Here is a 56857-nt window from a genome sequence, read left to right on the forward strand (position 1 = left end):
ACCAATGCGAGTTAAATCGCTTTTTCTACTTTTAGCTGTCGCGTTAATTGATACCGGTGCAGTTTAATGATCACCACGGCAATGATTGAAACCGCTATGCCACTTACCGCCAAGAAGTTTACTACGCCAGCCACATTCTGATTATCGATGAGATACCCGACACAGTACGTCCCAACCGAAAATCCTAATGAGACCGCCGCCGCCATGTAGCCTTGTGAAGTGGCGGGTGAATAGGGGCTTATTTGATCCGCAAGTGCAGCGATGGAAATATCATTCCATGCACCATTGATGATTGATATGAGAATGAGTGATAACGGCAATAGCGCTACGACTTCTTGTCCATACATGACCCACATTACAGCGGCGACGATGAGATTGATCCCTATTGTCACTAGCCAGAGCGATTGAGGGCCGTGCTTCTCCATCCATTTCCCAGCAGGGGCTAGCGATACAAGTGTAGCTAAAGCCGCTATCGCCATACCAAATGCTGAGCTTGCGACCGAGACGCCAAACGCTTGTTCGATAATAACGGGCCCGAACTCAACCATGTTTGAGCCGATAAACATCGATAAATCCACACAGATGACGAATCCAAACCAAATTGACGGTGAAGAGCGTCGACGATCTCCCGAGAGAGCATCTTTGAGACTATCATCTTTTTGTATTTCAGCTGGTGGAGCAATAAGAGTAAGAACAAGCAGGCTCATATCTAGGATGATAAGCGCAATTATCTGAAATGTGTCTGTAAAGCCAAAGTGGCTAAGTGTGCCGACAGCAATGCCAGCGACTGCAACACCAAGCATCTGCAGCTGGAACAGACGTTTTAGCGATCTTGTTTGCTCTGCTGGATTGTGATTGAGCTTTAACGCAAATGTTGGGTTGAGGATGAGGATTAAATTACTTCCAAGACCCACCAGGATCGCAATCCCCCAGTAGTGCCAAGCGGTATGTTCGACCAGCAGTAACATTATTAGTGCAAAGCAATGGCAACCCAGAGCAAAGCAATGCAGCTGACGATGCAATGAGTAGCGGTCAGCGAGAGCACCAAGCAGAGGAGCAATGAGTCCAATCAGCCCCAAGATTAACATCACCTGACCAACTAATATGGCACTACCCGTACGAGATATGATCACTGGAGCAATGATGATGGCGACGCCTATCCATTGCACAATACCCATGGAGGCTTGAGAGAACTGCCAAAGATTGTTGTTTTTCATAGTGATCACGACTGGACAAACAAGCCGTGATTATAAAGAAAAAGCGAGCACAGTTAGTGCTCGCTCAGTGTCAATAAAGCTTAACGCATTACATTCGCTAGATTGCGCTATCTCTTGCTACGCTACAGCCAAACGAGGATTGCTCACCATAGCGTTCCAACGTTTTTTTTGTTCCTTCAAACTAATATCTAATTGCTCTAACTTGACGCGCAGCAGTGCAAGTTCGTACTTCTCTTTTACGCTGGATTTCGCGGAGTCAATAAGCTGGCTCCTAACCTCGTCGTACTCGGTGAGTTTCGCTAACAGTTGCTGAAGCTCGTGCTCTAATGCAGTTTGGATTTGCTCGGCATTAGGAAGCTTGAAAATTCTATCTTTAGCGTTTGCCATGGTTTGCTGTAGACGCGCCTTTTCAATTCTATAGGCAGAAACACGTTTCAAGTTTGAAGCTAAGCCAATACTCGCGCTACCTCGAATTAACCACTTTGTCGGGTCGAACTGCCACCAACGAATACCATTACGGTAGTCGTGCTCAAAAATATGGTGGAAGTTATGATAACCCTCACCAAAAGTGAAGAAAGCGAGGATTCCATTATCACGAGCGGTATTTTTGCTGGTGTAAGGCTGTGAACCCCAGATGTGAGCCAGTGAATTGATAAAGAAAGTAGTGTGATGGCTCAGCACCAATCTCAGTGCCCCCACGACAAGCACAAAGCCAATTAGATCGCCGTAGAGTAGGCCAAGAGCAATCGGGATACCAAAGTTGGTCAATAGCGCGAGAAGTACATAGTGTTTGTGTTGCCACATGACCACAGGATCTTTTTGGAGATCGCGACAATTACGATAATCATCATAACGCTGAGCCTGATACTCTCTTAACATCCAGCCAATGTGCGAGTACCAGAATCCGCGCTTAGCAGAGTAGGGATCTTTGTCGTTGTTATCGACATGCTTGTGATGAACACGATGGTCTGAAGACCAATGTAACGCGCTGTTTTGTAACGCAAAAGCACCGCCAATCGCAAAGAGATATCTCAAAGCCTTGTGGGCTTCATAGGTTTTGTGGGACCAAAGGCGATGGTAACCCGCCGTAATAGACATCCCGCAAAATACAAAAGCAATTACCAGCCATACCCAGTGGGCCACGCTATAGCCTTCGACTATGCCATACCATGCGACACCGACGGTTGCCAAAATAAAAGTGCCTAGAAAAATCGCTACATTTAGCCAAATTACCGGAGGCTTTTTCGCCGTATCCATCAATAAACTCCATTTAAGCTTACAACTGTTCGCTAGAATATCAGCGTACACCTGTAAGTCAAAGAGGAAGTTGTTAATTTGTTTGTCCATATTTGCATCAATTGAGAAAAGAGTTGCTACTTTTCGGTGCGTAGAGTCGAACGCAATATGAATAAAGTATTGAATTTAAGGGGTTTAAATTAGTGGTATACATATTGCTTACTATCGATGGTTAGGTTTGTATACAATTAAAAATACAGAAAGGAAGTCACATGGAACACGACAAAGAAGATCTCATCTACGGACTCGATGACAAACCCTCGGCAAAATCTGCGAGCTACGCTGCTTTGCAGCATGTGCTTGCGAGCTTTGTTGGCATCATCACACCCACGCTTATCATTGGCGGTGTACTTGGGCTCGGAGAGCATATTCCTTACTTGATTAGCATGGCGCTCATGGTATCGGGGGTAGGGACTTTCATTCAGGCAAAACGCATTGGCCCAGTTGGGGCGGGGATGATTTGTGTACAAGGCACAAGTTTTGCGTTTCTTGGCTCGGTACTGGGCGCAGGCTTTCTAGTTAAAGCCAATGGTGGCGGTCCGGAGGAGATGCTGGCCACCATCTTCGGTGTTTGTTTTTTTGGTGCGTTTGTCGAGATCATTTTGTCGCGTTTCATCGATAAGCTTAAAGTCGTCATAACTCCTGTTGTCACAGGGATAGTTATCACAACCATAGGTATTTCGCTTATTAAAGTCGGAGTGACAGATATTGCAGGTGGAGTCGGTGCCGAAGATTTTGGTTCGGGAAGCAACCTGTTACTCGGTAGTATCGTTCTAGCAACCATCGTTGTGCTAAACCTTAGCCGTAATACTATGATTCGTCTGTCGTCGATTCTTGTTGGGTTGCTAGTGGGCTGGCTTGTTGCCTCGATGATGGGTAAAGCTTCTATGGCGGACTTTAGCGCGCAGCCTCTCTTAAGTATTCCAGTTCCGTTTAAGTATGGATTCGCATTCGACTGGCAGGCGTTTTTGCCTATTGCGTTTATTTATTTAATTACGGCTATTGAGTCTACAGGCGATCTCACAGCAAACTGCATGTTCTCGAAACAGCCTATTGAAGGGAAGGGGTACTTACAACGAGTCAAAGGTGGCGTTTTAGCTGATGGTATTAACTCACTGATCGCAGCGACCTTTAACACCTTTCCGAACACGACCTTCAGTCAAAATAATGGCGTGATTCATTTAACGGGAATCGCGAGTCGATACATAGGTTATTTCATTGCTGCGATTCTTTTTGTTCTTGGTATGTTTCCGATCCTCGGTGCAGTACTGATGACTATTCCTAAGCCTGTACTTGGGGGTGCAACACTAGTAATGTTTGGCACCGTCGCAGCAGCCGGCATCAAGATTATTGCCAATGAAGAGCTAGATAGACGCAAAATCATGACGATTGCTATCTCATTTGGTTTAGGTTTGGGAGTGATGCTAGTACCAGATTTACTAAAGGAGGCACCTAAGCTAGTACAGACCGTGTTTGGTTCTCCGGTCACCATGTCTGGTCTTGTTGCTCTGGGGCTTACCGCGTTATTGGCATTGGTTCCGCAGACATTACCGACTAAGGTCAGTAAAACGCCCAAGTCTGATGCTATGGAAGCGACCAAAGCGTAAAAACAAAGCGTAAGCGGTTCGTAAAAACAAAAAGAGACATTCTTTTCAGGATGTCTCTTTTTGTGTAGTAGAGTGCGTCAACGCATGCTAATGAGCAAGTCAGCTAATTCGGCAAATCCATGACCACCATTGCCTCGAGTCACATACTTAGGTTTAGCATTTAGCTTGCCTAACAGCGGAGTGATGTTATTGACCCCAAATGTGGTTGGCAACCACTCAAACATCGCTTCGTCATTAAGCGAGTCGCCGATATAAGCGATGTTTGCAAGCTTGAGGCTCTCGAAATCAGCGTTTTGCTTAAGATAGAGTTCACTTGCGATACGCTTGTTGTGCTCTCCAACCCAAACGTTGATATGGATAGAGCTCTGTGTTGCTTTTACTGGCTGTCCGTTCAATGTAAGTTGTCGGATTGCAGTCAGCAGTGTTTCAGCCACAATAGGATCGACAGGCTCACGATCCTGCCCTAGGTTGATGGCAACATCGCAAAAACGAAAACCTTGGTCGCTCGCAAAGTCGATGCCTGGGTAATCGACAAGCATTTCGTTCAAGAGGTCGATCAATGCTTGCTGCTGAGCTCTCATTTCACTCATAGGGATCTGCGAGTGAGTATAAAACCCAGACGGGTTTTTCTGCATCCAGAATGCACCGTTTTCCCCAATGACACCATGCACTGGCCAAAGCTTGGCAATTTGGTCACACCAACCGGCGCACGCACCGGTTACCGCAACGACTCTAATGCCAGCATTATTGAGTTTCGATAGAGCGCTCAATGTTTCTGACGGGAGCTTTCCCTCCCATGTCAGCGTGTCGTCGACATCCGTTAATAACCATTGAATCTCATTTGCCTGAGCGGGAGATATCGCTGCTAAAGGCTTAGGCATTAATAACCTCTTGTTGTTCTGCATTGGCGTCAAAGTGAATACGTTTTGATGTTTTACTATCAAAAAGATGGACATGTTCTAGGTCAATATCAATACCCAGTTGTTCGCCGATGGCAATCTTAGAGTGTCCTTCGACGCGAACAACCAGTTTTTGGTCTTCTGAACCAAGAGTTTTACAGTAAAGCAATAGGTCTGCTCCTAGAGCTTCAATCAGTTCGACCTCAACATGGAACCAAGGGTTATCTTCAGTTAGCTTCAAATGCTCTGGTCTTAGACCCAGTTTAATGTCACCAAGGCCCAACGAAGAGGTGTTGAGCTTAAGTAGCGAGTGATCAAGTTCAATACCTTCAATAGAAACATGGGCGTTAAGGATGTTCATAGATGGCGAGCCAATAAAGGTCGCAACGAACAAAGATGCCGGGTTATCGTAGATCTCGAGTGGCGTGCCCACCTGTTCTACGTTGCCCTTGTTAAGAACCACCAACTTGTCCGCCAGCGTCATGGCTTCGACTTGATCGTGTGTGACGTACACTGATGTGGTACCCAAACGGCGTTGTAGACGTTTGATCTCAAGGCGCATCTGGACACGCAGCTTCGCATCGAGGTTTGACAATGGTTCATCAAACAAGAACACCTTTGGCTCACGCACGATTGCACGGCCCATAGCTACGCGCTGCCTTTGCCCGCCAGATAACTGTTTAGGCTTGCGATCGAGTAGACCGTTGAGTTCTAGCATCTCTGCCGCTTCTGAGACCAAGCGCTTGATTTCGGCCTTCGGCGTTTTACGGTTCTTGAGTCCATACGCCATGTTGTCATAGACCGTCATATGAGGATAAAGCGCATAGTTTTGGAACACCATTGCAATATCGCGCTCGCCAGGCTCTAGGTTATTCACCACTTTATCGTCGATTTGCAAGGTTCCAGAGGTGATTTCCTCAAGGCCCGCAAGCATGCGCAACAGCGTCGACTTACCGCAGCCACTCGGACCAACAAGGACAACCATTTCGCCGTCTTCAATGTTTAAGTTAATGTTTGGGATCGCTTGGTAGCCATTTGGGTAACATTTAGCGATGTTTGAAAGAGTAAGTGTAGACATTTATTTCTCCGAATCTACCAAGCCTTTAACGAATGCTTTTTGCATACCGATGACAACAATGACCGGTGGCAACATAGCGATGATGGTGGTCGCCATAATCTTGTTCCATTCAATGACGCCATCAACCACACCAAGCATCTGTTTAATGCCCATGACGATGGTGTAGTACTGCACGTCAGTCGTGATAAGAAGTGGCCACAGGTATTGGTTCCAACCATAGATAAAGGTAATAACGAATAGGGCGGCGATATTGGTGCGCGATAGCGGCAACAAAATATCGAAAAAGAACTTAATCGGGCCCGCACCATCAATTCTTGCGGCTTCGACTAGTTCATTGGGTACCGTCATAAAGAATTGACGGAACAAGAATGTGGCGGTCGCACTGGCAATCAATGGAATCGTAAGTCCATAGAACGAGTTCAGCATGTTGAGGTTAGTGATGACCTCAAACGTCGGCATGATTCTGACCTCAACAGGTAGCATTAGGGTGAAGAAGATCATCCAGAATGCAATCATGCGACCTCTAAATCGAAAGAACACCACGGCATACGCTGACATGATCGAGATGATGAGTTTGCCGAACGTAATACATAACGCCATGATCAGAGAGTTAGTCAACATGTGCGTAATTGGTAAGGCACTGTTGTTAAATGAACTCTGATTGCTGAGAAGTTCGCCAAACACGCTAAAGCCAAGGTCGCCAAACCACAGGGGTGTGCCGGTCGCAAACGCAGTGTTGTCGTGAGTGGTCGCGACTAGTGCGATCCATACTGGAAGCGCAATAGAGATGATGCCAAGCGCCAAAATAACGTGGCAAAAAATCGTAAATAGGGGTCTTCTTTCAACCATTAGTACGCCACCTTTTTCTCAACATACTTAAACTGAATCACCGTGAGCAGGGCGACGAGAATCATTAGGATGACCGACTGAGCGGCGGATGAGCCGAGATCCAGACCGATAAATCCATCGTTATATACTTTGTAAACTAAAGTCGACGTGCTGTTACTTGGTCCGCCTTGTGTCATTGCATGGATAATGGCGAACGTATCAAAGAAGGCGTAGACAAAGTTCACGACTAGCAAGAAGAAACTGGTAGGTGAAATAAGTGGGAAGCTGATAGTCAAGAATCGCTTCACAGGGCCACTGCCATCAATCGCTGCCGCCTCATGGAGTGACTTCGGAACAGATTGAAGGGCGGCAAGAAAGAACAGGAAGTTGTAACTGATCTGCTTCCACGTCGAGGTAATGACGACCATCCACATAGCATGCGACCCATTGAGCGTAGGGTTCCATTGAACGCCAAACCACTTAAGCACATCGGTGATAACACCAATTGTTGGGTCGAAGAGGAATAACCATAGTGAACCCGCGACGACTGGGGCAACGGCGTATGGCCAAATTAAGAAGGTGCGATACATGGTCGCGCCGCGTACGATGTGCTCAGCAAACGCAGACAAAATCAGTGCGCTGACTAGCGCTAATACCGCGACACTGACGCTGAACTGTAGGGTAGTGAAAAGAGAATCTAGGTAGTAACTGTCATTGAGCAGTTTGCTAAAGTTCTCCAGTCCAACAAACTCTCGGCTGATGCCGAAAGCGTCTTCCAATTGAGACGATTGGAAGACGGCCTGACCTGCGGGCCAGATAAAAAACACGATAGTGATGACCAACTGCGGCGCGATAAGCGCGTAGGGTAACCACTTGTTTTTGAATACAACTTGTGAAGACATAAAAAATACCGAAATGCCGCCACATCAAAAACCGTGGCGGCGTAGAATGGACAACGGGTTACTTCTGTGTGCGCTCAAAGCGACGAAGCTGCTCGTCACCACGGCGAACTGCGTTGTTTAGCGCTGATTTTGCAGAAGCTTTGCCTGCCCAAACGGCTTCTAGCTCTTCATTGATAATGTCGCGAGTTTGCAGGAAGTTACCAAAACGAATGCCCTTTGAGTTCGCTGTTGGCTCTGTCGACGTCATCTGAACAACAGCCGTGTCTGTCCCTGGATTTGCTTGGTAGAAGCCTTGTTGCTTAGTCAGCTCGTAAGCTTGCTTAGTGATTGGCAGGTAACCTGTAAACTGGTGCCAGTCAGCTTGGACTTCTGAGCTTGAAAGGTAGCTAAAGAACTTAGCCACACCTTTGTACTCTTCTGATGAATGACCACGAAGAACCCAAAAGAGATGCGCCGCCGATGATGGTGTTTTGTGGCTTAGCAATCAGTTCATCGTCGTACGGAAGTTGAGCAACGCCAACGTTGATGCCCTTCATGTTCTCTTGAATGCCAGCCAAGCCTGCAGAGGAGCCCATTGTCATTGCACACTCCTGGGTATAGAAAAGTGGCATGCCATCCGACTGGCGACCACCGTACTTATAGATGCCTTCTTTCGACCACTCGCCCAGCTTCTCAATGTGCTTCACATACGGAGCGGCGTTAAACTTAAACTCGGTATCAAATCCACCAAAACCATTGTTCTGAGTCGCAACAGGGATGTTGTTACGAGCACCAAAGTTTTCGATCTGCGTCCAAGATTGCCATGTAGTTGTGAAGCCGCATTTCGCGCCTGACGCAAGTAACTTACGAGATACCTCTTCCATCTCTTTCCATGTCTCAGGAGCGGACTCGATGCCGGCTTTAGCAAACATGTCTTTGTTGTAATACATCACTGGCGTTGAGCTATTAAACGGCATTGAAAGCATTTGACCGTCATTCGTTGTGTAGTAACCCGTCACAGCCGCAAGGTAGTTGTCAGGGTTAAACGGTTCTTTTGTGTCTTCCATCAACTCATAAACAGGGTAGATGGCTTGCTTTGCACCCATCATGGTTGCCGTACCGACCTCAAACACCTGAACAATTGCAGGCTGCTCTTTAGCACGAAAAGCAGCGATTGCACTGGTCATGGTTTCCGCGTAGCTACCCTTATAAACAGGTTTGATCTCGTATTCTGATTGGCTAGCATTGAAGTCAGCGGCAATTTCGTTGACTTTTTGACCCAAAGCGCCACCCATAGCGTGCCACCATTCAACCTCTGTTTTGGCTTGAGCGCCTGTGCTGATAAGCGCGGCTGTCACAGCAATGCTTGTTAGGTGCTTAATAGACATATCCTTTCCCTTCATTCAATGAGTAGTAGTGTTGGTTCACATGAGCAGATGTTCATTTGTGTGGTGTTATCCGCTCTAAATGTTCAAATGAAAATTAAACTAGGAAAATGACGATTCAGTGACAGTTAAATGAACTTAATTGAAAGGTTTTGTTTTCATCATTTGTTGTTTTTACTGCAATATTTGTGTCATATTGGGTTGAGATGCTTCAGGTGAACATAAATGAACATTTAGAGGTATCAAATGAAAACGACAGCACACCGTGGCTTATCTAGTCTTGCACCCGAAAATACGATGGTAGCTTTTGAGCTTGCCGCTAAATACGGCGCAGAGTGGATTGAAATTGATGTTCAGCTTAGCCAAGAAAATGTGCCTGTGGTTATTCATGACCAAACGGTAAACCGTTGCACAAATGGCAGTGGTAAAGTGTCACAACTGACCCTTAATGAGCTTAAAGCACTTGATGCTGGCTTATGGTTTGGTGAAGTCTATCGCGACGAGCCTATTCCAACACTGGCAGAGACCTTGCTTTTTGCTCAGCGAAATAGAGTGAAGCTAAACATTGAGCTTAAGGTTTATGAAGGTGACAGCGTTGAGTTGCTTTGCCAGCAAGTAAAAACTGTGATGGAAGAGGTCGATACAGCACCGGAACAAGTGTTGTTTTCTAGCTTTTCTACGGATGCCTTGTTGCAAATGAAACACCAGATGCCAAATATTCGTCGCGGACAGCTTTGGCAGAAAGTACCAGAAGATGCACTATCTATATTGGATAACTTGTCAGCGTACAGCGTTCACTGCGACTATCGTTTTCTAGATGAGGCCACGGCTCGAGTGGTCAAATCTTCCGGCTACCAGCTCTATTGCTATACGCCGAATTTTCCTGAGCTGGTGACGAATTTATGGGGCTGGGGAGTTGATATGATGATTACTGACGTGCCGCAAAACTATTTGGAACCCGCAGAAGCACTTGTGTAGTATTTGCTGAGATAAAACAAAAGGTAACAACCACCACTATGACTAATCTAAGCCTGCGACAACAGAGCATTATAGATCTAATCCAGCTTCAAGAGTACTGCACCATTGATGCGCTGTCGGGACATTTTAATGTCACGACGCAGACGATTCGTAGAGACATCAATGAACTATGCGCACTTGGGCTTGCTAGGCGACATCATGGTGGTGTGAGTTTGCCGACAACATTGAGTAATCGAAGTTTTGCTTCACGAAGCGCAACGAACTTAGACGAAAAGCAGCTTATCGCTAAACAAGTGGTGGCTGAAATCCCAGACGGTTGTACCTTATTTTTGGGTATTGGCACCACGATTGCGACTATTGCGGAAAAGCTCGCCAATCATCAGCAGCTTCGTGTTGTGACCAACAATTTTCAAGCTGCTCATATTCTCTCTCAGCACGACCATATCGAGACCTGGATTCCAGGTGGCAGGCTACGCACCAATGACGGCGATGTGGTAGGTGACAACATTAGCCAGTTCTTTGGTCAGTTTTCTGCTGATATTGGTATTGTTTGTTGCGCCGCAGTTTGCCTTGCATCTGCAGTGCCAAGCCCACAAGAACTCTCACCTCTAGGCTTGAATCAAGAAGAGTATGCCATGGAACACGAGCTGCGTGAGGCAACGGTGAGTCAAGCGATAGTTGCAGGTTCACAACAAAAGTGGCTAGTCGTAAACAGTACCAAATGGCAGAGAACGGCAAGTGCACGTGTCGCACCTATCAGCTATTTCGATCGCGTGTTCGGCAGTGCAGAGGGCGTTTAACCTTTTTACACACCCTCGCTAAGCAAAAGGTACTCAGTAACAGTCACTACGCAACATCACCCTCGGATATAGGCTCCGGAGGAAACTCGTCGTAGATGGCTTGAAAGCGATCAAGATTATCCATCAACGTCGTGACCAGTAATGGGTCGAACGCGAGACCTGCCTCTTGCTCAATATAACGTTGAGTGTCATCCATACTCCACGCACGCTTGTAAGTGCGTTTACTTAACAGTGCATCAAACACATCCGCTATGGTGATGATACGCGCCTCGAGAGGGATGTCTATTCCGCCTATTCTTGATGGATATCCGTGCCCATCGAAGCGCTCGTGATGGTAGTAGATGATGTTTTTTAAGAAGGAAACCTCGGCACTTGATGTGGTCATCACATCAATATTGTCGAGAACATCGTCGATAATATCTACGCCATAATCAACGTGCTTATTCATTATTGCCCGCTCTTCAGGTGTATATCGATGTGGGCTAAACAGAATATGATCGGGAATACGATACTTACCAATGTCATGAAATGGCGAATAGAGCTCTATCCATTGGATGAAGCGATGATCGACGGGAATCTTCACCGCAAGTAACTCTGCCAATAATTTGCTGTATCTACTCATCCTTTGCAGGTGGTCTGCTGTTTCAGGGTCACGCTTGTGACTGATCCGGAGAGCGAGCTTCAAGGCTTGCAAAAACATCTGGTGTTTATAGCGATCGTGACACAGTAAGCTCACGATGACTTCTCGCACAAACAGTAAATCCGCGTGTAACGTCCCGTCATTGAAGTAGTCGGGCTTAGTGGCGTTAAAAAACAGCACAGCACCGTGTTTATGATCGACTTTTAAGCCCATGGTGAAGCTACTGCGATGGCCTAGCATGCGAAGTCGGCTGTTCCTCAGATTATCACTGAGCTCGGTCAGGTCGGAGACGACACGGATCTCTTGATTCTCAATGATCTTGATAAGGGGTTGGCAGTTCGAGGATGACATTGAGATGACGTCATACCGATCGCTATCATCCTGATGGTCGATAACGTGGAAGTTTTCAAGGTGGTCGCCTGATGTGACAGACACACATAACCTGGAAAGAAAAGGGTGTTTCTTTCTTAGACTGTTGAACAGTTCATCGATGCCATTTCGGCAACTAAGCGCTCTATTGGTGCTAGCTATGCAGTTTATATAGTCCATATGTTTCTTATCATTAGTTTTTATATGGGTATTGTCATATTAGCGAGCTTAACTTTGAGTCAGCAAGTGACTTATTTCACACATAGAAGTGCAAGTGAATGAATATAAATGGCGATATAATGAACTGTGATCACCCTATCAAGTCTAGAAATTGAACAAGTTAATCGTTTGCTTTCTGTTCATTATCGCCTAGTATCCAAACATATGTTTGGATATGCGGACAAATGTTTATGACGGAACGTGAGCAGCAGATACTAGATTTGATAAAGCAAGATCCTATGATTCCCCAAAATACGCTGGCAGAGATGTTGGATCTGAGTCGCAGCGCGGTTGCGGGGCATATCATGAATCTTACCAAGAAGGGATTTATCCAAGGCAAGGGCTATGTAATCGCGCCTGAGCGTTATGTCGCTGTTATCGGTGGCGCTAACATGGATTTGTGCGGTCGCTCTACCTCTGATCTCGTCATAGGGGACTCAAACCCGGGCGTGTTAACTTCAGGAGCTGGTGGCGTAGCACGCAACATTGCGGACAATCTCGCGCGTTTGGGTAGCAAGGTGCAGTTTGTTGGCGCGATTGGCGACGACTTGTGGGGCGAACAGCTTTTAGATGCTTGTCGAAATGCCTCAGTAGGCATCGATCATTGTTTGATAGTACCAGGCCGAGCCACAAGCACTTACTTGTCTATTCACGACCCGAAAGGTGAGTTACAGCTGGCACTTAATGACATGGCGCTTATCGACGAGCTCAATGTCGACCAGTTAGCGAAGCGTGCAGCCGTATTCAACCGTGCCTCCGCGATAGTGTTAGACGCTAACCTGAGTGACAGTGCACTCGATTATCTGTTCCATGCTCATGGTGACAAGCCCATATTTGTTGACCCAGTATCGTCCGTAAAAGCGGGCAAGATAAAACCTTATCTCGAATATATTCATACTCTTAAGCCTAATCTCGCAGAGGCAGAGCTTTTATGTGGCTATAAGCTGCAGGGTTTAGACCAGCTTCCTGAACTCGCTGGTCAACTGCATAAAATGGGGATTAAGCAATTACTGATCAGTCTTGGAAAACAAGGCGCTTATGCCAGTAATGAGGGGCAGGGGCAGTTTATTCCCGCGTCACAAACGCAAGTTAACAACGTCACAGGCGCTGGCGATGCCTTAATGGCAGGCCTGGCTCATGGATACATCCAGAACTGGGAATGGCAAACCAGTGTCGACTTTGCACTCGCTGCTGCGAGGCTAGCCTTACAGTCCAACGCAACAATCAATTCAATTATGTCTGAAAACGCAGTATCGCGCCTAATAGAGGAATCCACATGTTAGAGAAGTACCTAGATATCCAACCAGAAGTTGCACAAGCATTGGCTGAGAATAAACCTGTCGTTGCACTGGAATCGACGATTATCTCTCACGGCATGCCTTACCCGCGTAATGTTGAAACAGCACTGACGGTAGAAGCAACGATACGTGAATCTGGTGCGATCCCTGCGACAATTGCCATTATCAAAGGCCGCCTAAAAGTCGGTTTAGATAAAGAACAAATTGAATACCTTGGTAAAGCAGGCACAGCGGTAACAAAAGTGAGTCGTCGAGATATACCGTTCATGGTAGCGGGACAAAAAGATGGCGCTACAACCGTGGCAGCTACCATGATTCTGGCTGAAATGGCAGGGATTCGAGTATTTGCAACCGGTGGTATTGGTGGCGTCCATCGCGGTGCCCAAGAGACATTTGATATCTCAGCTGACCTGCAAGAGTTAGCGAACACAAACGTTGCGGTTGTTTGTGCTGGCGCCAAATCCATTCTCGATCTTGCGTTAACTCGTGAATACCTCGAAACACAGGGTGTGCCCGTCATTGGTTATCAAACAGATAGTCTACCTGCGTTTTATACACGTGAAAGCGAGCATGGTATCGACTATCGCTTAGATTCCGCTGAAGAAATCGCTACTGCGCTCAAGGCAAAATGGGAGATGAATCTTGCTGGTGGCGCCGTGGTGGCAAACCCGATTCCAGAGCAGTACGCAATGCCTGTCGAGGCGATTAATAGTGCGATAGAGCAGGCTCTGGCTGAAGCAGATGAGCAAGGTATCGCTGGTAAAGAATCCACGCCTTTCTTGCTAGCGCGAGTCTGTGAATTGACGGGCGGGAACAGTCTAGACTCCAATATTCAGCTTGTGTTGAACAATGCAAGACTTGGAGCAGCGATTGCGACGGAATACTGCAACGCATAACCCTCGCGCAACTGTTATTTTAAGCCCCGCTCTAGTTAGGCTCATTTACTAAGCGGGGCTTATTAAAAGTTGGGTTCTGAAGTTCAATTTAGGCGCCGATTACTAGAAAGGCGATGCGACGATAGGAGCTAGCCTAGTGTTCTCCCCCTTGCTAAGGGGGAGCTAGAGGGGGTAAAGCGGACTAACAGTTAGCGCCTGAAGCTCGATACAGCTCATTTTGCAGATCATAATGTTGCAAATATAGTTATTGGCATATGCTATATACGGGCGTACTCTGTTGAGACATGTTCAACAGGAGGAACCTATAATGCTTATCGCCATTCCGGTTAGAAACGAGCGCGTCAGTGGCCACTTCTCAAAGGCTGAATCCATCGCTTTGCTCGATACAGACCAGCACTCTACAACTATGATCGATCTCACGGAGCACGTGCAGGGTTGCCAGCGTAAGAAACAGTGGAAGCAGCTGATAGAATCCAAGCAAGTCGATATGGTTTTGGTGCGAAATATTGGTAAGAAAATGCTTCAATCTCTGTTCGATCTTGGCGTTGAGGTACGGGCAGCGAAGTCAACGCAAACCGTATCAGAGCTAAATATTGAACAATTAGAAACAGTTAACGAGATCAGTTATGGTCGGGATAACCCTTCTAAGCAGATGTCGTGTTGCTCTTCTTCACTGCCGCCTCGAAATAAACTCTCACCCAGTACGGTCCGTAATATAAGAATGAGGCTCACGAAAATAGAGTGAAGGGGATAAGAGTATGGATATATTACTTGCTATTGTTGTGTTTGCGTCCGCGATTGCACTGATGTCCATCGGTGTTATGTTTAAGCGTAAAGCGATACGAGGCAGTTGCGGAGGGCTTTCTAAGGTCGGTATCGAAAGTGATTGTGACTGTAAGAAACAAGCGAAAAGCAGCGAGAAGTCGCTCTATTAGATTCAGGAGCCCGACCGCCGCTAAGCTCAGCTAATCCAACTCAGAGGTCGACATCATCAGTGCTTGACCCTCTATCAGGCACTGTGCCACCTTTTTACGGGCAGACTTAACGATGTTAGCAAAGGTCTGTCTAGACACATCCATTTCTCTGGCTGCATCAATCTGATTCATCCCTTGCAGATCTGCCAAGCGCAACGCTTCAAGTTCGTCGGGTAATAACTCTACCTTTTTAAGTTGTTTTGTTGGCACACCATTGGGTTTGAAACACTCATAGGGTGCATGGCTGCATATTTTTCGAAGCTTTTTCGGTCTTGCCATGATTTACATCTTACTCAATCTTTGGAGTGGGCTCTTTAGTGCGACGGGCATCATATACAACATCATCAATCGCATCACGTGGTTAATGGCAACAAATGCAGGCTCCAAGCCGAGCAATAGGGCAACTGCAGTCATTGCCTCAACACTACCTGGTACCCAGGCTAGAAGTAATACCTCCCAATTGGCACCTGTTAAGTAGCTAAACCCAAACGCGTAGAGAAGGGTCACGGTGACACCTAACACTGTGACGATCAATCCTGCTTTCGAATAGCTGAGAGCCTCTCGTAGCGTTGTTGGCGCTAACCGACTTCCGATCAACACTCCCAAAATAGCTGTGGCAAACATGATGAGTACTTCGGGTACCGCCAGAGCTAGCGAGGCAAATTGAACATTATAGATAGCGGCAACAATCTGGCTGGTTAATAGGTAAGGGGCGGGCACACCGACTTTACCTACCAGTTTGCCTAACGCATAGCTGATAACAGCCAGTATCAACAAATGCATTGTTTGAGAAACCGATAAGGTTTGGCTTAACTGTGAGCCACTGTCTTCGCCCGTTGACGCTATCACACCTGCGAGGACGACCAGTAGCAATAAGCGAATAGAGTGCGAGAATATGATTTTAGGCGAGGGTTTTTCCTGCTCCTCACTGATAACGAGAATGGCAGCCATTGCGCCAGGAATAGCGCCTAATAAAGACTCGAAAGGCGTCCAACGCTCGCGTTTATACAGCCATAAGAAGTTGACGGTGGTCTGCGATAACATGCACAAGACGAGCCCAGTGAACAAAGGAAGCGAAAAAGAGCCAACGAGATCAGAAAAGTGCACTGTAATGCCGATGCTGACTCCCAAGATGATCTGAATGACGGTGATAACGGCATCGGGTAGTCTGACGTTTTGGCGGGTAGAGCGAAGGTAAACGATGGTTGCAAACGCCGCAGTGAACAACTCAGCCAACGGAATTGGGAGAAGGCTTCCAAGCAAAGCGCCAGCTAATCCAAACAGGATTGTTTTCAATGCGACCATCTTATTCCTTTGATTCAATGGATATTTTGAAGGCTCGATTATACACCAAACAGACTAAGTATTGGTTTTTGCCGTAGCAAAGCGTCTCAACTTACGGCACAATGCGCTCTGATTTGAACGCGGTAATGATGAGAGAACGATGAACTTTAAAGCTGCAATTTTTGATATGGATGGGCTGCTTCTAGATACAGAGAATGTCTGCAAAGGCATTTTTGAAAAGGCATGCGAGACGCTAGGTGTCCCTTTCTTAGAAGAGAGTTATCTGTCTATCATTGGTTGCAATTCAAAGACCATTCACGCCAAATTGGGTGCCGCTTATGAGGGTATTATCGATTATCAAACGATTAATGAAGAGTGGCGTAAACACTACAATGACGTGGTGTTTCATCAAGCTATTCCCAAAAAGCATGGTGTCGTAGAGCTGCTTGATTGGCTCAAATCTCTCAATATTCCTCTCGCGGTTGCAACGTCTACTCACCGTGAAGTCGCGGAAAGCAAACTCAGACTCGCAGGGCTTGATCGCTATTTCGATAACATCACGACAGGGTGTGAGGTTACTCGCGGTAAGCCAGACCCGGAGATCTATCACCTTGCGGCTCAGCGCTTAGGCGTTCCTTCAGAACATTGCTTGGCGTTTGAAGATTCTAACAACGGTGTGAAAGCGGCTATGGCAGCTTCGATGAACACTTATCAGATCCCAGACCTTGTGGCACCTTGCGACGACGTTAAAGCGCTAAATCCCAACACGCGTCAATCCTTGATGGAGGTCTATGTCGAGCTATCTAATCAAAACGATAAATAGTCGACATAGAGTTTAAAGAGACTAGCTGCGAAAGCTAGTCTTTAGTTCGCTCTACCGCATCGAGCCAACCTGCATAAAGCTGGTCACGTTTCTCTCGTTCAATTTGAGGTGAGAATGTTCGTTCCACCTGTTTTTTCTCTGCAAGCTCTTCTTGGCTTTGCCAATAGCCAACCGCTAAGCCAGCTAACATCGCGGCACCAAGTGCCGTGGATTCACGAACAGTAGGTCTCAACACTTTACTGCCCATCACATCTGCTTGGAACTGCATCAAAAAGTCATTCGCTACTGCGCCACCATCGACGCGTATCTGGTTAAGTTTGATGCCTGAGTCCTCTTCCATCGCCATCAGTACGTCTTTACTTTGATAGGCAATGGCTTCAAGTGCGGCTCGGATGATGTGGTTTCGGTTTGTGCCTCGCGTTAAGCCCACGAGCGTACCGCGCGCATGCGGATCCCAATAAGGCGCACCAAGCCCCACAAAGGCAGGCACCATGTACACGCCGTTGGCACTATCAACTTGCTCTGCAAAGTAGGCGGTATCTTTGGCATCGCGAATAAGACCAAGTTCATCCCTGAGCCATTGAATCGTGGCGCCGCCCATGAAAACGCTACCTTCTAGAGCGTACGTCACCTCGTCACCGACTTTAAAACCCACCGTCGTTAATAGACCATGTTGAGAAGTGACAGGACTGTGACCCGTGTTCATCAGTAAAAAACAACCAGTGCCGTAGGTGTTTTTTACCATGCCTTTCTTAACGCACTGCTGTCCAAAAAGCGCAGCTTGCTGGTCTCCGGCGATTCCGCTAATAGGAATTGCCTTCGCACCGCCGCCGATTTGAGTATGCCCATAAGTTTCACTGGATGACTTGACGCTAGGTAGCATGGTACGAGGGATATTAAATAGCTCAAGCAGAGCATCATCCCACTCGAGCGTGTGGATGTTAAATAGCATGGTTCGTGATGCATTACTGACATCGGTTACGTGCGTTTTGCCATGAGTTAGCTTCCAAATCAGCCAAGTATCGACAGTACCGAATAGCAGCTCTCTGTTTTCTGCTTTTTCTCGCGCGCCTTCTACGTTATCAAGGATCCAGGCCACCTTAGAGGCAGAGAAGTAGGCATCAATGACGAGACCAGTCTTGTCTCGAATCATGGTTTCGTGACCATCGGCTTTTAATTGGTCGCAATAGCTTGCTGTCCTGCGGCATTGCCAGACAATCGCATTATAAATTGGCAGCCCAGTTTCTTTGTCCCAAACCACAGTGGTTTCACGTTGGTTAGTAATGCCTATTGCAGAGACTTCTTCACTAGAAATATCCGCTTGCGCCAACGCTTCGGTGAGTGATGAGCGCTGCGTTGCCCATATCTCCATTGGGTCATGCTCAACCCAGCCGGGCTGAGGGTATATTTGGGTAAATTCACGTTGAGCAGTAGTAACGATGTTCGCATCGTGATCAAAGACGATCGCTCGTGAACTTGTGGTTCCTTGGTCTAGAGCGATGATGACGTTTTTGTTGTTCATAGATTGTCCGTCTGTCGATAGTAATGGTATGAATGGGCGTTAGTGTTCGTTTTCGACCATGTTGGTATTTAGTCTACTAAGCACATCAGTGTTTCATCTTAGTGTCGTTGATAATAATGTTCAAAGACGATAATGAAATCTGTGAGCAAAACAGTAACTACAAAAAAATTTAACAAAATAGTATCAAAATGCTCGCAATGTTCGTATTCGCGCATTATATTGTTCGTATGCTCATTTGAAGATTGCGAGTTAATGGAGGTCAGTGGCAATGAGTCAAGCGAACAAAGCTTACGATGTAGTAGTAATAGGTGGTGGTATCAATGGGGTTGCTGTTGCTGCAGACGCGGCAGGTCGTGGATTAAATGTGGCACTGTTTGAAATGAACGATCTTGCTTCTGCCACTTCATCAGCGAGCAGTAAATTGATACATGGCGGACTTCGTTATCTAGAACACTATGAGTTTCGTTTGGTCTCTGAAGCATTAGCAGAGCGTGAAGTGCTATTGAAAAATGCACCGCATTTAGTGTCTCCACTACGCTTTCAATTGCCTCATCGCCCCCATTTACGACCTGCTTGGATGATTCGTGCTGGGTTGTTCCTTTACGATCACCTTGGAAAGCGCGTGTCCTTAATGGGTAGCAGCAGTGTTAAGTTTGGCAGTGATGACAGCCCGTTACTGCCTGAGATGCAGATTGGTTTCGAATACTCAGATTGTGCAGTGGATGATGCGAGATTGGTTGTGACTAACGCGCTATTGGCAAAGGAGAAAGGAGCAGACATTTTTGCTCGAACTAAGTGTATTGGCGCGCAGCGAGCAGAAGATGGTTGGTTGGTAGAGGTTGAAAGCGGCTTAACGGGCGAGCGTTCTACCTTCAAAGCGAAAGCGCTGGTCAATGCTGCTGGTCCTTGGGTGGATCGTTTCTTTGACGAGCAATTAGAGCTGCGCTCCCCAAGACATATTCGCTTGGTTAAGGGCAGTCATATTGTTGTCCCTAGAATGTACGAGGGCGATCATGCTTACATCCTGCAGAACGAAGATAAGCGTATCGTGTTTGTGATCCCGTATATGGATAGCTATTCAGTCGTTGGGACGACCGATGTGGACTATCAAGGTGACCCAAGTAAAGTCGCGATTGATGACAATGAAGTCGACTACCTGTGTGCAATCGTCAACCAGCACTTCAAAAGCAAAATCTCAAAAGAGGACATTGTTTCCGATTGGTCAGGTGTAAGGCCACTGTGTGAAGATGAGTCTGATGATCCGCAAGCGGTGACACGTGATTACACTATCGAGCTAGATGATGAACTCGATGATGCTCCTCTTCTGTCTATTTTTGGTGGTAAGCTGACTACCTATCGAAAGCTAGGACAAGCTGCAGTGAACAAACTAGTGCCTTTCTTTCCGCACATGGGACCAGATTGGACTAAAGAAGCCACACTGCCTGGCGGTAATTTCTCAAACAGAGAGGCGCTCGCAGAGCAAATGGCGAAACGTTATCCGTGGCTTGATTCTGCAATCATTCGTCGTTGGGTTCGCTCGTATGGAACGCGAATCGAGACTGTGTTAGCGGGAATCTCCACTCCAGAATCAATGGGGGAGCACTTTGGACATGGGTTGTATCAAACCGAAGTCGACTATCTTATGGAGAGCGAATGGGCTGTGTCCACCGACGACATTTTGTGGCGAAGAAGCAAACTGGGATTAGAATTTAACGAGCTTCAAACTGAAAAGCTTAATGCTTACATGCAAAGCAAACTATTGGCCGCCAATTCGACAACACTAAAATGTGTGGGCAACTAAGTAGAAACAACATTGAGAAAAAGAGCGCACAGTAATGCGCTCTTTTTCGTCTATTTTCTGCGGATAATGACCATGGAGCTTAAGCGATAGAATATCAGCGATGCGAGCAAGCAAAGACAGCCAAGGATTTTGTTTAGTGGCATAGACTCATCGTAAATAAGCACACTGAGTATCAGAGTCCACACTGGCTCTAACAGCATCAATAGTGCAGCGTTGGTTGGATTAGCGAGCTTTTGACCCGTCGTTTGCATCAGATAGCGTAAGCTGGTGGCGAGAATCACGCTTAAAGTGAACCATTTCCACGTCACAACCGAGATTTCGCTAGGCCAGGTTTCGGTAAACCATGAGAGAAGTAAACCCAAACAGCCAGTAGAGAACAGCTGGAGGGTAGTCAACAACATCGGCGATAGGCTCGCTGAGTATTTGCTATTGAAGTTGAAGTGCACGGCAAGACCTACGGCCGACACTAAGAACCAAAGCTGACTGGCATTGAACGACCAGCTTCCTTTCCAAGAAAGCAAGAACAGACCCACGACAGCAAGAGGCAAAGACAACCAGAATGCCCGAATGGGTTTGGACTTGAACAGCACCCATGCAACTAAAGGTACGAACAACATCGACAGGCTCATAATAAATGCGCCTTCGCCTAATGTGTCGCTGATAGAAATTGCATGGATCCAGCAAAATATCGCGCCCCCCAAGAAGCCACCTACGCTAAGTGCGCGCAGGCAATCTGAGAGAGACGCCGCCTTTAGTGCTTTGTAGCAAAAAGGGAGCAATATGAGTGATGCGGCGAGAAATCGTAGTCCGATAAAGCCAAACGGGGGTAGACCTTGTATGGCTTCTTTCGAAAATACCCATCCAGCACCGGCAAGCAAAGTGGTGAAAACCAGAATAAGTTCAGCGCGATAGTTCAATGTCGGGGATGTCTTGTTGTTTTTTGTCTATTCTGCTTCAAATAGATTTGGTAAGCCATATTAAAAGTAATGAATTAAGCAAATTATACTGTTCACGTAATGATTTAGTGAGGGATGATGTACGTTGATTGAAATGCGTCTATATTCATATGGAGAATAGATAACAATACACACATCTTGGCTAGAGGTGTTTATGGCTTTCGCAACGTACAGTAATGACTCGCTTACCGTGATTGAAGTTGAGTCCTCTTCGTTTGATTCAAAAATGGTGACCCAGTTTAGGCAGTTTATTGATGCACTGCCTGAAACGGGTGACAAACCGATTCTTCTCGATCTCTCTCACGTTAGTTTTATGGACAGTAGCGCTTTGGGGGTTCTAATGGCTTTCAAAAAACACCATATGACGTCGGAGATTTCCGTGGTTACAGAGAGTGCCCCTGTATTACAGCTACTTAAGGTCACAAAAGTTGACCAGATCGTCCGAGTATACAGTGATATAGAGCAGGCTATTCTGGCAAGCTAAGTCTAGTTGTATAAAAACGACGCAATTCATATCGGCAACTTTCTGTTTTTGTTGACGACTCACGTTGAGTCATACACACTTAGTGTCAACATTTCGTGACACTTTCGACAGGAATATAAAGTGCGTTTAGAAGTCCTCTGCGAAGACAGGCTCGGTTTGACTCGAGAGCTGTTAGATATCTTGGCATCCAACAGTATCGACTTACGTGGTATTGAAATTGATACTACGGGCATTATTTACCTCAACTGTCCAGACATAGACTTTGAGACGTTTCGTGACTTAATGGCAGAGATTCGAAGAATCTCTGGCGTAAAAGACGTCCGCAAAATCCAGTTCATGCCTAGCGAAAGGCACAACACAGAGCTTGTCTCTCTACTAACTAACTTACCTTATCCAGTACTTTCTATCGATCTGAAAGGCGCGATCGACATGGCGAACCATGCCGCGTTGAAGCTGTTGGCAAAAAGCGAAGAAGAGGCCATTGGTCAATTAATCTCGCAGCTATTGCCAAGTTTCAATTTCGCCAAGTGGATTGAAGGCGATATCACCAGACAGAAACAAGCGATTGTCGTCGATGGGCTGGATTACACAATGGAAATCTTGCCTGTTTACATCACTGGTGAATCGAACGAGACCGTTCTCGCCAGTGCTGTAATGAGTATTCACCCTACGACTCACTCTGTCAGCACTGAATCTCTGGCAGATAGCAATACACTGGGCTTTGAGCACTTTGTGGGCTTGTCCAACCGTCACAAGGCGTTAATGAGCCAAGCTAAAAAGCTCGCGATGCTTGACCAGCCCTTGCTTATCGAAGGTGAGACGGGTACTGGCAAAGAGATGCTAGCGAAAGCCTGCCATAATCGCTCTAATCGCGCTTCTCAGCCATTTCTGGTATTGAGCTGTGCTTCGATGCCAGATGATGTCGCGGAGACGGAACTATTTGGCCATGCTCCTGGTTCGTTTAATCACGAACATGGACACAAAGGCATTTTTGAGCAAGCGAATGGCGGCACGGTACTGCTTGATGAAATTGGTGAGATGAGTCCACACCTGCAAATCAAGCTGCTTCGTTTCCTTCAAGATGGCACATTCCGTCGTGTAGGCGAAGAACACGAAGTGCATGTTGATGTGAGAATCATTGCGTCAACGCGCCACAACCTTGCCGACCTAGCGGAGCAGGGGGCATTCCGTGAGGATCTTTATTATCGCCTCAATGTATTGACGCTGACTATTCCACCGCTTAGAGAGCGTGCTAGCGACATTACGCCGTTGCTAGAATTATTTGTAGCGAAGCACAGCAATAAACTGGGCATTAGCAAACCAGAAGCTGACGAGGAGCTTTTGGATGCGCTAAGCAATTATCCTTGGCCGGGTAACATGCGTCAGCTCGATAACATGGTACTCAGAGCACTGACACAAACGACAGGTGCAAGGTTGAAGCTGGAAGATTTTAACTTACCTAAATTAGAGTCCGTCAGTTCAGGCAGTGTCAATCTCAACATCGACGGCTCACTGGATGACATCATGAAAGACTACGAGTCTAAGGTGCTGGAGAAGCTATACCAATCTTTCCCATCGAGTCGTAAGCTAGCGAAGCGTTTGAACGTCTCGCACACCTCTATCGCAAACAAACTGCGTGATTACAACATCAGGAAGAATTAATGGAAGACAGAAGCTCGGCGGTGCAATTGCATCGTCGTGATGGCAATGTGTTGGTGAGAACCTCTTCTCCGTCCGATGCTTATACTGTGTCTCAGTACTTTCAAGATAATCGTCGCTTTCTACAGCCTTGGGAGCCCAAGCGAGATGAAGGTTTTTTCCAGGTAGATACATGGGCAAGCAAACTGCTTAAGTTAGAAGAGCTACATCGTCTTGGCTTGGCGTATTACTGTTTGATTTTTGATGCCGATACCAAAGAGATGAAAGGTACGGTGTCATTCAGTAATTTGGTTCGTTTTCCGTTCCATTCTTGTAATTTGGGGTATTCACTTGCTGAAGATGCACAGGGACAAGGATACATGCGACGTGCGCTGTCAATGGCTATCCCTTACATGTTCGAATACCAAAATATGCATCGAATAGCGGCTAGTTATATGCCTCACAATAAGCGAAGTGAAGCCGTATTAGAGAAGATGGGCTTTGAACGAGAAGGGTTTGCCAAAGATTACCTACTGATTAATGGGAAGTGGGAAGATCACATCCTGACTTCTCTTCATAGCCCGAACTGGAAGCAAGCATGAACCAGAGATTAGAGCAGCAATTATCGCTCTTGATTGAGCTAGACCGACTGAAAAGCGTGTTGAGAAGGACACGCGTTCGCAGCGCCGAAGGGCGTCTTGAGAACAGTGCAGAGCACAGTTGGCATATCGCTATGATGGCGCTTCTTATGCAAGAACATGCCAACGAACCCGTAGAGATCACCAAAGTCGTCAAGATGTTGCTGCTTCACGATATTGTTGAAATCGATGCTGGCGATACCTTTGTGTATGATGCGCAAGCTTCAAAGGAACAAGAAGAGAAAGAACTGGCAGCCGCGCATCGTCTGTTTGGGATGCTTCCTCAAGATCAAGGGCAAGAGCTGTTTGACGTTTGGCAGGAGTTCGAGTTAGCGCAATCTCCCGAAGCAAAGTTTGCCAAAGCTTTAGATAGACTTATTCCGATGCTACTGAATTATCATAATGATGGTCAAAGCTGGGTAGAAAACGAGGTTTCAAAATCTCAGGTCATGCAGGTGAACCAAAAGATAGAAAAAGGTTCACAAGTGCTCTGGGATAAAGCAAAATCGCTCATTGAAGAAGCCGTTGAAAATGGCTGGTTAAAGAATTAGGAAACTGAATGTCGTACACAACTTTGGATGAATACCAAAGAAAATGGATTTTTACCCATCAATCAATGTCGGTGCCTGAAGCGGATTGGCCTCAGATTAAACCAATGACGCAAGCCCGTGCAGCACAGTTTTGGAAAGAAAACATCAGTGCGCAAAGTCCGGATGCAGAGCGCCTAAGTAGCCAAGACTGGCCAATGAAAGACAACAATTGGTGGGACGAAGTGGATTGGATGCAGGCGTGGGAAGCCGATGAAAATGATCTACCAGAAGCGGTAGCGCAATTCATTGACTGGCAAGATGACGTGACAGTGTACTTCTGCTACGAAAAGTACAACGTGATTGAGACCAAATGGTCGATCTTCAAACGCTATTGGAAGAACTTCCTATTTTACGATGACGGCCCTATTTTGTTAGGCCGCCGCCGCTCAGAAGCGCTTTGGTTCTCGACCAATGGTACGGTAAAACTCGGTAAACGTAAGTAATCAAAAACGCCAGCATCTGCTGGCGTTTTTCTGTCTAGAAGGTCAGTCCCAGCTCTCTAAGTGCTCCCGAGGCTTGCTCCGCATCGGCAAACTGAATGGCGTGCATGCCGTTGTTTTTCGCCCCTTCCACGTTATAAGGCATATCATCAAGAAACACGGTTTCTTTGGCAATTAAATCGTTGTGAGTCAGAAGTGATTGATAAATGTCGATACTCGGTTTCAAAAAACCAAGTTCAGATGAAATCGTGGCATGCTCAAACAGCGGCCAAAAATCGTATCTCTGTTTTAAGTGCGCAACGATCTCATTCACGTTATCAGTGAGTGCGAAGATCCGATATCCAGCTTGCTTTAATTTATGAATGAGCTCTAACGTGCCAAACAGCAATATTTGGGTTTCTTTCACGTAGTAAAACAGTTTGTCGCACTCCGCAGCACTCAAGCCTAATGTCTTCTGATATTGCGCTTTAGCTTGTTGTTCGGTGAGCAAGCCTTTGTTGATATCAAGCCAGATTTCAGACTGGAAAATGCGTTTAGCCAACTCTTTCGATTCATCACCTTGAGTACCGAAAGTCAGGTTGACGATTTCAATAGGCGACCAGCGAACAATGACGTTGCCGACGTCGAAGACAACATTCTTTATACTTTCAGATTTCACGGTGTTTTCCTTTTGTCATAATTAAAACAGACTGTACCAAGACAGTATTGCTTTGATATGAAGTGATTGTGTTTAGCAGTTTAACCAAGTGAAGTCCGAGCATAAAGCGTTGTAGCATATATAAGAATGACTATTATATGAGTGCTCCAACTAGGTTGTATTTGTGTCATATAAAGGGAGAGTGCTAATCATTGACTATACTAGCGGTCGTTACTATCGATAAAGTGAGTCAGATTATGAGTAAGCGTGTTTTAGCATCAAGTGCCATCCTTGGGCTTATTGTCTCATCTTTTCTTTCCCATGCGGCAGATGAAAGAGTTGCAGAAGTGATGTTGACATCGAAGTTGGATGAGTCTCGTGGATACTGCATCGATATCGCAGGGGGACAGGGAGCTAACGCCCCAATCGAGAAGGGGCTTCAAGCGCATACTTGCTATAACTACACAGGTGGTATTCTAGAAGATCAAGGGTTTGACGTGGCGCTGTTGGCAGAAAACCAGTTCCGAATTTCCTATTTTGACGTTTGTATGACGGCCTCAAGTCTAGAACAGGGAGCTACGCTAGGGTTAAATCCTTGTGATGGTTCTAAAGAGCAGAGTTTTTCTCTCACAGCTCAAGGTAATATCGTTTCTCAATCTGAGCCAAGTCTGTGTGTTACGGTAAATAGCACTGAGAAAAAAGAAGGTCGCGGAGGGTCACCCGCGCACGTCATGAGACCAATTTCTCTAGAGTTGTGCGAAGCCGATAGTAACGACTATCAAACGTGGGTGACCAACACGCTCTAAACTAGCTCGCGCACTATTATAGGTGCTGTGTTTTTTCCGTCAGAAAATCTATCAGCACCCGGACGCGCTTCGCCTTCTGTGTATTGCGGTGAAAATACACATAGAGCCCTGAATAAGGGAACCAATACTCAGGCAACACAGGTATAAGCTCCCCTCGAGCAAGGTCTTCTTGAATCATGGGCTCAATCAATCGTCCAATCCCTAATCCTTTTCGCGCTGCATTGACCATGAGCGTGGTGTCATTAACCACCATGGCAGTTGGCATCTCTACGACCAGGTTTTCTCCGCCGTTATTGAGGATAAGAGGGGCGATTTGATTCGATGAGATGAAACGATACTGGATCATCTTGTGCGCTTTTAGATCGTCTGGCTTGTTCGGCAGGCCAAATTTCTGCACGTAGTCTTTTGAGGCAAAAAAGGCTTCTTTGGTTGGGGAGGTGAGTTTTTTAGCCACCATGCCTTCCTCAACCCTATCTCCAAACCTTACCCCTAAATCAAAGCCTTCATTGAGGATATCAATAGCTGCGTCGGAGATAGAGATCTCTAACTCAATATGCGGGTAGCGATGACAAAACTCGGCATAGATGGGTTCGAGTACATATTGGTAAACGAACCTAGGTACGGTTATGCGTACCTTTCCTGTGGGCACGCGGCTTAGGTCACTTATGCTCTCAACGGCTAGATTTAAGTCGGATATGGAGTGATAGGTTCTATCGTGAAGTAATTTGCCTGCTTCCGTCACCTCGATACGTCGAGTTGTACGTGTAAACAAAGGCAGACCGATGTGCTGCTCAAGTGCCTTCAGCGCATTACTGACAGATGGTGCGGCCATCTCAAGCTTTTGTGCCGCCTTAGTGATACTGCCTTCCTGCACTATGGTGTTGAAAACCACGAGTTGATTAAACGTCGTTCCATTCATAACAAATCTCTTTAACTATTAGTTATAGACTAATAATGATTTAGATAAATGTCATCTAATCTTTATTAATGGTTAGCGCTACACTTGTTTGCAAGTTAAGTCATCAAGCACAAACAAGGAGCTATTATGAAAGGATTCAACTACGTTGCCATGCTTAGCACCGCGATCTTTACACTGTCATCAAGCACATTGTCAGCAAGTGAGTTGGCAAGCTCAGGAGTCGAGAATATGAAAGCGAAACAAGATGCCGTTGAAATTAACCAGCCTCAATATTGGCCTAAACCTGAAAATCCAGTTGCAAAAGGATCTGAGGACAGCGAAGCACTTAAGGTTGTACAAGGCTTCTTTGCTGCTTATGGACAAGGGGATTTGGAAGGTATTCGTGAGTTCGTTGCCGAGGATGTCGAGTGGCATATTCCTGGTCGTCATGCCCTTGCAGGAACTAAACGTGGTATTACGGAGTTTACCGAGTTTTTCGCCAAGCTTGGTGAAGCAGGTTTCAAAGCCGAAGTGATGATTTTGGCAGCAAACGATACCTATGTCATTGATGCACATAGAGGATACAGCACTGCTGCAGGCGACAATGTGGATTTAAATTGGATCCTACTTTATCAAATTGAAGATGGGAAAATTAAACGAGTTCAGAACTTCTCTGGGGACGTGTACACCTCAGATGCCTTCTTCAACGCTTTTTTTGCTGACTAACAGCGCGATTACAAACCGAATTTATTTGAGAGAAAAACTATGAGCCAAGTACTTGTTATTTCTGGTCACCCAGAGCTTGATTCGTCATACACCAATAAAGTCATTCTAAACCAGCTTAGCGATAACATTTCTGACATCGAAGTACGTCGCCTTGATAGCTTGTACCCAGACTACAAGATTGATGTTGAAGCGGAGCAGCAAGCGATGATCAAAGCTGATGTTATCGTCCTTCAATTTCCTTTCTACTGGTATTCAATGCCTGCTTTGTTGAAAAAGTGGATGGATGACGTGTTTAGCTTTAATTTCGCGTATGGTCCAGAAGGCGACAAGCTCAAAGGTAAAGATTTCATTCTCTCGTTTACGGTGGGTGGTCCTGAGGAGTCCTACGATCCGCTTGGGTATAATCACTTCACTATTGAAGAGATGCTTCGTCCGATGCAGCAAACGGCTTATCTTGCGGGCATGAATTACATCAAGCCAATCTATACTCATCGTATGGTGTACATTCCGGGTGTGTATAACAAGCTTGAAGAAGTGGAAGCTCGTGCGCGTGACCATGCAACCCGAGTAGAAGCGCAAATTGAGGATTTGATTTACTCGCCAGAGAATCGTATTCAGAAGTTTGTTGCGAACTGGTTTGCTAAGTTCGACCGCCTTGAAGAGTCGACAGAACAGTTTACGCGCTATTTGGCCGAGGATGTTAAGTGGACAGTACCGGAAGGTGAGTTCATTGGGCATGAAGGCTTCAGAGATTGGTATGCGTTAGTTCGCAAAGTCTTTAAACCGGACTGTGACCATGTGGTGGAACAAGTCGAGGTGAAGGAATCGGAGTTAGGCTACGTCGCTGAACTTAGAATCCGATTAATCGCAGAGACGTTTGATGACTCCCCAATGAAGGGCGAAGACATTAATCTGTTGGTTAATGAAACTTGGCAAGTAAGCTTTGATAGCAATGGCGATGTGCGTATCCATAGTTACGAAGTGATACCCGTTAACTCTTAATGAGCTTGTCGCTGCGTCGTCAGTTCTTCGGAATTGACGGCGCGCATATCATAGCTGGAGGACAGAATGAACGAGAACAAAGTAGCGTTAGTCACTGGTGGTAATCGCGGGATTGGACTGGCGATCGTCAAAGGGTTAGCTGAGCACGGTTTTGACGTTGTTCTTGGTTGTCGAGATCTCAGTCAAGGAGACGTAGTTGCGAGTGCCATCGGGGCTAATGTTGTTGCGGTGGAACTTGACTTATCAACCCATGAATCGCGACAGCGAGCGCTAGCACACCTATCTGAGCGTTTCTCTAAGATAGACGTTTTAGTCAACAACGCGGGTGTGCTTGAGGAAACGCCTTTTGCACAGCTTTCAAATGAAGCGCTCATGTCGTCCATGCAAACCAATGCTTTTGCGGCGTTTGAGTTAACTCAGTACTGTGCCAACCAAATGACGAGCAATGGTTATGGACGGATTGTTAATATCTCATCGGGTTGGGGTGCTTTTTCTGATGGCTTAACGGGGCCGGCAGCGTACTCAATCAGCAAGGCGACGCTTAACGCGATGACGAAAGTCGCAGCAAACAGCTACAGCGGAGACATTAAGATTAATGCGATGTGTCCAGGTTGGGTGAGGACTGACATGGGTGGAATGAGCGCCACTCGTTCACCGGAAGAGGGTGCTGAGACAGCTATTTGGCTCGCGATGCTGAGTAGCGATGCCCCAACAGGCCAGTTTTTCCGAGATAAAAAGCAGATTGATTGGTAATAAAAACGGCAGCTCAATGAGCTGCCGTTTTTGATCGACGACTGATTATTCACAAGGTGGAGCAAGGTGAATCAGTGCTAAACCGCCTTGAGACGTCTCACGATACTTCTTGTTCATATCTTTACCAGTCTGGTACATGGTATCAATGACTTTATCGAGAGAGATTAGGCATTTGCTGGTACGCTTAAGCGCCATACGAGAAGCGTTAATCGCTTTCATCGCACCCATTGCGTTGCGTTCAATACATGGAACCTGCACCAAACCACCGATAGGGTCGCAAGTCATACCGAGTGAGTGCTCCATAGCGATTTCTGCAGCAATACACATTTGCTCGTTACTACCGCCACGAAGAGCCGTGAGACCCGCTGCTGCCATTGAAGAAGACACACCAACTTCACCCTGACAACCTACCTCAGCACCTGAAATCGAAGCATTGGTCTTGTACAAGATACCGATGGCGCCAGACACAGCAAGGAAGTCTTTAAGCTGTTTGGTATCCAGTTCTTTGATGAATCTGTGGTAGTACATCAAGACGGCAGGAATAACGCCAGCCGCACCATTAGTCGGTGAGGTCACTACTTGACCGCCCGCCGCGTTTTCTTCGCTGACAGCAAACGCAAACAGGTTAATCCAATCCATGATTTCCATTGGATCGTTTTCGACTGCTGCGTTGGCTTCCAGTTTTTTAAGAAGGTTAGGGGCACGGCGAGTCACGTTTAGACCTCCATCCAAGATACCTTCCGTTTCAAAGCCGCGCTCCATACAGCGCGTCATCACACGCCAAATCTGCTCAGCTTTCTCGTTGATATCTTCGGTGTCTTTAAACGCAAGTTCGTTACGTAGCACCATACCGCCAAGACTCATGCCGTTCTTCTCGGCAAGTGCTAGCATTTCATCTGCGCTAGTGAATGGATACTCAACGCTGACTTCTTCTTCGTCTTTACCGTGTTGCAACTCATGTTCCGTCGCGATGAAACCGCCACCGATTGAGTAATAGGTTTCGAAACCAACACGATTGCCTTCTTTATCAAAAGCGGAGATCGTCATGCCGTTTTCATGGAGAGGGAGGTTTTCTTCATGGAACAGCATGTCTGTTTTGTAGTTGAATGCGATGTTATGCGTACCCGCAAGAGGCAGTTCGCCCTCATCAATCGCTTTCTTCATAGCTTGGTTAGCACTAGAAATCTTAATGGTGTCCGGCTTGTTGCCAAGCAGACCTAGGATTGTCGCTCTATCGGTATGGTGACCAATACCCGTTAAAGAGAGCGAACCATAGAGGTCAACCTGTACGCGATTCACCTTATCAAGGTTGTCAGCAATGAGCTTTGTGAACTGATAGCCAGCGATCATTGGGCCATTCGTATGGGAACTTGAAGGGCCGACACCAACTTTATATATGTCGAAGATGGACAACATAACTTATTACCTTATTACAGCAGTACTGAACCAAGCCAGTCGGGGATATATAGACAAATAACCACAGTGAACGCTGCGAAGACAAATAGCCCGTAGTGGCTGGCTTTTGGCTTAGCGATCAAGTGCTTCTGTTTATGAATAAAGTCTAGCTGTTTGGGCGTTACTTCGCCCCATTTATAGCTAGTGGTCAATCCTACGACCAAAAATACCAAAGTCCCTATTGGTGCAAACCACGGCCACGCGATGTCCATTCCTTTGGCAGCAAATACGGCGACCATGCTAACAATACTTCCGAGAATAATGCCTTTTTCGTTGGCTTTCTTAGACGCTATTCCTAACACAAAAGAGCCAAGACGAATACCTACAAAAATTGAGGTCAGACTAGCGATCGTCTTTAATACGGATTCGTTGGATACCGCCAAAATTGCCGGTACAACCACCGAAGCGGCTGCGACTAAACTCATTTTTCTCGCGGTACTTTCATAATGCGCATCTTCAGCATCGGTTTTAATAAAGCGCTTATAAATATCAAATGTCGCTACGGTTGCCATTGAGTTGTAAGTTGAATCCAGAGTCGACATCGCCGCAGCTGCTAATGCTGAAATGATCAAACCGATAATAATTGGATTGGTGTGGTTGAACACAAAATCCAAGATGACTTCATTTTGGTTATCAAAGACTTGACCATCGTAGAACACGTTGAGCAGCACACCTAAAATGGCGAACAGCAGATAGATAAAAAACGCGCCATAACCACAAAGTAGCATCGATTTTTGGGCTGTATTAACGCACTTGGTTGCCAAAGTGCGCTGGATTATCAGTTGATTGGTGCCATAGACGCTGAGGTGCAGAAACGCAACAGCAACTAACCCTGCCCAGAGTGTGGTATCGACACTTGGATCCATACTCAGGTTAATGACGTTGAGCATCTCAGGTGTCGATTTCACACCGCTATCTATGTCGAAAATTAAAATAAAGAAGATAGCGATAGTACCAATGACTAGGATCAGCGACTGAAGCATATCTGTCCAAATAACCGTCGAAATACCGCCGGCATAGGTGTAAATAGCGGTGAATACGCTTATACACAAAATCGCTTGGGTAATGGTGATGGGTAACACCTGAACCAGAATTAGCGACACCGCATACAAGATGACACCTGCGGAAATACATTGCACCACAAGAAAAACGATCGAGTTGATGGTTCTGGCATAGATACCAAAACGCATCTCTAGATACTCATAGATAGAAGTCAGCTTGAGCTTGTAGAAGATAGGAACGAAAAACACCACGGTGAAAAAGATCACCAAAGGGTAGTTGAGGTGGATCGCCATCGCTTCCATCCCTGTTCCATAGACCCAACCGGGCATTCCGATAAAGGTCATTGCACTTATATAAGTCGCGAGAATGGATACTCCCGCTGTAAACCAACCGAATTGACGTCCACCTGTCGAAAAGTCTCCACCCGTTTTCAGCTTCCTATTTACTAAGTAGCTGATAAATATGGTTGTTGTAATGTATAGGGCGATTACAACGAGGCTTGAGTACGTAACCATTCTTGATTATTCCAAAACATCTTTTGCTTCAAATTCGAGTGGATTCTATCGTCATTGTAGGCGAATGATACAGTTCTGAGTCAATAAATGTGAGATTTATCGACTAAACTGACTATAAATACATCAAAATGGCGAATTTTGCGTGTTAGTGTGATCGTTGTCACTAAAATCTGCACTTTGGGTGCGTATTCATTGGTTTTTGATATGGATCACGGATCTTTAAACCACAAAAAAAGTAAGATTCATCTCGCAGGACGGGGGCAGTCAAACAAAGTTTAGAAATACTGTGCTCGCCATTAAAAACACTATACCTAATTAAAATAAGGGTTTAACGGCTATGACCGCTAAAAAACACATGAGCGAAGTTCCAATGATACAAAGGGTAGCTGCCTACTTAGCTATCTTGGTTGGTTACTTCTTTTACTGTTATAACTTTGTAATTATTGACTACGTACGCCCCTACATCGTTGAAGCGTACGACGGAATTAGCTTGTCGGATACGGCTCAGTTCTACACGTGGCAGTCCGTTGGTGCCCTGATTGGTGCATTAAGTTGTGCTTGGTTCGCAACCAAGTTTGGTAAAAAGAACACCCTGATTGCTATTACTGCACTAAACGGTGGCGCAACCATCATCAATATGATGTTTACCGACTACGCTACATGGGCTGCAATGCGTTTCATCATCGGTCTATCGTTGGGTGGCTACTTCACGGTTGCTGTTTCATTGATGATTGGTCTATTCACACCAACAGTGCGCGGTAAGTTGACGGCCTTTGCATCTTCTATGTTCTCTGTCGCTTTGATGGTAATGGGTGCGTATGCAGCATTTATCACAAGCATCGATGCTCCATGGCAAAGCCTCATGTGGGTTGGCGGTGTACCACCACTAGCGGCAGCTGTACTAATGATCTTCGTTTTACCAAGCGACAAGAAAGTGATTGCTTACGGCGAAGAAGAGCAAGCGAAGGCTGAAGCTTCAACAGACTCTAACGTGACAGCGAAGAAAGGTTCTTGGGGCGAGATGCTAAGCAAGCCTTACCGCACTATCACTATTACGTGTTTGCTACTTGCAGGTCTGAACTTCTACGGCTTCCAGTTCTTCGGTGGTTTCGTAACGACTTACCTACGTGAAGTTCGTATGTTTGACGGTGCAACAATCGGTCTTATCTTCTCCATCTCAGCATTTGGCTCGCTATTTGGTGCTTGGTTCTGGGGTTGGGCGGCAGACAAGTACGGTCGTAAGGTGAACGCATTTGGTTTCATCCTAGCCGGTATCATGGTGTCAATCTTCTTCATCGCACCGGGTGACAAGGTTATTGGCGGTCTGAACATGCTCGCTATCCTCGGCCTGATTTATAACTTCGGTCTGTCTTCATCAGCGGTATGGGGTGGTTACTTCTCAGAGTTATTCCCAGCCCACCTTCGTAGCTACGGTGCGGCACTGTTCCACGGTGGTCGTATTCTAGGTATGTGGGCACCAATGGTACTTATCTTTATCCAAGAGCGTACCGACCTACAAACGGCAATGTGGGGTTCACCAATCGTATGGATCATCGCAGGTCTTCTATGGCTAACACTGCCAGAGACACTAAAAGGCGGCGTGTTCCACAAAGAGAAGAAAGTAGAAAAAGCGAGCGCTTAATTAAAGGCCTTAGTCTTTAACGAAGCTAAGTTTTTAACGAACTTTGGTCTTCAAAGAATTTAGTCGACGGGTAGATTCTCTCCGGTATCTGAAGATACCTGTCGACAACCTAACTTAATTACGAGTCCTGTTCCAACAATGACTCATCATTAATAAGAGAGATGATTATGTCTAAATATCAAGAAGCAAAACGCGTTGTACGTGAATACTTCGACGCAATGGAAAACGCAACGCACGAAAACGTTGCTGAAGTACTAAAAGCTCACACTTCAGAAGATTACCTATGGCGTGGTGTTTACCCATTCCGTGAGCAAGAAGGTGCGGAAGCAGCTGCAGAAGTTTTCTGGGCTCCTTTGATGAAATCTATGACTCGCATGCAACGTCGCCAAGATATCTTTATCGGCGGTGAGAACGAAGTAACTTCAGGTGAAATCTGGGTTATGAGCATGGGTCACTTCATGGGTCTATTCGATGCTGAATACCTAGGTATGCGTCCAACAGGCAAAATCATGAACATCCGTTACGCTGAATTCAACTGCGTAGAGAACGGTAAAATTACTAAAACAGGTCTTTTCCTAGACCTACTAGGTGTTATGGACCAAGCGGGTTGTTACCCACTTCCACCATCAACAGGTAAGCACTTCACTTACCCTGGACCTCGTAACCACGACGGTCTACTGTTTGAAGATGCAGCGCCTGAAGAAGGTCAAGCAACTCTAGATCTAGTAAACAAGATGGTTGCTGACCTTTCTGCACTTAACGACAGCGGTGCAATGGGTTGTCCACCAGAAGTACTAGCGAAGAGCTGGTCTGAAGACATGATTTGGTACGGTCCATGTGGTATCGGTGCATCTTACACAATTCCTCGTTACCAACAGCAGCACCAGCTTCCGTTCCGTAACAACCTAAAAGACAAGAAGTTCAACGGCCACGTATGTCGTTTCGCAGAAGGCAGCTTCTCTTGCTTCTTCGGCTGGCCAAACCTATCTAACACGCCAATCGGTGGTTTCCTAGGTATGACTGGCGGCGAGGTTCGTGCAGACATGCAAGTAGTAGACGTTTACTACCGTGACGGTGACAAGCTATCTGAGAACTGGGTACTGATCGACCTTCCTTACTGGCTAAAACAGCAAGGTCTAGACGTGTTCGAGCGTACTTCAAGCATCCTAAACCCTTCTCTATAAGAGCAATACCTACGGCTTGAGCGTCCTCTCAACCTCAAGCTTGCTCCCAACCGATGCCACAGGACGTGGCATCGTTTTTCCTGATTATTATTTTTTAACGGGCTGTTAGGCACGGAGGCTTTCTATTGCCTGTAAAGTAGGAAGCAAATGAAAAAGTCTGCATTAAGTGTACTAGTGGTAACTGCACTTACTTCTGCCTCTGCAATGGCCGCACACACTTTTACCAATGAAAATGGTGACTCTTTAACTATTGATGGCCGTTTTGAAGTTCGCTACCAAAACAAAGCACGCAATTTTGATGACACAGCTGGTGAGTATGAAGCTCGCACCGATGAATTCAACAGTGGTAGTTCTCGTTTTGGTTTTAAAGGTGTTAAGCAACTTGAAAATGGTTGGCAAGGCTTTGGTCACGCAGAGTGGGGTTATAACTCTTCTTCGACTGCCAATGACATCTACAGCCGTCTTCTATACGCAGGTGTAGAACACGAAAAGTGGGGTAAAATCGCTGCAGGTACTAAGCAGTGGAGTACTTTCTATGATGTGGCTTGGTACACCGACTTAGGTCGTACCTATGGTTCACGTGGTACTGGCTATTACAATCTAGCGGATTGGGGTATTGCTTCAGGCACAGGTCGTGCTGAAAACTCTATTACTTATCGTAACAACGTGGGTGGTGACTGGAAATACGGCTTCACTTACCAAACAACACGTAACGATGTTGCTCTAGCTGGCAATGCTACTGCAACATTGAAAAACGGTATGGGTGCTTCTACCTCTTACTCGTTTGAAAATGGTCTAACACTTGGTTTGGCGTATCACCAGAATGAGCTTACAGATATCGAGAATGCATCTAATATCAACGATGGTGACATTCAACGTATCGCGTTGCTTGGTGCGAACTATTCACTAGGCGGCTTCTATGTTGGTGCGACATACAGCGAAGGCTCAAACTGGGAAGTAAATGATAACGCTGAGTTTTATGACTCGCGTGGCGCAGAGCTATACACCTACTACCATTTTGAAAACGGTCTTCGTCCAACGCTTAACGTTAACTACTTAACTAGCAAAGATGACAATGGTAATGGCTACGAGCGTCAAACCATCATTCCAGGTCTAGAGTATCACTTTACAAAGAACACCTTCCTTCTTTGGGCTGAATACCAGTTTGACCAAGGTAATGACCAATACGTGCAAGACCACTACGATAACCGCGATAACCAGTTCTCTGCGGGTATCCGTTACTACTTCTAATAACTTGTTCCCTCAACCTGTTGCAATTTGGGAACAGGTAATTGCTGCAGGTTGATGGGTACAACCCATTTTAGATGGTATTTATGTGCTAAAGCCTTACATTTAAACGATGTAAGGCTTTTCTGTTTATGCATACGTACCAAATTATGCTACATTTAGCGCCATTGGCTCGGTGAATTAAACTAAATAAATGAATATTCCAAAACAGACGGTCACGTCAAAAGATGTCGCTAAACTCGCGGGGGTGTCACAATCGACGGTATCCCGTGTGTTTGTTGAAGGGAGCTCTGTCGCAGAAAAGACCAAACAAAAGGTGTTTGAGGCAGCAAAAGCACTCAACTACCGCCCCAATGCGTTCGCGCGAAGTCTGACGACCAATCAGTCTAAACTTATCGGCTTAGTCTTCCCAGATGCGGATTATCCTATCCACATGAAAACGCTGCAGCTAATCAGTAGCGAGTTGCAAAAAATCGGCTACTCAGCCGTGCTCATTCCATGGCAAGTTGATGGTGAAAATCAACACTCGATTCCTAATATTTTCCAGTATCGAGTAGACGGTGTCATTGCTGCATCCGCCACTTTCAATACAGCGCTTTACGATGAGTGTGAAGAGTTCAATATACCAATCGTGCAATACGCCCGTGTTGTCGAGGGTACTAAGAGTAGCTATGTGATCAGTGATAACTATTCGGCAGGGCAAATCGCTGCACAGCGCTTTGCGGATAGCAAGTTGTCCGACGTCGTTTATCTAACGGGTGAAGTTCCAACCTTGACCAACCAAGAGCGCGTCAATGGTTTTTGCGATGAGTTTCAATCGCTAACTGGCAAGACCCCTAAAGTCGTTGAAGCCAACTACGATTATGGTGGCGCGCTAGAAGAGATCCGTACATTGCTCAAGAGTGGGGCAAAACCACAAGGTGTGTTCTGCGCGACTGACAATCTAGCGATGGCTTTTATGGACATAGCTCGTTTTGAGTTTGATTTGAAGATCCCGGAAGATGTTCAGGTGATTGGCTTTGATGATATTCCACAGGCGACTTGGCTAAGCTACGAGCTGTCGACCTTCCGCCAAGACTTCACTCGTCTCGCCAGAGAATCGGTAAAAATCATTTCAAATCAAATCAAAGAGAAGGACTCAAGTCTGGTTCGCTTGATGGTCCCTGTACGCTTTATTGAGCGAAATAGCACTAACTAGCTTCTAACATCTCTAAACTGACTATAATAGTCGTGGTCAGACCTTATCATTTGAGTGAATTTGCCTATCCTTTGGATAGGCAAAACTTATTTTCTTTTTATCTAGCACGCTGTTAACATTGGCGTCCGCTAAACAATTGCCCCCATTGTCTAAGGAAAAAAGATGGTAATACCTGAAAATAGTAGCATCGTGATCTTTGGTGCTTCAGGCGACCTTACGTACCGTAAGTTGATCCCTGCTCTTTACCATTTGTATGCCAGCGACCAGCTGCCAAAATCATTTGCTATTCTTGGTGTGAGCCGCACTCAATACAGTGACGAATCATACAGAGAGAAACTCAAAGCTTCTCTTCAAGAGATGGAGAAGACAGAGCCAGAAACGCTAGAAGCATTCTGTAACCATCTTCATTATCAAGCGATTGATACCTCTGATACTCAAGATTACGCGAAACTCGCAACCCGCCTTGATGACGTTGCAAACCAATACGGCTTTGAACAACGCAACACGCTATTTTATTTGGCGACACCGCCAAGCCTTTACAGCATTATTCCAGCAAGCCTAGCGGCTCACGGTCTTAATGATGAAAGCCAAGGCTGGAAGCGTCTAATCATCGAGAAGCCATTTGGTTATGACCTTGCGTCAGCGCGACAGCTCGACAAAGAGATCCACGAGCACTTCCAAGAGCATCAAATCTATCGTATTGACCACTACCTAGGTAAAGAGACGGTTCAGAACTTACTTGTTCTGCGTTTCTCGAACGCGATGTTTGAGCCACTCTGGAACCATCAGTACGTTGATTATGTAGAAATCACGGGTGCTGAGTTCTTAGGTGTTGAGGAGCGTGGCGGCTACTACGATGGTTCGGGTGCAATGCGTGACATGTTCCAAAACCACTTGCTACAAGTACTCGCAATGGTAGGCATGGAATCTCCGGCACAAATTAACGCGGATGCAATTCGTAACGAAGTCGTTAAAGTGCTGCAATGCTTGCGCCCGCTTTCGGAAGATGACTTGCGTAACAACCTAGTGCTAGGTCAGTACACAGAATCCAATGTGCGTGGACAGTTCCTACCGGGCTACCGTGATGAGCACGGGGTAGCGGACGATTCTCGTACAGAGACTTACGTTGGTTTGAAGATGTTTATCGATAACTGGCGCTGGAATGGTGTTCCTTTTTATGTCCGCACAGGTAAACGTTTGCCGACTCGTGTCACCGAGGTGGTGATTCACTTTAAACAAACGCCGCACCCAGTGTTTGGTAAAGACGCACCTGAAAACAAGCTTATCATCCGCATTCAACCTGATGAAGGCATTCAGATGAGCTTTGGCTTGAAAGAGCCAGGAGCGGGCTTTAACGCCAAAGAAGTGAAGATGAACTTCCACTACGCGTCACTTCAAGAAACGCAAATGCTTACCGCGTACGAGCGTCTTCTGTTGGATGCACTTAATGGTGACGCAACACTATTTGCGCGTAGTGATGCAGTAGAGGCGTGTTGGGAGTTTGTACAACCGATTCTAGACTTCAAACAAGATCCACAAGCGCTATTTGGTTATGCGTGTGGTACTTGGGGTCCTAAAGAGTCTGATCAGCTGCTTCACAACGATGGTCGCGCTTGGCGCTTCCCTTGCAAGAACCTGACAGACACAGATTACTGCGAACTGTAATCACAAGATTATGTCGCGCTGGGAGAGCTGCACAACTTGGCGCGACCAAAAATTTCAAAGCAGCAAGTTAAGTTGCCGAATTGATGGAGAGAATGATGAAAGGTGATATTGGTGTAATTGGTCTGGCGGTAATGGGTCAGAACCTTATCCTAAACATGAATGACCACGGCTTTAAAGTTGTGGCTCACAACCGTACTGCTGCAAAAGTTGACGAGTTCCTAGAAGGTCCAGCGAAAGGCACAAACATTGTTGGCGCGTACTCACTAGAAGAGCTAGTTGAGAAGCTAGAATCGCCACGTAAAGTGATGCTTATGGTACGTGCTGGTGACGTTGTCGATAAGTTCATCGAAGCTCTAGTACCACTTCTAGATAAAGGTGACATCATCATTGATGGTGGTAACACAAACTACCCAGATACAAACCGCCGCGTTGCTGCTCTTCGTGAGAAAGGCATCCACTTCATCGGTACCGGTGTTTCTGGTGGTGAAGAAGGCGCGCGTTTCGGTCCTTCAATCATGCCAGGTGGCGCTTCAGAAGCTTGGGAAGCGGTTAAGCCTATCTTCCAAGGTATCTCTGCAAAAACTGACGCTGGTGAGCCTTGCTGTGACTGGGTTGGTAACGATGGTGCAGGTCACTTCGTTAAGATGGTGCACAACGGTATCGAATACGGTGACATGCAGCTGATCACTGAAGCGTATCAGTTCATGAAAGACGGCCTAGGCATGTCTGCTGACGAAATGCAGGCAGTGTTTGCTGATTGGAACAAGACTGAACTAGACAGCTACCTAGTAGAAATCACTGCTGACATCCTTGGCTATAAAGATGAAGACGGCGAGCCACTAGTAGAGAAGATCCTTGATACTGCGGGCCAAAAAGGCACAGGTAAATGGACAGGTATCAACGCACTTGACCTAGGTATTCCACTGACGCTTATCTCTGAGTCTGTATTCTCTCGTTGTCTGTCTGCTCTTAAAGACCAGCGCGTTGAGGCTGAGTCTCTATTCGGTAAGACAATCACGCCAGTAGAAGGTGACAAGCAAGAGTGGGTTGATGCACTTCGTCAAGCGCTACTCGCTTCTAAGATCATCTCTTACGCTCAAGGTTTCATGTTAATGCGTGAAGCATCAAACGAGAACGGTTGGGATCTAAACTACGGTAACGTAGCACTAATGTGGCGTGGTGGTTGTATCATCCGCTCTGCATTCCTAGGCAACATTCGTGATGCATACGAAGCGAACCCAGATATCGCATTCCTAGGTTCAGATGAGTACTTCAAAAACATCCTACAAAGCAGCTTAGCGGCATGGCGTAAAGTAGCAGCGAAATCTCTAGAGGCTGGCATTCCAATGCCATGTACGATTTCTGCGCTATCTTTCCTAGACGGCTACACAACAGCACGTCTGCCAGCGAACCTGCTTCAAGCTCAACGTGATTACTTCGGTGCTCACACATACGAGCGTACTGATCGTCCACGTGGTGAATTCTTCCACACAAACTGGACTGGTACGGGCGGCGACACTGCGTCTACAACTTACGACGTGTAAGCGGTTTAAGATACAAAGTTAATTCGAGCCTCGCTATCTAGCGAGGCTTTTTTTGCGCATTATACAACCGTCAAGGCTGGTGGAGCTTGATCTATTCGAATCCGATATAACTTCTAACTTAGGCGGAAATAAGCCGTCTGTCATAATGTGCCATGACAATGATGTTTACATTGGTTCGTCCGTTTCTCGGTCAACCTATAAGGATATTTTATGAGCACATACCTCAACATACTCTCTGCGGAACCGGAGTTGATGAGCAAATTAACTCGCTCTCCTCTTCTAGATTTATCAACGGCAATTGAACTAACGCCACTGGATGGTCGACCTACTTATGCGTTTTATGGGGATAAGATTGAAAACCACTCTTCCTTAGAAAGACTATCTCGTGAGCAAGCGGGAGAGGGCATTTACTATCGCTATACCAATACCGAGCTCAATGGTGCCGATAGTGGTCTGGTAAACTACCGCGAAGGCATAACTCGTGTTTTACTTAAATACCTCAATGACCAGTCGGATTCACTGAGCTATCAAAGAGAGTTACTCGACGAAACGCAAGCGATCATACCGATACCGAAATAAGTTACCTTTGCACCTAGCGCAACAAACATTTGTGATTTTGGTAGTAAATCGAACGTACACATACTGCTAGACTGACGGGACAACAATCAAAACTAAGGAGAAGTTATGTCCCTTTCTATTCCAACGCTTGGTGCGGGTACATTTCGCTTAAAGGGTGATGACGCTTACAACTCAGTAAAAATGGCTCTTGAGGCTGGCTACCGTCACATCGATACCGCTCAAATCTACGGAAACGAGAAAGAAGTAGGGCAAGCGATTGCTGACTCGGGTATCGCACGTGATGAGCTTTTTGTGACAACAAAGATCTGGATGGATAAGCTTGGCAAAGACTCTTTCATCCCAAGCCTTGATGAGAGTTTGAAAGATCTACAACTCGAACACGTTGATCTCCTTCTTATTCACTGGCCGCTAAAAGATGAGGCAGTGCCAATGGAGGAGTACCTTCAAGAGCTCAAGTATGCTCAAGATTCTGGTTTGGCACGATATATCGGCGTGTCGAATTTTACGGTAGCGCAAATGAAGCAGGCGATTGAGATTCTTGGTGAAGGCGTGCTTTACACCAATCAGGTGGAAGTGCACCCATACTTGCAGAACGCTCAAGTTGTCGATTTCTGCAAGCAGAACGAGATGATTGTGACAGGCTACATGCCATTCGCCTATGGCGACGTATTGAAAGATGGCTCTATTAAGCACATCGCCGAAAAACACGGCGCGACACCTGCACAAGTCGTGCTGGCTTGGATGGCTAAGTCAGGTTTTGTCACTATCCCATCGTCGACGAAAAAGGCAAACATCGAGAGTAACTTAGGTTATGTTGATGTTGTGCTAAACGATGAAGATATGGCAACGATTGCTAACCTAGATCGTGGTCACCGCTTAGCGAACCCTGATTTCGCACCAGAGTGGGACTAGATTTAGTATTCTATTTACAGCGATTCTAACGAAAAACGTCAGGCATTTGCCTGACGTTTTTTTATCACTACTTCTTTTTCATCATATTGGCGAGATCAGCAAAAGGGTTGTGTGTCGCTGCTTGGTGATTATCTTCGCCGGGCTTCACTTCGCTGCCGTAGAGCTCATGCTCTGTGTATTTTGAATGCTCATGGTCGTGACAGTACAAGCACAAGAGCTCCCAGTTACTCCCATCTTCAGGGTTATTTGTGTGGTCATGGTCTTTGTGATGAACCGTGAGTTCCCGTAGGTTTGAATAGACAAACTCACGAGCGCAGCTACCACAAACCCAAGGGTATAACTTAAGTGCCTTTTCGCGATAGTCGCTCTCTTTACGCGCGTAGGCGGCACTGGTACCGAAATAGTCAGAAGACATGCTGTTCCTTACTCTTTTAACGTGTGAAAGCCTGAGTAAATGCGGGTGAATGTGGTAAACCAGCAAGCGGTACCAAATACAAACGCAATCGCCGCAAAGTGTTGCGGGAACAAGCAAAGTAGCACAAAACACCCTATGGTTTCTGTGCCTTCAGTCAAACCGCTCATGTAATAGAGCGATTTGTGTTGATAGACAGGGTTTTCAATCCCTCGTTTTCCCGCCATAACGGCAAACGCTAAGAAGCTAGTTCCTGTTCCGATGAATGAAAAAATGAGAAATGCACCGGCAATGGCATTTTGCTCTGGGTTGGCGATGACAAAGCCAAAGGGGATCAGAGAATAAAATAAGAAGTCGAGACTGATGTCGAGAAAGCCGCCAGCATCACTGATACCCTGAATTCTCGCAAGCGCGCCATCTAATCCATCGCAAATACGATTAAGAACGATAAGAACAAGGGCGAGTGAGTACTGCTCATAAGCGAGAGCAGGGAAGGCTAAACAGCCAAGAGCAAATCCAAATAATGTGGTTTGATTGGCAGTAACCCCAGCTTGATTTAATACTCTTGCCGATTGCGCCAGTGGCCAACGAATGACTTTGATACTTAGTCGATCAAGCATGTGCGCTCTCCCATGGCCATTTGAGTACCTGGCTCCCTTGAGGGATATCATCTTCATCGTGCGTCACCATTAGAGTCGGAATATTGGCTTGTTTTAATTGATCCATTACCCAGTCTCGAAACTGCACGCGCAGTTCCTTATCAAGCTTGCTAAAGGGTTCATCCAATAAGGCAACCTCGGGCTCTGCGAGCAGCATGCGGGTTAGGCTGATGCGGGCTCGTTGACCTCCAGAGAGTTGCTCTGGATATTGCTCAGCAAGTTTCGAGAGTCTGACTTTACTGAGCGCCTCCATCGCTTGTGATTTGCGATTCGACCCTTTGACCTCATTGGGCAAAGCAAACGCTAAATTCTCCCAAACATTCAGATGAGGAAACAGCAAGTCGTCTTGGAAAAGTATGCCAACACGACGCTTGTGGGGAGGCAAGGTGTCGATTCGCTGCCCATTGAGCTGAACCTGTCCCGAGTAGGTGAACTCAGGTGCAAGGTGACCGGCGACAACATCGAGCAAGGTCGATTTACCGCAGCCGCTGGGTCCCATCAAAGTCAGAATAGCTCCTGAGTCGATAGAGAAGTTGCAATTAGAAAACAGCACCTCACCATCACGCTTACGGATGGCGAGGTTTTCTAGCAAGAGCGTCATTAACTAACAATCCTTTAAATTTAATTCGGCGATAACGGGTGTGAAGGCGATTAACCAGCACCGCAATGGTGAAAAAGAGCAGAGGTAATAGAGCTTGGAACAGCGCATATATCGCGGTAACACGTCTATCAAACCCGCTCGAGAGAGCCACCGCTTCGGTGGTAATGGTGGCGATACGCCCTGCACCAAGCACCAGTGTTGGCAAATACTGAGCCAGACTCACGCTGATACCGATCGCCCACGCAAAGATGATGGCAGGAAGCAGCAGTGGCAGCTTGACGTGAAACCAAGTGTAGAGCGGGCTTTTACCCAGACTCATGGAGGCTTTAGTGAGCTGATCGTTAAATCCTCGCCAAGGTCCATCCAGCGATAAATAAACAAATGGAAACGCGAAGAATACGTGAGACCAACACACCCAGAATAGATAGGCGCTGTCATTGAGCATCAATGTGGCTACTTGCAAACCAAATAGAATACTCAGTTGCGGAAGTAACATCGGAATCGCAATGACATATCCAGGGATTTGCAGACGATACTTATTTCGATACTCATGCCCAACGATGGCAAGTATTAGTGCAATCGAGGCAGATATTATGGCGATGGTTAGACTCTGGCTGATTACGCTAGTCATCCCTTCCCATTCATACTCCCAAAATCGCATTGTATAACGTGATGGCAACAGAGCAGGGAATCGCCAGCGCTGAGCAAACGTCCAGATAATAGTAAGCGGTACCATGGCGGTGACGATGCCGGCAATAATTATAAATAGTGATTTTCCCGGCAGGCGAATTGCGTAGCGTCCAGAATATTGCCATTGATTTGCGTATTTGACGACGACAAACTCAATCAGTCTAGCTAGGCCTATGAGTAGTGAGGCAATGACAAACAAAATAACGGCACCCGCACTGGCTCTTGGAAGTAGGTTGAGGTCTGGATCATTGAACCACTGCCATACAAGAACGGCAAACGTAGGCGGGTTCGTCGGGCCAATAATCAAGGCAACATCAACGACGGATAAGCTATATGCGATGACAGCGAGCATTGGAAAGCGGATCTTTGCAAACCATTGAGGCAGGATGATTTTCCACCATGCCGCCGCCTCAGAGTAACCAAGTGAAGAAGCGATCTTCAACGACTCGCAAACTTTCAGCTGGCGTAATATTGGAATACTCATCAGCAGAAGAAAGGGCACTTCTTTGATGGCAAGCATCAATGTCAGTCCTATGCCGTAGGGATCTTTTACTAACCAAGGGGCATCACTAAGACCGGACTGGCTGCTGACTCCAAAGAGTTCAACAAGTGCCCGTGCTCCAAACCCTGTTGGTGAGAACAGAAACGCAAAGCCAATGGCAAACGCCACGTGTGGCAGCGCCAGTAGTGGCGATAGTGCCAGTTCAATTTTCTTCCACCAACGACTGTTCCAACTCGCTGCGATAATGGCAAAAGCGAGGAAGCAAGCAAAGTAGCTGCTCACAATAGCAGTGGTTAAAGTGAGCGCGATGGATTTTTCGACGCCTTGCCACGCGAAAACATCGGTAAATCCAGTGACGCTAAACTCATTCAGGTTGAGCGGAGGAATGTAACCGAGTGATGCCACTACCACACCCGCAAGGCCAGGTATGGTAGGGAGAATGCAGACAACAACCAATATGGCGTACAACAGTCTTAGCATAATCGTTAACTCAAGTCTTCGTTAGCTGCCGTAACGTTTGAGCCATTCTTGCTCAAGCGCACTTTGCCAGCTTGGATGAGGTTCGGCAACGGATTTGAATTGTTGAGTCTTAGCTGCGCTACCTTTTAAGTATTGCTTGTTCAAGACAGAAGGGTCACCCCAGACGTTAATGTCGCCTTTACGCGATTGCGCCTCTGGGCTTAACAAGAAGTTAATGGCAACGAGAGCCCCTTCTTTCGCGTTAGCATTCCAAGGGACTGCTAAGAAGTGGATGTTAGACAGAGCGCCGCTTTCCATAGCGTAAGCTGTTGTAGTGTCGCTTAGGTTGCCACTTGCTTGTGCCGAATACACCGCATTTGGATTGAACGTAATCGCAAGATCAATCTGTCCGTCATCAAGTAGTTGGATAGTTTCTGCTGTGCCAGCGGGGAATTGCTTGCCACCGCGCCATGCCACTTTGTGGAACTCATCAAGGTAGTTCCATAAAGGCTGAGTGACGCCAGCAAAGTCAGCTTGGTCTACAGGTTTGGATAGTGATGGGTCATTATCGGTCAGCTCGATAAGCAGTGACTTTAGAAAGCTGGTGCCATGGAACTCTGGTGGCTTTGGATAGCTGAGTTTATTTGGGAAGGCCTTTGCATAGTTCAGCATTTCCATATACGAGACTGGTGGGTTATTTAGGCTTTGTGTGTCATGAATAAAGACTAATTGACCCACACCCCATGGCGCTTCTAGGCCGTCAGTGGGTTCTGAGAAGTCACTATCGACGGGAAGCGACTTATCAACGTATTCCCAGTTTGGGAGGTCCGAGACAAATGGGCCGTAAAGCAGCGAGTTGTCTTTCATTGACTTAAAGTTTTCGCCATTGATCCAAACCATATCAACACTACCGCCGCTGTTTTTGCCGGCGGCTTTCTCTGCCAGTAGACGCGAACCCGTCTCAGCAATATCGGTGACCTTAACATGATTAAAGTTCACGCCGTATTGTGCTTTCAGCTCTTTGCCTGCCCACTGCAAGTAGCGGTTGATCTCTTGGCTTCCACCCCAAGCGTGGAAGTAAACGGACTGTCCCTCTGCTTTCTTAACAACGTCGTCCCAGTTCACATCTTCCGCGAAAGCACTTGATGCTGAAAGTACGCTTGCAACCATCGCGAGTGAAGAGATGAGCGACGTCTTAAACAATTTATTTTTCATTCTGTTATCCATTTTATGTCGTATGTGGCTAACCTTGCCTAGTTGTTAATAAATGATAGTAAAGGTTGCCGAGCGATAATCAATAGCCTTGGTGCTAACAGTAGAGTTATCACTAGATTCTTATCAGCCAACATGACCGAGACGACACGAAAAAAATTTCAATGCCGTTGAATAAATTAGGATTTTGGAAAGCGAATGCAAACGTCTTGTAAGACGTATCGCTGCTTGGGTGGGGTAAAGAGAGCGAGTATCAGTTAAAAACGAGCAATCATACTTTTTAATCTGGCATCGATACAGGTATTGAATGAACGAATTAGATGCCCCTGCTCAAAGATTTCCACTCTCGCTAACTGAGCGGTCTGATTCGGACAATCACTGCCGAGTTCATCGAGGAGCATTCCTATCTGATAAAACTCTAATCGTGCTTCCGTGGTCGGTGTGGCGCTGTCCATTGAGTGGATTCTGACTAGGGCTTTCATAACATGCTCCTCAATTCACGTAGGTGATAAGCGGTTTTACGCTTTCATGAGGAACAGGACCAATGATGATAGATATAAATTTCATTAGGTGAGCTTGATTCCAAAAACTTGGAGACTGTGCTCAGGAATTGTTGGTTAGCTGACCAAGCCGTTACGGATGAGTCCGCGTTTTACGCTCTTGCATAGTTTGCCAAAACGACGCAGCTCTTCAAAGTTTGGAGCGATACCACGATCAAGTGCCGACTCCCAATAGCTGACTTCTGTTTCGACAAGCTCCATCAGCTTTTTTGGGCAGCCGATGCAAGAATTATCGGGCCCACACACAAACGTGTCTTCACTGTAGAGGGGAAGCTCTGCTTTGACTGAATCTATTAGTTCTAGTGTTGCGACCGTAAGGCTGGGTTTAGCGCTCATGTAGATTGGTTCTGGAGTATGCGGGCGTTCATGATAGGCGATGTATGACAGGGTGAACACTGTACAAAATAGGTATATCGAACGATCGTTTCATATTGTCTCAAAATTGAGTAATACATTAATAACGTAAAAATAATACTCTCAAGGTAACCAAGCTTGATTCACTATTAGAGAGCTTCTTTACGATCTTGAACGAGAAAGCCGCATGTCGACGGCGTTAGTGACAATCTAAAAAACTAGAACAAGAAGCCGCCCGTTGGCAAACAGGGAAGTGTTGTTGATTAAGCGGAAAGTGAGTTTAGTATGGAGAATGAGTCCACACAGCTGAGCATCTCGATTCGGCGTCTATTTGATGTTACCCCGGTACCCACTGCGATCAGTGGCCCGTCGGGTGAACTCGAGTATGTGAATCCCGCTTTCACCAAGATGCTAGGTTACACGCAAGATGAACTGTTCACTGAGGGGGTCATTATTACCCACCCCGATGATATTGCACTTAATCTAGATATTCGCGCTCAGCTCCTTGCTAACCCCTCAAAGTCATTAAAGATACATAAGCGCTACCGCCATAAAGACGGTCACCCTATTCTTGCTGAGCTCAATATGGCAGCAGAAGTAGACAATAGTGGCAATGTAACTCGACTCATTTCCCAAATCGTTGATCTATCGGGCTCGCGTCAATTTCAAGCGGCTGAACTTCTTCTAAATCAGCTTGTGAGAAAGTCTAATGATGCGATATATGTGGTTGACGCCGAATTTGGCCACATCCTGAATTGCAATGAACTTGCTTACAAAAGACTTGGCTACTCAAAAGAAGAGCTATTGCGGCTCTCTGTTCCTGATATTAACCCATTATTTCGAAACAGTAAGACCTGGCGAGATCATGTTAAGTCGATGCGTATGCATGAGAAAAAACTGATTGAATCGACACATATCAGAAAGGATGGGAGTGAGTTCCCCATTGAGGCGAGCGTCAATATGGTGGAACACAATGGCGACACCTACTTTGTTGCCATTGCTAGAGATATTTCCGAGCGAAAAGAAAAAGAATTGAGACTATTGGAGGCTCAAAACCTAGATCCTCTAACTGACTTACCTAACCGACGCCTATTAGAGTCTAAGCTGAACGACTTGGTGTGTGAGTGCTGCACTCGGTCTGAAAAAGTCGCCTTTATGTACCTAGATATCGATAACTTTAAGCACATCAATGATACCTACGGGCATGTAATAGGCGATAAGGTTCTGGTGGCACTCGCAAACAAACTCAAAGACTTCACTAGGCAATCGGATATTGTCTCTAGGCTAGGTGGTGATGAGTTCCTAGTCGTTCTTCCTGGCCTCAATAGTCGCGCACATGTACTTAGTCTTGCCGATCATATACTTCAAGTTACCTCACACCCCTTTCATATCGATGACTCTTTGAATCTAGAAGTAAAGCTAAGCCTTGGAGCGACACTCTGTGAAAGTAAGGCTCTTGACGTTGCGAAAGCAGTATCTAGCGCTGATAGGGCAATGTACTTGTCGAAAAAAGCCGGGGGTGGGCAGAGCGCCTTTATTGAATGTGATGATGTTAAGGGCAATATCTGACACTAATTACTGCTCATAATATGTCATCTTTGTTACAAGGTGTAGACGTGCAATTCTTCGATAAATGACGTTAGAGCCTTGCTACGCGTGCGTTGATCTTTTTGCTCTGAGGGAGGAGATAGAATAGGGTTCTCGCTATTGCTGTTAAAACGCAATAAATCTTACAAAAAAACTAAGCCAAGTGACCGATATTATTCTAGTTTGTGGGTAGAGGTTAAATAAATTTCAGCTCCGCGTTCAAATGGCGTCACAAACGCTCGTTGTCCAGAATTTGCGGGGCTCTCACAGAATAAGGAGTCCGTGAGATGAAAAAACCAATGTCTGCTTTGTTCGCGTCGATTGCACTATGTTCATCGGCGACGGCTTTTGCGTTGGTAACACCAAATCCACCTGCACTGAATGCTAAGGGCTACGTCCTTATGGACTACCAGTCAGGGTCAATTATTGTTGGCGGTAATCAAGATGCGGCACTTGCACCGGCGAGTCTGACAAAATTGATGACAGCTTATGTCGTGGGTAAAGAGATCGAAAATGGCAGAACAACATGGGACAGCAAAGTTGCCGTGAGTGAGAATGCTTGGTCAGTCAAGTTCCCCGATTCTTCGAAAATGTTCATTAAGCCAGGTGACAACGTCACGGTTGCGGATTTGATGCGTGGTTTGATTATCCAATCGGGTAATGACTCCGCTGTCGCTTTGGCAGAGCATGTTGCTGGTACCGAAAGTGGCTTCGTGGCGCTGATGAACCAGTGGGCTGCCAACTTGGGCATGACAAGTACACAATTTATCAACTCACATGGTCTAGATGGACAGGGCATTCACACGACACCAAATGATATGGCGATTCTGATGCGCCACATCATCGAGGATGTGCCAGATGTCTACAAACTGTATTCAGAAAAACGATTCGTTTGGGCTGATATCCAGCAGTACAACCGCAATAGACTTCTTTGGGACAACTCGCTAAATGTAGACGGTGGTAAAACCGGATATACCTCAGAAGCGGGCTACAGTTTGGTTAGCTCGGCGACACAAGGTCAGATGCGTCTTATCTCCGTTGTAATGGGGACGCCAAGTGCACAAACTCGTGTAGAAGCATCAAGGCAGCTACTCAACTATGGATTCCGCTTTTATGAGACAGACCAGCTCGCGGAATCTGACGCAACCGAAGTGACGGCGAAAGTATGGAAAGGGGCGAGTAGCGCTATCCCGCTAGGGTTTGAGCAAGACGTTTACGCGACGTATCTTCGTGGTAACAGTCGCGGCGTGTCAAAAGAAGTGGAAGTCTTCGCTCCATTGATCGCGCCAATCAATCAAGGTGACATCATCGGCAGTGTGACCTGGAAAGTAGGCAACGATGAAATTGCCACTGAACCTCTCGTCGCTAAATCGAGCGTTGAGCAAGGCTCTATCTTTAAGCGTGCTTGGGATACGGTGGTGCTGTGGTTTAAGTCGCTATTTACCGATGCTAAGGATCTCTGGGAGCAGTAAGCCAGACAAGTAGATCGTCAAAGTCAAAAAGTGCGTCATCCCCGCGCAGGCGGGGATCTATCCGAAGCGCGTTGTGAAATTAATGTTTATGACTGACTTCATTGGTTCTTTATTTAATGGCTTCTTTATTTCATCGCTTTGCCTCGCTAGAATAACGCGCTCTTTGATAGCAACTCCGCATCGGTTATGAGCCCACATCTCAAGTACATCTCTGGCTACCCTCAACATCTCGTCGATCAAATCGATGCTATGGTGTCGTCGGGTCGATTTATTCAATGGTTTGAAAAGCGTTTCCCAGACCGTCATCAACTCAAGAGTGAAAAAGCTCTCTTCGAGTACACCATGGATATTAAGCAGCGTTATATGAAAAAAACGCCGCCTATCTCGAAAGTCATTTGGGATAATAAAATCCACCTGATCAACAATGCGCTTGGTCTTCATACCTATATCTCACGTGCTCATGGTGGCAAACTCAAAGCAAAGAACGAGATCCGAATCGCGAGTGTGTTTAAAGACGCGCCTGAACCGCTGCTTCGGATGCTGGTGGTTCATGAACTGGCTCATATCAAAGAAAAGAACCACGACAAAGCATTTTATCAACTATGTTGTCATATGGAACCTGACTACCACCAGCTTGAGTTCGATGCGCGCCTTTTTATGATCTACAAAGAATTACTCAATGACTCGTCAAAATAAATCTAACCAACGATCTCGTAAGCAAGATAAACCCTCAACTATGGTTGTCGATAAGCGAAAAGCGAGTGGGCTTCATGCGAACAACAAGCATCAGGGGCGCTACGACTTTAAACGTCTAATCGAAGCTGAACCAAGTTTGGCTGAGCATGTGGTGAAAAATCCACATGGCGACATGAGTATTGCGTTTTCAAATCCTGAGTCGGTTAAAGTGCTCAATCGTGCTTTGCTAAAAGCGTATTACGGTTTGAGTCATTGGGACATTCCAGATGGCTATTTGTGTCCGCCGATCCCCGGCCGTGCAGATTACATCCACAGGCTCAACGAATGGCTGCAGCATGACTTGATGCAAGATCGTCCGGCAAAAGCACGCCTCAAAGTGACCGCACTTGATATCGGTGTTGGTGCGAACTGCATTTATCCAATTGTTGGTGCAACGCAATACCACTGGAACTGGGTCGGGAGCGATGTCGATGAAGGATCCTTAGCGAGTGCTGCTAACAACGTTACTCATAATACTAAGCTCACGCGAAAAATTGAGTTAAGACACCAGACCCAGAGTGAGCACATTTTTGAAGGTGTGATTCAACATGGGGATGTGTTTGTTGCAACCACTTGTAATCCTCCCTTCCATAAGTCTGCGGAAGATGCTCAGAAGGGGACTGAGCGCAAGAACGCTAACTTGGCGAAAAATAGACAACAGCGCGGCGATCTGTTGCAGGGAAAAGCGCAGCCAGAGAAAAAGAGCGACGGACTCAACTTTGGTGGTCAAAATGCAGAGCTGTGGTGTCCAGGCGGTGAAGAAGCATTCGTTCTGAACATGGCGAATGAGAGTAAGCAGTTTGCGCATCAAGTGATTTGGTTCTCTACACTGCTTTCTAAGAAGGACAACATTCGTCCACTGCAAAAACGCCTAGAGAAATTGGGTGCGGCGCATGTCCTCATTCAAGAGATGGCGCAAGGCCAAAAGAAAAGCCGCTTTGTGGCGTGGTCGTTTATGACGCATGAACAGCGTTTGGTATTGAGTGGACATTTATTGTAGTTAAAATTTGGGCTGGGAATATTTAAAGTTGTTCGTTTAACACTTTTTGATATTTCTCGGCCATGGCTTTATTGCCAGCTTGCACTTCTAGCTGATGTAGTACAGATAGGCTAGGCCTCTGATAACCATATTTTTGGTGGAACTGCATTAACCTGAGCCTTGCGAGTTGATAGTCACCGTTTCTGACTTCCAAAGCTGACAACTGAATTGTGGCGTTAGGGCGAAGTGGTTCATGCTCGAGGGACTTTTCAAAGTAGCGTTGAGCGCTTTTAAACTGCTTATTCTTCAAGGCACACAAGCCAGCATTTTCATAACTTTCCGCGATTTTGTAGTAATTCTGCCGAGTAACCGCGTCGAGAAAATACTGATTTGCCTTTTCATACTCCCCTTGCTTGCAAAGGTAAGTGCCATAATTGTGATAGACATGACCGTTGTTCGGGGCAACTTTGAGTGCAGCTCTGTATCTTGATTCTGCCATTTTGTACTCCCCAACAACTTCGTAATAATGTGCCATTGAAAGTTGGCTACGATAGTAGTTGGGCGCAAACTCGAGTGCTTTTTCAAAGTCCTGTTTGGCGCGGCTGAATTGGCCTCTTTGTATGTAGGCTAAACCGAGTTCGATGCGCGTTTCGGCAGCGGCAATGGGGTCGATTTTGGTCTCAGTAGAATCAGTGACGGTGACGCAGCCTCCTATTAGAAAGGAGATTGCTACCATGGTGAGTTGGGATTGTAAGATTGCTGAACGGTGGTCTTTGGTGCGAGGAGTCATTTACTATCCGCTGTATTTTTGTCGATCGTCCGCTTATCTTAAAATGCGGTTTAAAGTGATTGGGAGTTGGCATGCGTTAGTGCGAGTGATTGCACATTCAAACACATGTTGTGACATAGCTTTGTATAGAAAATAAGCGAATGGGTTGGAATGGTGACGCTAGTAATAGAGTCATTGCTCCAACTTGGATAAAGTAGACCAGTCCAACAACTAAGGTATCAAACTTGATGAGCAACGCAGACAAACCCTGGCTACAAACCTACCCAAATGATGTACCGGCAACCGTAGATGTTGACCAGTATGACAACATCAACGATATGTTTAAAAAACCCTTTGAACAGTTCGCTGATAATACGGCGTTTGTGAACATGGGTCATTCGCTAACCTATCGTGAACTTAACGAGAAAAGTGAGGCGTTTGCTGCGTACTTGCAAACTGAGCTGCATGCCAAAAAAGGTGATCGCATCGCCTTAATGATGCCGAACTTACTGCAGTATCCAATTGCTATTTTAGGAGCGCTTAAAGCAGGTTTGGTGGTTGTGAATGTTAATCCACTTTATACTCCTCGTGAGCTTGAGCATCAGCTTAGAGACTCTGGTGCAACCATTATTGTCGCCGTGACCAACTTTGGTAATAGCCTCCAGCGGGTTATCGATAAGACAAGTCTCAAGCACGTCATCTTAACCAGCATTGGTGATGCTTTAGCGCCTCACAAACGTACCTTGGTGAATTTTGTTGTGAAGTACGTAAAAAAGATGGTGCCTAAGTATAGCCTTCCGGGTGCTATCTCGATGCGTCGTGCTCTGACCGATGGCAAGAGAATGACGTTTACCGAGCCAACAATCGCGAACGATGATCTTGCCTACCTTCAATACACGGGAGGCACAACAGGTCTAGCGAAAGGTGCGATGCTGACTCACCGCAATGTCATTGCCAATGTATTACAGGTATTTGGTCACTTTGGCCCTCGTACAGCGAAAGACAAAGAGCGCGCTGTAACACCACTTCCTCTGTACCACATCTTTGCAAACTCAGTGAGTATGATGTTGATGATGTACATGGGTGGCAGTAACTTGTTGATTACGAATCCACGCGATCTGAACAGTTTTATTAATGACTTAAGCAAATACCCATTCACCATGATCTTTGGTCTCAATACCTTGTTTGCTGCGTTAAACAAGAACGAGAAGTTTAAAGCACTCGACTTCTCTCATGCTGAATTCACCATTGCTGGTGGTATGGCAACCCAGCAGCACGTTGCTGACGAATGGCAAAAGATCACAGGCATGCCAATTATTGAAGGTTATGGTTTGACGGAGTGTTCGCCAGTTGTAGCGGGTGGTGTTCATACCCAGCAGAAATATGTCCCAGCGGTGGGTGTTCCTTTACCGAGTACTGAACTGCGTATCGTCGATGAAAGCGGCGCGCCACTCGGTGTTGGTGAGGTTGGCGAGATTCAGATCCGCGGCCCTCAAGTGATGAAAGGGTACTGGAAGCAAGACGCGGAGACGAATGCAATTCTAACGGCAGATGGCTGGCTTTATTCAGGCGATATCGGGCGTATGGACGAAGACGGAATCTTCTATATTGAAGATCGCAAGAAAGACATGATCCTTGTCTCTGGCTTTAATGTCTTCCCAAGTGAAGTCGAAGAAGTTGCAACGCTACATCCAAAAATTATCGAGGCAGCTGCAGTTGGCGTGCCAGATGACATAGCAGGTGAGCGAGTTAAACTGTTTGTCGTGGCTAATGGCGCGGTTACTGCAGATGACGTAAAACAACACTGCCGTAAGCATCTAACAGGCTACAAGAGACCAACGATAATTGAATTTAGAGATGAATTACCGAAAACCAACGTCGGTAAAATCCTAAGAAGAGAGCTTCGTGACCAGTAACACGCTTTGATGCATATCTACTATCGAACATAAACTGGCGCAAATCGCCCATCTAAGCCACACTTTATGTGTGGCTTTTCGTTAGTAGGAGACTGCGATGAAAAACGAACTTGATCCCAACAAAGTTCTCAAGGCTTACGATACCATTATGTCTAATGGCACCGAGACTGAACTGGGAAAGATCTACGAAGGGGTAGAGGCCTATTCGGATTATGACGGTTACAACGTTTATATGCGAGGTAATGGCGTAGAACTCTCTATGGGCTTTCACAACACCTATCATCTGGAGTATGACCAAGAGCACCTGCGCGATAGTTTTTTACGTAAGGTAGCAATGTTATCTAAATAACAGCTTCGTACTTTATGATGTGCTAACTACGTCATTGTAGTTAAAAAGAAATGAGCCCCTCTCATTAGGGGCTTTTGCTTGTGCGAGATAAAAAGAGATCTGTGTAGTGCTAACGCTATCCATGACTACTCGTCTTTCGTAAATGCATCTTCACTAAAGTGGTCAAGGTCGTAAGGTGTTTGTTGGTAAACACAGTAGTTTAGCCAGTTAGCAAACAATAAGTGACCGTGACTACGCCAGCTCGCATTCGGCTTGTTGTCTGGATTGTTGTTAGGGTAGTAGTTAATTGGAATA

The 56857-nt window shown here is 46.2% G+C and carries 56 protein-coding genes and 1 pseudogene (1 of these 57 only partly in view); 32 read left to right on the forward strand and 25 right to left on the reverse strand.

Annotated features, from left to right (window positions below):
- Positions 1-11 precede the first annotated feature (11 nt).
- Positions 12-1217 carry an MFS transporter gene (locus AC6I8U_RS06330; RefSeq protein WP_498018040.1) on the reverse strand — a complete coding sequence of 402 codons (1206 nt, stop codon included), beginning with the start codon at positions 1215-1217 and terminating at the stop codon, positions 12-14.
- A gap of 117 nt (positions 1218-1334) precedes the next feature.
- Positions 1335-2474 (reverse strand): acyl-CoA desaturase, encoded by a 1140-nt coding sequence (locus AC6I8U_RS06335; RefSeq protein ID WP_498018325.1) that lies wholly within the window; start codon positions 2472-2474, stop codon positions 1335-1337.
- 251 nt (positions 2475-2725) lie between these two features.
- Here AC6I8U_RS06335 and AC6I8U_RS06340 point away from each other — a divergent pair, with 251 nt between their 5' ends.
- Entirely contained in the window at positions 2726-4120 is a 1395-nt protein-coding gene (locus AC6I8U_RS06340) for a nucleobase:cation symporter-2 family protein (RefSeq protein WP_498018041.1), read from the forward strand.
- Between the two features lie 77 nt (positions 4121-4197).
- Here AC6I8U_RS06340 and AC6I8U_RS06345 read toward each other — a convergent pair whose 3' ends face one another.
- The 5 genes and pseudogenes from AC6I8U_RS06345 to ugpB form a co-directional block, all read right to left on the reverse strand.
- Complete coding sequence (locus AC6I8U_RS06345) at positions 4198-5001, reverse strand: HAD family hydrolase (RefSeq protein WP_498018042.1); 804 nt, start codon at positions 4999-5001, stop codon at positions 4198-4200.
- Positions 4994-6097, reverse strand: a complete 1104-nt coding sequence (locus AC6I8U_RS06350; protein ID WP_498018043.1) for a sn-glycerol-3-phosphate import ATP-binding protein UgpC — start codon at positions 6095-6097, stop codon at positions 4994-4996. Before AC6I8U_RS06350 ends, AC6I8U_RS06345 begins: the two co-directional genes overlap by 8 nt.
- Positions 6098-6946, reverse strand: a complete 849-nt coding sequence (gene ugpE, locus AC6I8U_RS06355; protein ID WP_128648886.1) for a sn-glycerol-3-phosphate ABC transporter permease UgpE — start codon at positions 6944-6946, stop codon at positions 6098-6100.
- Positions 6946-7827, reverse strand: a complete 882-nt coding sequence (ugpA, locus tag AC6I8U_RS06360; RefSeq protein WP_042472334.1) for a sn-glycerol-3-phosphate ABC transporter permease UgpA — start codon at positions 7825-7827, stop codon at positions 6946-6948. The genes ugpE and ugpA overlap by 1 nt, the downstream gene beginning before the upstream one ends.
- 58 nt (positions 7828-7885) lie before the next feature.
- Positions 7886-9194, reverse strand: a pseudogene (gene ugpB / locus AC6I8U_RS06365) (sn-glycerol-3-phosphate ABC transporter substrate-binding protein UgpB).
- 243 nt (positions 9195-9437) lie between these two features.
- Between ugpB and AC6I8U_RS06370 the strand changes: the two are divergent.
- Entirely contained in the window at positions 9438-10169 is a 732-nt protein-coding gene (locus AC6I8U_RS06370) for a glycerophosphoryl diester phosphodiesterase (protein ID WP_498018044.1), read from the forward strand.
- A gap of 38 nt (positions 10170-10207) precedes the next feature.
- Positions 10208-10969 carry a DeoR/GlpR family DNA-binding transcription regulator gene (locus tag AC6I8U_RS06375; protein WP_498018045.1) on the forward strand — a complete coding sequence of 254 codons (762 nt, stop codon included), beginning with the start codon at positions 10208-10210 and terminating at the stop codon, positions 10967-10969.
- Between the two features lie 46 nt (positions 10970-11015).
- Here AC6I8U_RS06375 and AC6I8U_RS06380 read toward each other — a convergent pair whose 3' ends face one another.
- On the reverse strand, positions 11016-12044 hold the full coding sequence (locus tag AC6I8U_RS06380; protein WP_498018046.1) for an HD-GYP domain-containing protein: 1029 nt from the start codon (positions 12042-12044) through the stop codon (positions 11016-11018).
- Positions 12045-12382: 338 nt separating this feature from the next.
- On the opposite strand from AC6I8U_RS06380, the gene AC6I8U_RS06385 reads away from it, so the two are divergent.
- The 4 genes from AC6I8U_RS06385 to nqrM all read left to right on the forward strand — a co-directional run bounded on the left by AC6I8U_RS06385 (position 12383) and on the right by nqrM (position 15326).
- Positions 12383-13480 (forward strand): PfkB family carbohydrate kinase, encoded by a 1098-nt coding sequence (locus AC6I8U_RS06385; RefSeq protein ID WP_498018047.1) that lies wholly within the window; start codon positions 12383-12385, stop codon positions 13478-13480.
- On the forward strand, positions 13474-14391 hold the full coding sequence (locus tag AC6I8U_RS06390; RefSeq protein WP_498018048.1) for a pseudouridine-5'-phosphate glycosidase: 918 nt from the start codon (positions 13474-13476) through the stop codon (positions 14389-14391). Before AC6I8U_RS06385 ends, AC6I8U_RS06390 begins: the two co-directional genes overlap by 7 nt.
- 307 nt (positions 14392-14698) lie before the next feature.
- Complete coding sequence (locus AC6I8U_RS06395) at positions 14699-15136, forward strand: NifB/NifX family molybdenum-iron cluster-binding protein (RefSeq protein WP_498018049.1); 438 nt, start codon at positions 14699-14701, stop codon at positions 15134-15136.
- Positions 15137-15149: 13 nt separating this feature from the next.
- Positions 15150-15326, forward strand: coding sequence for a (Na+)-NQR maturation NqrM (gene nqrM / locus AC6I8U_RS06400; protein WP_498018050.1), 177 nt, complete (start codon positions 15150-15152; stop codon positions 15324-15326).
- A gap of 30 nt (positions 15327-15356) precedes the next feature.
- Here the strand turns inward: nqrM and AC6I8U_RS06405 are convergent, their stop codons facing one another.
- Positions 15357-15644, reverse strand: a complete 288-nt coding sequence (locus tag AC6I8U_RS06405) for a DUF134 domain-containing protein (RefSeq protein ID WP_498018051.1) — start codon at positions 15642-15644, stop codon at positions 15357-15359.
- Between the two features lie 3 nt (positions 15645-15647).
- A complete protein-coding gene (locus AC6I8U_RS06410; RefSeq protein WP_498018052.1) occupies positions 15648-16670 on the reverse strand; it encodes an AbrB family transcriptional regulator in 1023 nt (340 codons plus the stop codon).
- Positions 16671-16809: 139 nt separating this feature from the next.
- On the opposite strand from AC6I8U_RS06410, the gene AC6I8U_RS06415 reads away from it, so the two are divergent.
- A complete protein-coding gene (locus AC6I8U_RS06415; protein ID WP_498018053.1) occupies positions 16810-17472 on the forward strand; it encodes an HAD family hydrolase in 663 nt (220 codons plus the stop codon).
- Positions 17473-17506: 34 nt separating this feature from the next.
- On the opposite strand, the gene glpK is transcribed toward AC6I8U_RS06415, so the two are convergent.
- Entirely contained in the window at positions 17507-18994 is a 1488-nt protein-coding gene (gene glpK / locus AC6I8U_RS06420) for a glycerol kinase GlpK (protein WP_498018054.1), read from the reverse strand.
- Between the two features lie 268 nt (positions 18995-19262).
- Here glpK and glpD point away from each other — a divergent pair, with 268 nt between their 5' ends.
- The gene (gene glpD, locus AC6I8U_RS06425; protein WP_498018055.1) at positions 19263-20795 is read left to right on the forward strand and encodes a glycerol-3-phosphate dehydrogenase; all 1533 of its coding nucleotides are present in this window, start codon (positions 19263-19265) and stop codon (positions 20793-20795) included.
- Positions 20796-20845: 50 nt separating this feature from the next.
- Here glpD and AC6I8U_RS06430 read toward each other — a convergent pair whose 3' ends face one another.
- On the reverse strand, positions 20846-21712 hold the full coding sequence (locus AC6I8U_RS06430) for a DMT family transporter (protein WP_042472362.1): 867 nt from the start codon (positions 21710-21712) through the stop codon (positions 20846-20848).
- Positions 21713-21905: 193 nt separating this feature from the next.
- On the opposite strand from AC6I8U_RS06430, the gene AC6I8U_RS06435 reads away from it, so the two are divergent.
- The 5 genes from AC6I8U_RS06435 to AC6I8U_RS06455 all read left to right on the forward strand — a co-directional run bounded on the left by AC6I8U_RS06435 (position 21906) and on the right by AC6I8U_RS06455 (position 25544).
- A complete protein-coding gene (locus AC6I8U_RS06435; protein ID WP_234495725.1) occupies positions 21906-22235 on the forward strand; it encodes an STAS domain-containing protein in 330 nt (109 codons plus the stop codon).
- A 120-nt stretch (positions 22236-22355) separates the two neighbouring features.
- Entirely contained in the window at positions 22356-23897 is a 1542-nt protein-coding gene (gene tyrR / locus AC6I8U_RS06440; protein ID WP_128648877.1) for a transcriptional regulator TyrR, read from the forward strand.
- Positions 23897-24475: a ribosomal protein S5-alanine N-acetyltransferase gene (gene rimJ / locus AC6I8U_RS06445; RefSeq protein ID WP_498018056.1), complete on the forward strand. Its 579-nt coding sequence runs from the start codon at positions 23897-23899 to the stop codon at positions 24473-24475. The genes tyrR and rimJ overlap by 1 nt, the downstream gene beginning before the upstream one ends.
- Positions 24472-25062: an HD domain-containing protein gene (locus tag AC6I8U_RS06450; RefSeq protein WP_498018057.1), complete on the forward strand. Its 591-nt coding sequence runs from the start codon at positions 24472-24474 to the stop codon at positions 25060-25062. The genes rimJ and AC6I8U_RS06450 overlap by 4 nt, the downstream gene beginning before the upstream one ends.
- A gap of 8 nt (positions 25063-25070) precedes the next feature.
- On the forward strand, positions 25071-25544 hold the full coding sequence (locus tag AC6I8U_RS06455; RefSeq protein WP_498018058.1) for a DUF2947 domain-containing protein: 474 nt from the start codon (positions 25071-25073) through the stop codon (positions 25542-25544).
- A 34-nt stretch (positions 25545-25578) separates the two neighbouring features.
- Here the strand turns inward: AC6I8U_RS06455 and AC6I8U_RS06460 are convergent, their stop codons facing one another.
- On the reverse strand, positions 25579-26199 hold the full coding sequence (locus AC6I8U_RS06460; protein WP_498018059.1) for an HAD family hydrolase: 621 nt from the start codon (positions 26197-26199) through the stop codon (positions 25579-25581).
- A gap of 236 nt (positions 26200-26435) precedes the next feature.
- Between AC6I8U_RS06460 and AC6I8U_RS06465 the strand changes: the two genes are divergently transcribed.
- Positions 26436-26984 carry a ricin-type beta-trefoil lectin domain protein gene (locus tag AC6I8U_RS06465; protein WP_498018060.1) on the forward strand — a complete coding sequence of 183 codons (549 nt, stop codon included), beginning with the start codon at positions 26436-26438 and terminating at the stop codon, positions 26982-26984.
- Positions 26985-27000: 16 nt separating this feature from the next.
- On the opposite strand, the gene AC6I8U_RS06470 is transcribed toward AC6I8U_RS06465, so the two are convergent.
- A complete protein-coding gene (locus tag AC6I8U_RS06470; RefSeq protein ID WP_498018061.1) occupies positions 27001-27903 on the reverse strand; it encodes a LysR family transcriptional regulator in 903 nt (300 codons plus the stop codon).
- A 126-nt stretch (positions 27904-28029) separates the two neighbouring features.
- Between AC6I8U_RS06470 and AC6I8U_RS06475 the strand changes: the two genes are divergently transcribed.
- The 3 genes from AC6I8U_RS06475 to AC6I8U_RS06485 all read left to right on the forward strand — a co-directional run bounded on the left by AC6I8U_RS06475 (position 28030) and on the right by AC6I8U_RS06485 (position 30363).
- Positions 28030-28608, forward strand: a complete 579-nt coding sequence (locus AC6I8U_RS06475; protein WP_234495731.1) for a nuclear transport factor 2 family protein — start codon at positions 28030-28032, stop codon at positions 28606-28608.
- 39 nt (positions 28609-28647) lie between these two features.
- Positions 28648-29610: an NAD(P)H-dependent oxidoreductase gene (locus AC6I8U_RS06480; protein WP_498018062.1), complete on the forward strand. Its 963-nt coding sequence runs from the start codon at positions 28648-28650 to the stop codon at positions 29608-29610.
- Between the two features lie 66 nt (positions 29611-29676).
- Positions 29677-30363 (forward strand): SDR family NAD(P)-dependent oxidoreductase, encoded by a 687-nt coding sequence (locus AC6I8U_RS06485; RefSeq protein WP_498018063.1) that lies wholly within the window; start codon positions 29677-29679, stop codon positions 30361-30363.
- A 45-nt stretch (positions 30364-30408) separates the two neighbouring features.
- Here the strand turns inward: AC6I8U_RS06485 and AC6I8U_RS06490 are convergent, their stop codons facing one another.
- Complete coding sequence (locus AC6I8U_RS06490) at positions 30409-31779, reverse strand: L-serine ammonia-lyase (RefSeq protein WP_498018064.1); 1371 nt, start codon at positions 31777-31779, stop codon at positions 30409-30411.
- Between the two features lie 14 nt (positions 31780-31793).
- A complete protein-coding gene (locus tag AC6I8U_RS06495; protein ID WP_498018065.1) occupies positions 31794-33335 on the reverse strand; it encodes a sodium:solute symporter family transporter in 1542 nt (513 codons plus the stop codon).
- A 337-nt stretch (positions 33336-33672) separates the two neighbouring features.
- Between AC6I8U_RS06495 and AC6I8U_RS06500 the strand changes: the two genes are divergently transcribed.
- The 8 genes from AC6I8U_RS06500 to dkgB all read left to right on the forward strand — a co-directional run bounded on the left by AC6I8U_RS06500 (position 33673) and on the right by dkgB (position 43307).
- Positions 33673-34977 carry an MFS transporter gene (locus tag AC6I8U_RS06500; protein ID WP_498018066.1) on the forward strand — a complete coding sequence of 435 codons (1305 nt, stop codon included), beginning with the start codon at positions 33673-33675 and terminating at the stop codon, positions 34975-34977.
- 167 nt (positions 34978-35144) lie between these two features.
- On the forward strand, positions 35145-36161 hold the full coding sequence (locus tag AC6I8U_RS06505; RefSeq protein WP_234495737.1) for a nuclear transport factor 2 family protein: 1017 nt from the start codon (positions 35145-35147) through the stop codon (positions 36159-36161).
- A gap of 147 nt (positions 36162-36308) precedes the next feature.
- A complete protein-coding gene (locus AC6I8U_RS06510) occupies positions 36309-37412 on the forward strand; it encodes a porin (protein WP_234495738.1) in 1104 nt (367 codons plus the stop codon).
- A 190-nt stretch (positions 37413-37602) separates the two neighbouring features.
- The gene (locus AC6I8U_RS06515; protein WP_498018067.1) at positions 37603-38607 is read left to right on the forward strand and encodes a LacI family DNA-binding transcriptional regulator; all 1005 of its coding nucleotides are present in this window, start codon (positions 37603-37605) and stop codon (positions 38605-38607) included.
- Between the two features lie 162 nt (positions 38608-38769).
- Entirely contained in the window at positions 38770-40272 is a 1503-nt protein-coding gene (gene zwf, locus AC6I8U_RS06520; protein WP_234495739.1) for a glucose-6-phosphate dehydrogenase, read from the forward strand.
- A 95-nt stretch (positions 40273-40367) separates the two neighbouring features.
- On the forward strand, positions 40368-41816 hold the full coding sequence (gene gnd, locus AC6I8U_RS06525; RefSeq protein WP_128648871.1) for a decarboxylating NADP(+)-dependent phosphogluconate dehydrogenase: 1449 nt from the start codon (positions 40368-40370) through the stop codon (positions 41814-41816).
- A gap of 210 nt (positions 41817-42026) precedes the next feature.
- Entirely contained in the window at positions 42027-42395 is a 369-nt protein-coding gene (locus tag AC6I8U_RS06530; RefSeq protein WP_498018068.1) for a hypothetical protein, read from the forward strand.
- A 105-nt stretch (positions 42396-42500) separates the two neighbouring features.
- A complete protein-coding gene (gene dkgB, locus AC6I8U_RS06535) occupies positions 42501-43307 on the forward strand; it encodes a 2,5-didehydrogluconate reductase DkgB (protein ID WP_498018069.1) in 807 nt (268 codons plus the stop codon).
- Positions 43308-43374: 67 nt separating this feature from the next.
- On the opposite strand, the gene AC6I8U_RS06540 is transcribed toward dkgB, so the two are convergent.
- From AC6I8U_RS06540 to AC6I8U_RS06570, 7 genes are all read right to left on the reverse strand, one after another.
- Entirely contained in the window at positions 43375-43722 is a 348-nt protein-coding gene (locus tag AC6I8U_RS06540; protein ID WP_042499543.1) for a YajD family HNH nuclease, read from the reverse strand.
- Between the two features lie 8 nt (positions 43723-43730).
- Positions 43731-44339 (reverse strand): CDP-alcohol phosphatidyltransferase family protein, encoded by a 609-nt coding sequence (locus AC6I8U_RS06545; RefSeq protein ID WP_394151427.1) that lies wholly within the window; start codon positions 44337-44339, stop codon positions 43731-43733.
- Positions 44332-44979: an ATP-binding cassette domain-containing protein gene (locus AC6I8U_RS06550; RefSeq protein ID WP_498018070.1), complete on the reverse strand. Its 648-nt coding sequence runs from the start codon at positions 44977-44979 to the stop codon at positions 44332-44334. The genes AC6I8U_RS06545 and AC6I8U_RS06550 overlap by 8 nt, the downstream gene beginning before the upstream one ends.
- Positions 44945-46651: an ABC transporter permease gene (locus tag AC6I8U_RS06555; RefSeq protein WP_498018071.1), complete on the reverse strand. Its 1707-nt coding sequence runs from the start codon at positions 46649-46651 to the stop codon at positions 44945-44947. The genes AC6I8U_RS06550 and AC6I8U_RS06555 overlap by 35 nt, the downstream gene beginning before the upstream one ends.
- Before the next feature lie 21 nt (positions 46652-46672).
- A complete protein-coding gene (locus tag AC6I8U_RS06560; protein WP_498018326.1) occupies positions 46673-47800 on the reverse strand; it encodes an ABC transporter substrate-binding protein in 1128 nt (375 codons plus the stop codon).
- Between the two features lie 299 nt (positions 47801-48099).
- Complete coding sequence (locus AC6I8U_RS06565) at positions 48100-48324, reverse strand: hypothetical protein (protein ID WP_498018072.1); 225 nt, start codon at positions 48322-48324, stop codon at positions 48100-48102.
- 135 nt (positions 48325-48459) lie between these two features.
- Positions 48460-48738 (reverse strand): hypothetical protein, encoded by a 279-nt coding sequence (locus AC6I8U_RS06570; RefSeq protein WP_498018073.1) that lies wholly within the window; start codon positions 48736-48738, stop codon positions 48460-48462.
- A gap of 303 nt (positions 48739-49041) precedes the next feature.
- Between AC6I8U_RS06570 and AC6I8U_RS06575 the strand changes: the two genes are divergently transcribed.
- The 4 genes from AC6I8U_RS06575 (at position 49042) to rlmF (ending at position 53550) form a co-directional block, all read left to right on the forward strand.
- Positions 49042-50325, forward strand: a complete 1284-nt coding sequence (locus tag AC6I8U_RS06575; RefSeq protein ID WP_498018074.1) for a diguanylate cyclase domain-containing protein — start codon at positions 49042-49044, stop codon at positions 50323-50325.
- 305 nt (positions 50326-50630) lie between these two features.
- Entirely contained in the window at positions 50631-51815 is a 1185-nt protein-coding gene (locus AC6I8U_RS06580; RefSeq protein ID WP_498018075.1) for a D-alanyl-D-alanine carboxypeptidase family protein, read from the forward strand.
- Positions 51816-52001: 186 nt separating this feature from the next.
- The gene (locus tag AC6I8U_RS06585) at positions 52002-52511 is read left to right on the forward strand and encodes a M48 metallopeptidase family protein (protein WP_394151422.1); all 510 of its coding nucleotides are present in this window, start codon (positions 52002-52004) and stop codon (positions 52509-52511) included.
- A complete protein-coding gene (rlmF, locus tag AC6I8U_RS06590; protein WP_498018076.1) occupies positions 52495-53550 on the forward strand; it encodes a 23S rRNA (adenine(1618)-N(6))-methyltransferase RlmF in 1056 nt (351 codons plus the stop codon). Before AC6I8U_RS06585 ends, rlmF begins: the two co-directional genes overlap by 17 nt.
- Before the next feature lie 22 nt (positions 53551-53572).
- Here the strand turns inward: rlmF and pilW are convergent, their stop codons facing one another.
- Positions 53573-54265, reverse strand: a complete 693-nt coding sequence (gene pilW, locus AC6I8U_RS06595; RefSeq protein WP_498018327.1) for a type IV pilus biogenesis/stability protein PilW — start codon at positions 54263-54265, stop codon at positions 53573-53575.
- 281 nt (positions 54266-54546) lie between these two features.
- Between pilW and AC6I8U_RS06600 the strand changes: the two genes are divergently transcribed.
- Together AC6I8U_RS06600 and AC6I8U_RS06605 are read left to right on the forward strand one after the other, a co-directional pair.
- Positions 54547-56214, forward strand: a complete 1668-nt coding sequence (locus tag AC6I8U_RS06600) for an AMP-binding protein (RefSeq protein WP_498018077.1) — start codon at positions 54547-54549, stop codon at positions 56212-56214.
- 97 nt (positions 56215-56311) lie between these two features.
- Positions 56312-56563: a DUF3081 domain-containing protein gene (locus AC6I8U_RS06605; RefSeq protein ID WP_394151419.1), complete on the forward strand. Its 252-nt coding sequence runs from the start codon at positions 56312-56314 to the stop codon at positions 56561-56563.
- A 125-nt stretch (positions 56564-56688) separates the two neighbouring features.
- Here AC6I8U_RS06605 and metA read toward each other — a convergent pair whose 3' ends face one another.
- Positions 56689-56857 carry the 3' end of a homoserine O-succinyltransferase MetA gene (gene metA / locus AC6I8U_RS06610; protein ID WP_498018078.1) on the reverse strand. 773 nt of this gene lie beyond the right edge of the window, so the window shows 169 of its 942 coding nt (coding positions 774-942); its start codon lies off the right edge, out of view — the gene reads right to left on this strand; its stop codon occupies positions 56689-56691.

This window comes from Vibrio sp. KUL80, assembly GCF_059725495.1.

What these genes read in the sequence shown, in the direction of transcription:
- AC6I8U_RS06475 (WP_234495731.1), top strand. Translation starts at nt 28,030, where the DNA reads ATGAAAGGATTCAACTACGTTGCCATGCTTAGCACCGCGATCTTTACA.
- AC6I8U_RS06485 (WP_498018063.1), top strand. Translation starts at nt 29,677, where the DNA reads ATGAACGAGAACAAAGTAGCGTTAGTCACTGGTGGTAATCGCGGGATT.
- AC6I8U_RS06395 (WP_498018049.1), top strand. Translation starts at nt 14,699, where the DNA reads ATGCTTATCGCCATTCCGGTTAGAAACGAGCGCGTCAGTGGCCACTTC.
- AC6I8U_RS06510 (WP_234495738.1), top strand. Translation starts at nt 36,309, where the DNA reads ATGAAAAAGTCTGCATTAAGTGTACTAGTGGTAACTGCACTTACTTCT.
- AC6I8U_RS06455 (WP_498018058.1), top strand. Translation starts at nt 25,071, where the DNA reads ATGTCGTACACAACTTTGGATGAATACCAAAGAAAATGGATTTTTACC.
- AC6I8U_RS06555 (WP_498018071.1), bottom strand. Translation starts at nt 46,651, where the DNA reads ATGCTAAGACTGTTGTACGCCATATTGGTTGTTGTCTGCATTCTCCCT.
- zwf (WP_234495739.1), top strand. Translation starts at nt 38,770, where the DNA reads ATGGTAATACCTGAAAATAGTAGCATCGTGATCTTTGGTGCTTCAGGC.
- AC6I8U_RS06405 (WP_498018051.1), bottom strand. Translation starts at nt 15,644, where the DNA reads ATGGCAAGACCGAAAAAGCTTCGAAAAATATGCAGCCATGCACCCTAT.
- AC6I8U_RS06580 (WP_498018075.1), top strand. Translation starts at nt 50,631, where the DNA reads ATGAAAAAACCAATGTCTGCTTTGTTCGCGTCGATTGCACTATGTTCA.
- AC6I8U_RS06330 (WP_498018040.1), bottom strand. Translation starts at nt 1,217, where the DNA reads ATGAAAAACAACAATCTTTGGCAGTTCTCTCAAGCCTCCATGGGTATT.
- AC6I8U_RS06490 (WP_498018064.1), bottom strand. Translation starts at nt 31,779, where the DNA reads ATGTTGTCCATCTTCGACATATATAAAGTTGGTGTCGGCCCTTCAAGT.
- AC6I8U_RS06570 (WP_498018073.1), bottom strand. Translation starts at nt 48,738, where the DNA reads ATGAGCGCTAAACCCAGCCTTACGGTCGCAACACTAGAACTAATAGAT.
- pilW (WP_498018327.1), bottom strand. Translation starts at nt 54,265, where the DNA reads ATGGTAGCAATCTCCTTTCTAATAGGAGGCTGCGTCACCGTCACTGAT.
- AC6I8U_RS06565 (WP_498018072.1), bottom strand. Translation starts at nt 48,324, where the DNA reads ATGAAAGCCCTAGTCAGAATCCACTCAATGGACAGCGCCACACCGACC.
- AC6I8U_RS06480 (WP_498018062.1), top strand. Translation starts at nt 28,648, where the DNA reads ATGAGCCAAGTACTTGTTATTTCTGGTCACCCAGAGCTTGATTCGTCA.
- glpD (WP_498018055.1), top strand. Translation starts at nt 19,263, where the DNA reads ATGAGTCAAGCGAACAAAGCTTACGATGTAGTAGTAATAGGTGGTGGT.
- AC6I8U_RS06545 (WP_394151427.1), bottom strand. Translation starts at nt 44,339, where the DNA reads ATGCTTGATCGACTAAGTATCAAAGTCATTCGTTGGCCACTGGCGCAA.
- ugpA (WP_042472334.1), bottom strand. Translation starts at nt 7,827, where the DNA reads ATGTCTTCACAAGTTGTATTCAAAAACAAGTGGTTACCCTACGCGCTT.
- AC6I8U_RS06560 (WP_498018326.1), bottom strand. Translation starts at nt 47,800, where the DNA reads ATGGTTGCAAGCGTACTTTCAGCATCAAGTGCTTTCGCGGAAGATGTG.
- AC6I8U_RS06345 (WP_498018042.1), bottom strand. Translation starts at nt 5,001, where the DNA reads ATGCCTAAGCCTTTAGCAGCGATATCTCCCGCTCAGGCAAATGAGATT.
- AC6I8U_RS06605 (WP_394151419.1), top strand. Translation starts at nt 56,312, where the DNA reads ATGAAAAACGAACTTGATCCCAACAAAGTTCTCAAGGCTTACGATACC.
- AC6I8U_RS06415 (WP_498018053.1), top strand. Translation starts at nt 16,810, where the DNA reads ATGAACTTTAAAGCTGCAATTTTTGATATGGATGGGCTGCTTCTAGAT.
- AC6I8U_RS06385 (WP_498018047.1), top strand. Translation starts at nt 12,383, where the DNA reads ATGTTTATGACGGAACGTGAGCAGCAGATACTAGATTTGATAAAGCAA.
- AC6I8U_RS06540 (WP_042499543.1), bottom strand. Translation starts at nt 43,722, where the DNA reads ATGTCTTCTGACTATTTCGGTACCAGTGCCGCCTACGCGCGTAAAGAG.
- AC6I8U_RS06505 (WP_234495737.1), top strand. Translation starts at nt 35,145, where the DNA reads ATGTCTAAATATCAAGAAGCAAAACGCGTTGTACGTGAATACTTCGAC.
- AC6I8U_RS06410 (WP_498018052.1), bottom strand. Translation starts at nt 16,670, where the DNA reads ATGGTCGCATTGAAAACAATCCTGTTTGGATTAGCTGGCGCTTTGCTT.
- AC6I8U_RS06500 (WP_498018066.1), top strand. Translation starts at nt 33,673, where the DNA reads ATGACCGCTAAAAAACACATGAGCGAAGTTCCAATGATACAAAGGGTA.
- ugpE (WP_128648886.1), bottom strand. Translation starts at nt 6,946, where the DNA reads ATGGTTGAAAGAAGACCCCTATTTACGATTTTTTGCCACGTTATTTTG.
- gnd (WP_128648871.1), top strand. Translation starts at nt 40,368, where the DNA reads ATGAAAGGTGATATTGGTGTAATTGGTCTGGCGGTAATGGGTCAGAAC.
- dkgB (WP_498018069.1), top strand. Translation starts at nt 42,501, where the DNA reads ATGTCCCTTTCTATTCCAACGCTTGGTGCGGGTACATTTCGCTTAAAG.
- AC6I8U_RS06435 (WP_234495725.1), top strand. Translation starts at nt 21,906, where the DNA reads ATGGCTTTCGCAACGTACAGTAATGACTCGCTTACCGTGATTGAAGTT.
- AC6I8U_RS06335 (WP_498018325.1), bottom strand. Translation starts at nt 2,474, where the DNA reads ATGGATACGGCGAAAAAGCCTCCGGTAATTTGGCTAAATGTAGCGATT.
- rlmF (WP_498018076.1), top strand. Translation starts at nt 52,495, where the DNA reads ATGACTCGTCAAAATAAATCTAACCAACGATCTCGTAAGCAAGATAAA.
- AC6I8U_RS06370 (WP_498018044.1), top strand. Translation starts at nt 9,438, where the DNA reads ATGAAAACGACAGCACACCGTGGCTTATCTAGTCTTGCACCCGAAAAT.
- AC6I8U_RS06375 (WP_498018045.1), top strand. Translation starts at nt 10,208, where the DNA reads ATGACTAATCTAAGCCTGCGACAACAGAGCATTATAGATCTAATCCAG.
- AC6I8U_RS06515 (WP_498018067.1), top strand. Translation starts at nt 37,603, where the DNA reads ATGAATATTCCAAAACAGACGGTCACGTCAAAAGATGTCGCTAAACTC.
- AC6I8U_RS06585 (WP_394151422.1), top strand. Translation starts at nt 52,002, where the DNA reads ATGAGCCCACATCTCAAGTACATCTCTGGCTACCCTCAACATCTCGTC.
- AC6I8U_RS06470 (WP_498018061.1), bottom strand. Translation starts at nt 27,903, where the DNA reads ATGAATGGAACGACGTTTAATCAACTCGTGGTTTTCAACACCATAGTG.
- AC6I8U_RS06450 (WP_498018057.1), top strand. Translation starts at nt 24,472, where the DNA reads ATGAACCAGAGATTAGAGCAGCAATTATCGCTCTTGATTGAGCTAGAC.
- AC6I8U_RS06465 (WP_498018060.1), top strand. Translation starts at nt 26,436, where the DNA reads ATGAGTAAGCGTGTTTTAGCATCAAGTGCCATCCTTGGGCTTATTGTC.
- AC6I8U_RS06550 (WP_498018070.1), bottom strand. Translation starts at nt 44,979, where the DNA reads ATGACGCTCTTGCTAGAAAACCTCGCCATCCGTAAGCGTGATGGTGAG.
- glpK (WP_498018054.1), bottom strand. Translation starts at nt 18,994, where the DNA reads ATGAACAACAAAAACGTCATCATCGCTCTAGACCAAGGAACCACAAGT.
- AC6I8U_RS06575 (WP_498018074.1), top strand. Translation starts at nt 49,042, where the DNA reads ATGGAGAATGAGTCCACACAGCTGAGCATCTCGATTCGGCGTCTATTT.
- rimJ (WP_498018056.1), top strand. Translation starts at nt 23,897, where the DNA reads ATGGAAGACAGAAGCTCGGCGGTGCAATTGCATCGTCGTGATGGCAAT.
- nqrM (WP_498018050.1), top strand. Translation starts at nt 15,150, where the DNA reads ATGGATATATTACTTGCTATTGTTGTGTTTGCGTCCGCGATTGCACTG.
- AC6I8U_RS06530 (WP_498018068.1), top strand. Translation starts at nt 42,027, where the DNA reads ATGAGCACATACCTCAACATACTCTCTGCGGAACCGGAGTTGATGAGC.
- AC6I8U_RS06390 (WP_498018048.1), top strand. Translation starts at nt 13,474, where the DNA reads ATGTTAGAGAAGTACCTAGATATCCAACCAGAAGTTGCACAAGCATTG.
- AC6I8U_RS06600 (WP_498018077.1), top strand. Translation starts at nt 54,547, where the DNA reads ATGAGCAACGCAGACAAACCCTGGCTACAAACCTACCCAAATGATGTA.
- AC6I8U_RS06340 (WP_498018041.1), top strand. Translation starts at nt 2,726, where the DNA reads ATGGAACACGACAAAGAAGATCTCATCTACGGACTCGATGACAAACCC.
- AC6I8U_RS06495 (WP_498018065.1), bottom strand. Translation starts at nt 33,335, where the DNA reads ATGGTTACGTACTCAAGCCTCGTTGTAATCGCCCTATACATTACAACA.
- AC6I8U_RS06350 (WP_498018043.1), bottom strand. Translation starts at nt 6,097, where the DNA reads ATGTCTACACTTACTCTTTCAAACATCGCTAAATGTTACCCAAATGGC.